The sequence below is a fragment of the Dyella monticola genome (assembly GCF_003363155.1).
Classification (GTDB): domain Bacteria; phylum Pseudomonadota; class Gammaproteobacteria; order Xanthomonadales; family Rhodanobacteraceae; genus Dyella_B; species Dyella_B monticola.
The window spans coordinates 172686-226236 of record NZ_QRBE01000009.1; the positions used below are offsets into that span (position 1 = coordinate 172686).

Consider the following 53551-nt stretch of genomic DNA (forward strand, 5'->3'; position numbering starts at 1 on the left):
CGGGCATCGCGCTGCAACGTCACCTGGAAAGCCATGCGTTTGAACTCGGTGGCGGCACGTACGAAGCACCCGGCCAATTGATCGGCGATTTTCTCGCTGCGCGCGCGTCGACAAGCTTCGGTGAGGTACAACCGTCATACAAGCCCGGTGTGCACCTTACGGATCTATCGAGCGCGTTGCCGGAATATGCGATCACCGCCATCCGCGAAGCGATGCCCGCCTTCGATCGCAAGATAAAAGGTTTCGCACGCCCCGATGCCATCTTTACCGCCGTGGAAACGCGTACATCATCGCCCGTACGTGTACGTCGCGATGAACATGATCTGCAAAGCATCAACACACGCGGATTGTTTCCAGCCGGCGAAGGCGCCGGTTATGCAGGCGGCATTCTTTCGGCGGGTGTCGATGGCATTCGTGTCGCCGAAGCCGTGGCGCTGAGCATCGCGCAGAACACGCATGCTCACTGACGCACTCAAAGACAATATCCGCGACGCGTATGCACGCGTGAAGGATGGCTTGCCGGGCTTTCGCGCACGTCCGGCGCAAACGCGCATGATTGCCGAAGTCGCACGGGCACTTGCGCAAGGCAGCGGCGCGGCAGTGATCGAAGCGCCTACCGGCACCGGTAAATCCATGGCTTATCTGATCGCCGGTGTGGAAGTCGCGCGTGCGCTGAAGAAAAAGTTGCTGATTGCCACCGCCACGGTCGCCTTGCAAGAGCAATTGGTCGAGCGCGACATTCCGCTTTATCTCAAGCTCAATGGCCGCGAGATGAAAGTGGCGCTTGCCAAAGGCCGCGGTCGATATCTGTGTCCACGCAACTTGCGCATGGCGGTGGGCAGCCTGGGCGATGGCGGCCAGATGGGCTTGGGCCTGGATACCGATCTTGCGCTGTGGAACAAGCCGCCAGCCGAACGCGACAAACACGTGTTGCGCAAACTGAGCGAGGCCTTCGACCACAGTCAATGGCATGGCGATATGGATGCCGCACCCGAAACGCCTGGCGACATGTTGCGCGCCATGGTCACCACCAGCGCCGGCGGCTGCACCGGTCGTCGCTGCGGGTACTTCATGGCGTGCCCGTTTTTTGCGGCGCGTCGTGCCGTCGCGGATGCCGACATCGTCGTCGCCAATCAGGACCTGGTGCTTTCCGACCTCACCATGCCTGGCGACGACGACAATTGGGGCGGCGTGATCCTTCCCAAACCGGACGACACGCTCTACGTGTTCGACGAAGCGCACCACATGCCGGGCAAAACTATCGACCGTGGCGCGTCCGACGTGATGCTGGGTACGGCGGCGCGCAACATCGGTCGGCTGGGGCGTCAAGTTCACGCGGCCTATTCGCTCACCGACAAAGAGGTGATCGGCAAGCTCACGCTCGATGGTGGTGATGAAAAGCTGCAGACATTGAGCGATGCGCTCGAGGCGCTGGAGAAGGAAATCCGTCAATCGTGGCTGCCCGACCCGACCCAAACCGAGCCCATGTATCGCGGATCACTCGGGCAATTGCCGGATAACTGGGTATCGCACGCTACGTTCCTTTATACGTTGACCTCCGACGTGCAGCGCTGGCTGACTGCGGTGCGCCGCGCCGTCACCGAGATGAGCGAAGGCGGCCCAACGCAGGAAGCGTTGTCGCGTGAACTTGGCATTGCGCTGGAGCGTATCGATCGTCAGGTGCGCACGTGGCGTGCATGGTCCAGTGACGACCCGGAGCACGCGCCACCCCTGGCACGCTGGGTCACGCTGTCGCACGATCAGCAACTGGTATGTCACGCCTCCGCCGTTTCCGCAGGCGCCTTGCTGCGCAATATTCTTTGGGACAACGCCAGCGCCGCCGTGATGACGTCGGCCACACTGAGTGTGGGCGGCAACTTCCGTGGCTTTGCCGATGCAGTGGGTTTGCCGGATGAGGCCATCACCGTCACGCTGCCCTCGCCGTTCGATCTAGGCGCACAGGCGCGACTGGAAATTCCCGCTTTGTCAGCGCTGCCCGATGCACGCGAACAGCATGCACAGGAAGTCACCGATTGGCTGGCCGACCATCTGGATTGGGATGCCGGAAACCTGGTGTTGTTCACATCGCGCGCGAAGCTTGAACGCGTGCTGCAGCGCCTGCCTATCGACAAGGTGCGCAAAGTGCGCGCGCAAGGTTCATTGGGCAAGACCCAATTGATCGCCGAGCACGTAGCCGCCATCGAAGCTGGCAAGGGCAGCACGCTGTTTGGTCTGGCCTCATTCGGCGAAGGCCTCGATTTGCCGGGCAAACTGTGCGAAACCGTGGTGATCACGCAATTGCCGTTCGCGGTACCCACCGATCCTGTCGGTGCCACCTATGCCGAGTGGCTTGAATCGCGTGGCCGCAATCCATTCATGGAAGTGGCGGTACCTGAAGCGACGCGTTTGCTTATCCAGTATTGCGGCCGCCTGATCCGCAGCGAAACCGATCACGGCCGTATCGTGCTGCTGGATCGACGCGTCATCACACGGCAATATGGCAGCCAGATGCTAAAAGCCCTTCCGCCCTTTCAGCGCGTGATCGAACGATGAGCATCATCCGCCTGCGCGAGTGTCCGGCCGTGCCGTGGAAGAACGGCATGGGCCGTACGCGCGAACTGGCCGTCCATCCTGCGGGCGCAGGCATGGACGATTTCATCTGGCGTGCGAGCGTGGCCGAAGTGGATAGCGCGGCGCCGTTTTCATCCTTTGAAGGTATCGACCGCAGCATTGCGCTGCTGGCCGGCGCAGGCTTCACGATGACGCTGGATGATGGCCGGAGCCATGCTCTCACCGCACCGTTTACGCCGTTTGCATTTGCGGGCGAAGCGAAGGTGACCATCGCCTTGCATGGTGGCGCCACGCATGACTTCAATTTGATGCTGCGGCGATCGAAAGCGCGCGGCGAACTGGTCACCTGGGAAGATGCCGGTCGGCAAGTGGTCGACGATGCCGTGGCGCTGATTTATTGCGCGCGGGGGCATATCGATACATCGGACGGTCGATTGCAGCCTGGCGACGCGTGGCTGCCGACCGCATCGACCGGGCGTGTCACATTGGAATCCGGGGCATTGGCACTTGTGGCGCGGGTCGAGTTGCTGGGAGATTAACGCTCGCGGTCCGTCATGCCGGCGAAGGCTGGAATGACGGCAGGGCACTCGCATTCCATCCTGAGGTGTTCATCATGTCTTTGCTGATCCTCGGTTTGATTGTCTTCCTCGGCTTGCATTCCATCCGTATCGTTGCCGACGACTGGCGCACACGACAGGTCGCCCGTATCGGCGTGAACCGCTGGAAAGCGATCTATTCCATTCTGGCCGTGATTGGCCTGGTGCTGATCATCGTGGGCTTCGTGATGGCGCGGCAGCACCCGGTACCGCTCTATGCACCGCCACCGTGGCTGCGACACCTCAACGCCCTCTTCATGCTGATTGCGTTGATCCTGTTTCCCGCCGCGCGCGTGCCCAACAACGCCATCAAGGCCAAACTGCATCATCCGCAGGTGCTGGCCGTGAAAACCTGGGCGTTCGGTCATCTGCTCGCGACCGGCATGCTGCACGATGTGCTGCTGTTTGGCTCATTTCTGCTGTGGGCGATCGTGCTGTTCGCGGTCTCGCGGCGCCGCGACCGGCGCAACGGCACGGTGTATCCGCCGGGAACGGTGAAGGGCACGGTGATCGTGATCGTCGCAGGCTTCGTGCTGTGGGCCTTGTTTGCGTTCTGGCTGCACTACGCGCTGTTTGGCGTCAATCCGCTGGCGTGAATGCCGCCATAGGTCATATACGCGCGCAGCCCCAGGCTGCGTTACATTGACACCCCTCACTAACCGCAGGAGATGTCCATGGTCGGCTTTCTGCTCTGGTTACTGCTACTCGTGTTCTGCTGGCCGCTCGCTCTGCTGGCGCTGGTGCTTTATCCCATCGCGTGGCTGTTGTTGCTGCCGTTCCGGCTGGTGGGCATTACCGTGGGGGCCGTGTTTGCGTTTCTCCATGCGCTGTTGATGCTTCCGGCGCGCGTACTTCGCGGGCGACCTGCCTAGGGCGTGCACCGGTCGTCCATGGCACGGCGGCCAGTGTTTTGAATGCAGGTAACGCCGCGCTGCCAACAGCCGCATCGCGTTAAGCGGCCGATCCGTTTCACATAACTTTTTTGCACGATGACCTTTGCATTTGCGGGCCATGGGCGCAGGATGGACACGCCTGGTTACGCTGGATCTGCAACGTGCAAGCCGTCGACACGCTTACCCCGTGCCCTTGTGGCAATAAGGCCGGCTACGTCCGCTGTTGCGGACCGCTTCACGAAGGCTCCGCCGCTTACAACGCCGAAGCGCTGATGCGCTCGCGTTACAGCGCCTACGTGCTCAAGCGTGAGGATTATCTGCTCGCGACGTGGCATCCCAGCACGCGTCCGGCCAACCTGAAATTGGCCGCCCAGAACCCCTCACCCACGTGGCTGGGCCTGGATGTGAAACGCCATCACCAGGAGGGCGAGCAGGCCACGGTGGAGTTCATCGCGCGCCTGCGCTACGGCGGCGGAAAAGCGCAGCGCATGCATGAGATCAGCCGCTTCGTGCGCGAGCAGGGCCGCTGGTATTACGTAGACGGTCAGTTTCCCGAAGCCTGAAAAGTCAGCTCGCTTTCGCCTTCGAAACGGCCGGCAGCGCCGAAGCGACGTTCCACGATCAGCCCTCTGCCGTCATAGCCGACCGCCACGATGGTGCTGGCGCGCGTGCCGTAGCGCTCGCCACGGATAAATGCCGACGACAGCCAGCGTTCGCGCTCCAAGCCCACACCAGTATCGGGCAGCGCATCGTCGGGTGCTTGATGTTCGTCCGCCAATGCGCGGAACAAGGGTGCGACATCGACATCGTGGCCGGCATCCATCCACGCCTGCAGACGCTGCATCAATGCGCGCGTCTTGGGCCATGGCGTGTTGAAATCAGCATTGGACAAACCATGCACGCCCGGTTCGATCGGCTGTGCGCGCGCCGACGGTCGATTGCCGATGTAGAAGCCATGCGCGGTATCGAACGTGAGCAAGTTGAATGGGCGATAGCTAGGCGCCGCTGCAAGCAAGCTTTGTGCGTGCGTGGTTGCGTCATCGCTACCGGCCAGATAGTCGGTGGCAAGCAGGCCTCGCGACGTGCCGTGCTGCGGATCGTTGGGATCACGCACATTGGTGACAACACAACAACGTCCCGCCTGCGTAGCACCCAGCCAGGTACCACCGGCTTCCAGATCACGCCCACCGATGATCGGGAGATCATGCCAGCGTGCCAGCGGAGCACTGGGCCGCGCATGAAATTCGTCGCGATTACCGGCGAGCAGTAAACGCCAGCGCGGATGCACTTGCCAGGCGAAAGCGATCAAGCACATGGCGATACCTCATGGGTGTACGCGTTTGCGCACGGCATCGGCCCATCGCGCCGCGACGCGTGGAGAGGTCATGCACACGGTTTCATCGGTGACGGTCGTCACCGCGCGCTCAAGCAATTGAATGTCCGCTTCATGCTGACGTGCGACGTGCGGATCTTCGAAGAAAATCGCGCGCTGGCAACGGCGCTCTAGCACCAGATCGGCAATTTGCGCATCGCCGCCCATCGGTCCGCTTTGATAGCGATCCACCCATGCCTTGTCCTGCGGCCAACCACGACTCCACGCCAGCTCATTCAATTGCTGGCCGGTCGTGCCGGTTGCCACGCGACGCGCGAAACGCGCGAGCACATCGAAGTGATCGGCCGCGTACGCCATCATCTGCGGCTTCATCGCATCGTGCGCGATCATGGCAATGGTTTGGCTTTCCAGCGCGTGCAAATCATCGGCACCCGGATCGGCCGTCAGTCCTGCGTGGATGCGCTCCATCTCGATCCAATCACGCGCTGAAGCGACGGTGGAGATAAAGGGTTTCTGGTGAATCACACATTGGCGCTTCAGCGCCACGGCTTCGGGAAAGGTCGAAGACGGGTCGACCGGATTGATCAAATAAATGGCCCCATCCAGCGTGCGCTGCGGTTCGTGCATGCCCACCACTTCGGCCACCAGCTTCATCAAGCCGCCTTCATGGCCGTACGGATAGCGCAGCAGACCAGGGTATTCCTCAAGATAGCCCACCCGCGCGATGGCCGCATACGTGCGCCCCACCGCGTGCAGGCTCAGATTCAATTGGCGAATGCCGTGCTCGCATGCGCGCAGCCAGCGGAACAGCGCCGCATCATCGTGATCGTGGTGGATCGCGTTGGCGGCAAGACCCATGCGCATCGATATTTCTCCTCTGACTCAACCAAAGAACCAGTAACACACACCAATGGACGCCAGCACGCCGGCCAGGTCCGCCAATAATGCACAACCTACCGTGTGGCGCACGCGACGGATACCCACCGCGCCGAAGTAGACGGCGACCACGTAGAAAGTGGTTTCGGTACTGCCCTGCACTGTCGCTGCCACCAGCGCAGGGAAGCTGTCGACACCGGAATGATGCATGGTCTCAATCAACATGGCGCGCGACGCACTGCCGGAAAAAGGCTTCACCAATGCTGTCGGCAGCGCATCGACGAACCGCGTATCCAGGTGGGCATGCTGCGCCAGCCAGCGTACGCCGTCCAGCGCGAAATCGAGCGCACCTGACGCGCGCAGCGTACCCACCATGCACAGCATGGCCACCAGGTATGGAAGTATGTCCTTGGATACGTCAAACCCCTCCTTCGCACCTTCGATAAAGCTCTCGAACATCGGCACGCGCTTGTACGCACCCACGCACAAAAACACGATGATGATGCCGAACAGAGCCAGATTGCCGAGTAACGAGGACAGCGAAGCGAGCGCCACCGCCGACAGCGACGCAAGGAACGCAAGAAAGCCACCCAGCAAAAGGCCGCCGCCTCCAAACCAGGCAAGCACCACCGGATCCCATAGACGCAAGCGCTGCATGTAAGCCACCGAAAGCAGGCCGACGAGATTGGACGCAAAGTGCGCCAGCAAGATCGGCAGAAACACCAAGGTGGGATCGTGTGCGCCGGCTTGTGCGCGATACATGAACACCGTCACCGGCAACAAGGTCAGCGACGAGGCGTTCAAGACCAGGAACAGGATCTGCGCATTGCTTGCCGTCGTGTCGGACGGGTTGAGCGTCTGCAACGCGTGCATCGCACGCAGGCCGATCGGCGTGGCGGCATTATCCAGCCCCAGTGCGTTGGCGGCGAAATTGAGCGTGATCAATCCAATCGCCGGGTGACCACGCGGCACCTGCGGCATTAGTCGTGCGAAGAGCGGTCCCAGCCAGCGCGCCAATCCATCCACCAGGCCAGCCCGTTCGGCGATGGCCAGAAATCCCAGCCAGAGTGTGAGTGTGCCGAACAGCAGCAGCATCACTTTGACCGACAGGTCGGCCATGTCGAACAGTGCGCCAACGATCGCTGCGAAGACTGTCGCATCCCCACCGACCAGCCAGCGCACCAGCGCCGCAACGGCGGCAGCGATAAAGAAGCCGAACCAGAGGCGGCTCAGCATGCCGGCGGCGGTTGGATGAGAAATGCGGCCATGTCTGCATTGTCGACGACAGCGCATGCGCACGCCAGCGTATCGCGCTTATGCCTGCAAAGAAAAAGGCGCACCGGTTATCCGGCGCGCCTGAAGTGACAGCGTTTTTATCGGATGTCCTTACAGATCGAACTTCACCCCAATGTTCCAGAAGCGGCCGATGATGCCGGCGTAGTCATAGGTGGGATTGTAAAAATTGGCCGCATAATTGAGCGGATCAAGCGGCGGCTTGCGGTCCGTCACGTTGTCCACCGAGGCCGTAAAGGTGATGTGTTTGTTCAACCTATAGCTACCCACCAGATTGCCGTAGGTGAAGGAGGCCATCGTGCAGTTGGGCGCTAGCGGCCCACCGTTGGGACCCAGCGCATCGAAGCACGCCGTGGTACCGGTGACGTCCTCTGCCGATTCGAACTCCTTGCTGGTGAAGTAGATCGTGGCCGTCAGGCTGAGCGGCCCCCATACGATGGTGTTCGCCCAATTGCCACGCGTACGCGGGGTACCCGCACCGGAGGACAGGTTGTATGGACCTTGCGTGCCGACATAGCTTTCGACTTCGCCGGCAACATCCTCCTTCCATTGGAAGATCTGCGTGGCCTGCACTTCGCTGATGTACTGGATGCCATTGCTGAATTGGAAGTGCGCCTGCAAATCCAGGTCCAGGCCGGTCGTCTTCAGCCAGTTGCCGTTGATGTAATCGGCGCCCACGAAGATGGGGCGCAATGGCGCCGTAGGATGCAACGGATCGGGCGTATCGAATCGCATCGTATAGCCCGGCAATACCGTGCCGGTTTGGTAGTAGTTCAACAGCGCGACACCCGGGTCGGCCGGAACGATCACGTTGCTCTTCCTGATGTTGTAGTAGTCCAGCGAGGCGTTCAACCAGCTGAGCGGCTGTACGACTACACCGAAGGTAAAGCTCTGCGATTTCTCCGGCTTCAGATTGGGATTACCCGAGCTTCCTTCTTCCAGTGCATAAGGCACTGTTACGTAGTTTGAGTTCCCATGCGCGTCCAGGAAGGACGCTGGTGCGCCCTGCCCCTCCACCGAACTGCTGACGAAGCCGGCACTAAAGCTGCCGGCGCTTTCGCCGAATTGCGGCGCGCGGAAACCCTTCGAGTAGGTTGCACGCAGTGCCACCCAATCAAGTGGCTTCCACTTCAGGCCCACCTTCGGCGAAAAGTTGTTGCCCACACGTGGGTAGTGGTCGAAACGACCGGAGACGTCGGCTTCGAGGCTTTCCAGCAGCGGCGCGTCGAATTCGGTGTAGACGCCACTCACGTTACGTGAGCCCGTAATGAAGGTATCGCCCAGGCCTTGATAGATACCACCCGGGTTAAGCTCCTCCTGTAACTGCCCTTCATGACGGAACTGCACACCAGCGGCGAAACCCGATGGGCCGCCTGGCAAGTCAAACAGCTGGCGGTTCACAGAGAAGTCAAACACATCCATGTCTGAGTGGTTTTGCGCGATATCGGGTGGCGAAACCGCATTGCGCACGGCCGCACTGTTCAACGATGGATTGGCGAAGTTGTACGTGCCGTTCGCGATGGCATTGAGCAACCCCTGATAGCTGATAAAGCCCAGGTTCTCGTAACCCATCCATATATGGTTGCCCACCATCGACGCTTCATAGTTCCAGTCGCCCCATTCGCCCGTGACGTCCAGTACGGCGCGCAGGTTGTGGGTATCGACGTTTGTTCCACTCGGAATGTCACCGAACAAATAGTTGATGTACGCATACTGGCCCGGGAACGGATTGGAGGGATTTCCCGGCGGCAACTGAATGGTGTCGGTGTTGTTTGGTACGCTGGATTGAATCTGATTTGGCGTACCAAGCTCGTGGACCACGGATTGGTAATAGCTCAACGAGGCATACGCCTTGGTCGTGTCGCTGAACTTATACGTGAAGCGGCCATAGAGGCCATCCTTGTTCGAGTACTGCTGCACATGGCCATATTGATAGGCCGTATCCTGCGCGCAATACGTGCCCGTGTTCGGGCCTGTGCCCGGAACAGTCTCCAACTGAGTACCGGGAGTGCACGGCCCCAGCGGCTGGAACGGTCCCGTCGCCGGAGCGCCTGGGGTAGGTCCCGCAGGCGCCACGGTACCGACTGAGGAACCGTTGGTATTGAGCGGATTGCCAACGCGCAGATCCGGGCCACCGATGGCGGTGAGGTTGGTGCTGTTGAAGGGATAGCTGCGATCCTTCAAGGGAATCGCCTGATCCTGCTCCCATTCCGCACTGAAATAAGCGTTGTAGTGATCCGTGTTCAGATCACCGATACCACCCACCAACGAAGCATGTTTGTGGAAACCGCCGCCATGTTGCGAATTGCCGACTTCGGCAGTGCCTTCCACGCCCTGGAAACTGGGCTTGAGAATGATGTTGACTACGCCGGCGATCGCGTCGGAGCCGTAGATCGACGACGCGCCATCTTTCAGCACTTCGATACGCTCTACAGCAGCCAGCGGAAGCGTGTTGAGGTCGACGAATGAACGAATGCCATCGTCCACCAATGGGTAGCTTGCCGCACGTTTGCCATCGACCAGTACCAAGGTGGAGTTCACGGTCAGGCCGCGTAGCGCCACGCCGGAAGAACCCGTTGCGAAGCCGGCATAGAACGACGGCGGAATGGTACCGCTGTTATCGGCGGAAACCGCACGCACCACATCGGAAACATTGGTGAAACCCGAACGCGCAATGTCCTGCGCGGTGATCACCGTGACCGGCGATGGTGTTTCAGTATCGACACGCGGCAACGCAGAACCGGTGACGGTAATGGTCTGCAATTGCTGGGCGTTGGATGGAGCGGGTGGTTGGTTGGACTGAGCCGGTTGCGTTTGAGCAGTGGATTGCTGAGCTTGTGGGGCCGCACTTTGTGCCAAAACCGCTCCGGGGACGGACGCCAGCAGCACGGCTGCAAGCGAGAGCGCAAGTTTGTTACGTTTCATTTGGAACCCCTCCAATGGTTTTTACCGAAAAGGTGAAACCGCTTGTGAGTTGTCCAATCGTTCCGCTGGATAACAGTTTGTGGGAATCCATCCGGATTCCAAGCGCGGTCTACCACACCGGGGCTGTGTAGACAAGCCATTAACAACGGCAAAAATTTGCGCACGCACGGAGCAATACCACCTGTGCTTGGCAAAAAAAGGCCGCGACAGGACTTCAGCGCGGTTAAACGATTACGAAATTAATAAATCTCGACGCAAGACACTACGAATTCACGTAATTTTGAAGTGGAATATTTTGTTGAAACACCGCACTAACGTTTCGGCTCCATAAACATAACGGCGCGTCGAGGTCGACGCGCCGTTATGTTTGGAAGTCCATTTGAAGTGATGCATGACGCGATTGCCGCGCCATGCATCATCATCGTGACGCTTAGAACTTCACTTTCACGCCGAGGTTGTAGAAGCGACCCACAATGCCCGCGTACGAGTACGTCGGGTTGTAGTTCACCGCGGCATAGTCGGCCGGATCGAACGGCGGCTTGCGGTCCAGCGCGTTCATGATCGAGGCCGTGATGCTGACATGGCTGTTGATCGCGTAGCTGCCCGTCAGGTCCAGATCGGTGAACGAACCGATGTAGCAGCTCGAAGGCAGGAATGCCGTGCCAGCAGCGTTGGTTTCCAAGCAACTGCCCGGACCCACGCCCACGTCTTCGGCCGTTTCCGCGAAGCCGCTGGTGTAGTACAGCGTAGCGGTGACCGATGCCGGACCATACGACACCGTGTTCGACCACGAGCCCTTGGTGCGCGGCGTGCCGGCGCCCGAGGACAAGTTGTACGGACCCTGCGTGCCAACGAACGATTCAACCTGGCCATTCGGCAACACCATGCGCCAGTTGAAGATCTCGGTACCTTGCAGCTCACTCACGTAGTGAATGCTGCCGAAGTCCCAATGGCCCTGCAGATCCAGGTCGATACCGTCGGTCTTGAGCGAGTTGGCGTTGATGTATTCGCCAATGAACTCAGCCGGGCGAATCAGCGCACCCTTCGCCGAGTTATCCGCTGCATCCGGAATCACCGTCACACCCGTGATGCCCGTTTGACCGGTGGCGAAGTAGTTGTTGATCGCGTCGCCGAAGTCCGGACCGGTGATAACGTTGGTCTTCTTGATGTCGTAGTAATCCAACGACGCATTCAACCAGCTCGTCGGCTGCACCACCACACCGAAGGTGAAGTTGGTGGCCTTCTCCGGCTTGATGTTCGGATTGGCGACAGTGTATTCCGCCAGGCTGTACGGGACGGTCGAATACGCGTCGCCACCGTGAGCATTGACAAAATTCGTGTACTGCGCCGGATTGAGGGTAACGAAACCTTCCGCGGAGCTCGAACCGTTTTCAGCAAAGCTCGGCGCGCGGAAACCCTTGGAGAACGTGCCGCGAATCGCAACCCAGTCCAGCGGCTTCCACTTGAAGCCCACCTTGGGCGAGAAGTTGTTGCCGACGTCGCTGTAATGGTCGAAGCGACCGGAAGCATCCACTTCCAGCGAATCGAGCAGCGGCATGTCGAATTCGGCATAAGCGCCGCTGACGTTGCGGTCGCCCTTGGTCTGCGCGATACCCAGACCCTGGTACAGATCATCCGGATTGAGCGCCGGATCGTTCTGCGCTTCGTAACGGAACTGTGCACCCACGGCCAGGCCGGCCGAACCACCGGGCAGATCAAACAGCGAGCGGTTGGCGCTCAGGTCCAACGAATCCAGATCCGAGGTGGACTGCTTGGAAAGATTGGGCGACAGTGCGGCGATTTCCGCGGCGCTGTTGGCCGACGGATTGATGAAGTTGTACGAACCGCTGCTGACCGCATTCAACAACGCCGGATAGCTGATGAAGCCGGACTGCTGCGTGGTGAGCCAGTCGTGGTTGAGGACCAGCGCCGCGTCGTAGTTCCACTCGCCCACTTCGCCGGAGATATCGCCGACGACGCGCGCGTTGTGGTTGTTGTAGGTGTTGTCCTGCGGGATATCGCCGAACGCATAGTTGAGCAGCGCGTACTCGTCCTGCGCCGCGAACGGATCGTTCGGGTTGAGCTGACCCTTGTTCGGACCGGAGGTAAGGATCGGCGGCAGCGCGATGTTGTTGGTGTTGTTCGGCGTGGAGACCTGCACCTGCTGGGGCGTGAACTGCGCCCACATCTTCGACTCCATGTAGCCTACCGACAGGTAGGCCTTGGTGGTGTCGTTGATCTTGAAGGTCACGCGACCGTAAAGGCCGCCCTGCTCGGTCTGCGGCTGCACTTCGCCGTACTGAGCAACCTGGTTCTGCTGGCAGTAGCTGCCTACGCCCGTCGTGGTCGTCAGCTGCGTGCCATTCGTGCACGCACCGAGCGGCTGCCACGGACCGACCTGCGTAGCACCGGTGAGCGTATTGCCGCCTGCAGCCACCGTACCCGGCGCAACCGCGCCAACGGTCGAGCCTGCGAACGTAGCCGGATTACCCCACGCACCGTTCGGGCCGCCAATACCGCTCAGGTCCTTCGTGTTGTACGGATAGTCACGCGTGCGGTTGTAGATGGGGTTATCCATCTCGTACTGCGCGCTGAAGTAGGCGTTGTAGTGATCGGTATCCAGATCGCCGCCACCTGCCAGGAACGTCGCCTTCTTGGTGAAACCGCCACCGTGCTGCGAGTTGCCGATATCGGCGGTGCCTTCCACGCCCTGGTAACCGGGCTTGAGGATGATGTTGACCACGCCGGCGATGGCGTCGGCGCCGTACAGCGAAGAGGCGCCGTCTTTCAGCACTTCGATGCGCTCGACGGCAGCAATCGGAATGGTGTTCAGATCGACGAACGAACGCTCGCCGTCATCGGAAACCGGGTAGCTGGCGGCGCGATGGCCGTCGATCAGCACCAGGGTGGAGTTCACGGTCAGGCCGCGCAGCGCAACGCCCGAAGCGCCTGCTGCAAAGCCGTTGGTGAACGCGTTGGGGATCGAACCGCTGTTGTCGGCGGAGATCGAGCGCACCACATCGGAAATGGTGGTGAAACCGCTACGGGCAATCTGCTGCGCCGTGATCACGGTCACCGGCGAGGGCGTTTCTGTATCGACGCGGGGCAGCGCAGAACCGGTCACGGTGATGGTCTGCAACTGCTTGGTGTTGGCCTGGCTCGGGGCAGCCTGGTTCTGAGATGCGTCTTGCGTAGTGGCAGGCGTGCTCTGGGCAAAAGCAGTCCCGGCGATCGGGGCAAGGAGCAACCCCGCCAACGAAAGCGCAAGCTTATTACGAGTCATTTTTCATACCCTCCAAGGTACAGCTGATTGTGATGCCCAACTCAGGGGTTACTGCGGGAAGGGGAAAGTTGGGCGTGTGGGGACACAGTGCCGAAGTCTTCCATACATAACGGCGATCAGACAAGTCCTTAACATCACATCGCGGTTTCCGACAGACACTTGCAAGGAAAAATCTGATATGGCAATGGCGCGAGCTTTTAGTTTCGCGGAGTTATGTGCAAAAACGTAGTCGAACTTTGACTAGCAAGGTGAATATTTCGTACGAGTTTGCGAGCGATGCAGAAAAGCACCGTTAACGCAAGTCAGATGTTTTTTTTACGCGGCCGACGGGAGAAGGCGGTGAGGATGATGCACATCTGACGCACGTGCAGATGCGGAAAAGCAGCATTCGCACACGCTGATGAGCGCCGCGCTTGGCGTGTTTTCATGCGTCACACACACGCGCAACAAAACCTGCGTTACGCCAGTTGGCGCAACGCAGATTCCTGTTGTGTGAGGATTTTCGGGTGAGAACTTACGCCGTCGCGGCGGCCACTGATGCATCAACCAGCATGCGTGCAATGCTCCGTGCCGCTTCGCGTCCGTCGTACACCGCGCGCACTACCAGGTCTGCGCCGCGCACGTTGTCGCCGCCGGCGAAGATACGCGTGTTGCTGGTCTGATGCGGCAATCTGCCATGCGCACCGGTGACGACCTTGCCGGAAACGGCCAGTTCGACGCCGTGCGCCTTCAGCCAATCTGGCGGACTAGGCAAGAAACCGAACGACTGAATCACCACATCCGCGGCAATCTCTGATTCGGTGCCCGGCACATTCTGCGGCCGCGGACGCCCATCGCCGGTATCGACCAGGCGCGTTTCCACCACGCGCACCCCCCGAACGTGACCGTGTCCGTCATCGAGAATGGCCACGGGCTGGCGATGAAACATGAAGGTGACGCCTTCCTCGCGGCTGTAATTCACCTCGCGCGCGGAGCCGGGCATGCTCGCTTCATCGCGACGATAGACGCATGTCACGGACTTGGCACCGAGGCGAATGGCGGTGCGGTTGCAATCCATGCCGGTGTCGCCACCGCCGAGCACCACTACGTGTTTGCCATTGAAGTCGAAGGTCGACGCCGGCTCGTCCCGCATCAAGCGCTCGGTGTTGGCGATCAGGAACGGCAAGGCATCATGCACGCCCCGCAGCTCGCGTCCTGGCAATTGACCATCCACGAAGGTGTACGCACCGGTGCCGACGAACACGGCATCGTATTGATCGAGCAGTGCTCCGAATTCCACATCGCGCCCCACCTCCTTGCCGAGCAGGAAGCGCACGCCCATGCCTTCGAGCACATCGCGCCGCGCGCGCACCACCGCCTTGTCCAGCTTGAAGGGCGGAATGCCGAACGTCAGCAGGCCGCCGATTTCCTGCTGGCGATCGTAGACGTCGGCGGCGATGCCTTCGCGCCGCAAGCGATCCGCGCACGCCAGTCCCGCGGGGCCCGCACCAATGATCGCGACGCGATGGCCGGTCTCGCGCACGTTGGAAAGGTCCGGCCGCCAGCCTTGCCGCAACGCTTCGTCCGTCACCCAGCGTTCGATGCTGCCGATGGTCACGGCGCCGAAGGCGGTCTGCTCCAGCGTGCACGCACCCTCGCACAGGCGATCCTGCGGACATACGCGTCCGCAGATTTCAGGTAGCGGGTTCGTCTCGTGCATCAGCGTTGCCGCCTCGATGATGCGACCCTGCTGCACCAGCTTCAGCCAGTTGGGAATGTAGTTGTGCACCGGACAGGCGTGCTCGCAATACGGATTGCCGCAATCGATGCAGCGCTCCGCCTGCGTGGCGGCCTGCGGCGACGCGAAGTCGCCGCCGATTTCGCCATAGCCGAGCACGCGCACCGCCACCGGCACGGTGCGCGGCGGTTGCCGAGGCACGTCCAGGAACTGGAATAGCTTTGCGCTCATGCCGCCCTCCGCAGTTCTTCGGCCAGCACGGCGAGGCTCGCGGCCTTGGGTTTCACCAACCAGAATTTGTATTGCAGACCACGGAAATCGCGCAGGATCTGCCGCCCCCATTCGCTGTCGGTCAGTTCGACATGGCGGGTGACCAATTTGCGCAGGTGTTGCATGTAATGTTCCATGCCCTCAGGGGAGATGCGCAGGATGTCCACCAGTTCGTGGTTGTAGCAGTCGACAAAGTTGCGCTCGATGTCCAGCACGTACGCAAAGCCACCGGTCATGCCCGCACCGAAGTTGAGGCCGACCTTGCCGAGCACCGCGACTACGCCACCGGTCATGTATTCGCAGCAGTGATCGCCGGCGCCTTCGACCACGGCAAGTGCGCCGGAATTGCGCACGGCAAAACGCTCGCCCGCGCGGCCTGCCGCATACAGCTCGCCATCGGTGGCGCCATAGAGGCAGGTGTTGCCAATGATGGCGGCATCCTGGCTGGCGTACGGCGCATCCGCTGGCGGACGCACCACGATGCGGCCACCGGCCATGCCTTTGCCGACGCCATCGTTCGCTTCGCCGGTCAAATCGATATGCACGCCACCGGCGTTCCACGCACCCAGGCTTTGCCCGGCCGCACCTTCCAGCTTCAGCTCGATGGGGTCCGCATCCATGCCGTGATCGCCGTGACGGCGCGCGACATCGCCGGACAGGCGCGCGCCGATCGCGCGATCGGTATTGGCAATGCGATAGGCAAAGCTGCCACCGCTCTTGCTCGCAACCGCCTTGGCGGTATCGGCCGCGATGCGCGAGGCAAGCTCGGCATCGTCACGCATGGGATTGCGCGCCAGCGTGCAAGCGAAATCGCTGCGTGCGCTCAGGCCCGTGCCATCGATCAGCGGCGTGAGATCGAGTTTGTGCTGCACGGGCGTGACGCCATCGAGCTGTTCGAGCAGGTCGGTACGTCCGACAATCTCGCCCAGCGAGCGCACGCCAAGCTTTGCCAGATGCGCGCGCACGTCTTCGGCGACGAAGGTGAAGTAGTTCATCGCCATTTCGGGCAAGCCGATGAAGTGGTCCTTGCGCAGCACCGGATGCTGGGTCGCCACGCCGGTGGCGCAGTTGTTGAGATGGCAGATGCGCAGGTACTTGCAGCCCAGCGCTACCATCGGGCCAGTGCCGAAGCCGAAGCTTTCGGCGCCAAGCAACGCCGCCTTTATCACATCCAGGCCGGTTTTCAGGCCGCCATCGGTCTGCAAGCGCACGCGTCCGCGCAGATCATTGCGGCGCAGGGTCTGCTGCGTTTCGGCCAAGCCCAGTTCCCACGGCGTGCCGGCATATTTGATTGACGTAAGCGGGCTCGCACCGGTGCCGCCGTCGTGACCGCTGACGGTGATCAAGTCCGCACCGGCTTTCACCACGCCGGCCGCCACCGTACCGACGCCGGCATGCGAGACGAGTTTCACTGAAATCAGCGCATCGGGATTCACTTCCTTCAGGTCGTGAATCAGCTCGGCCAGATCTTCAATGGAGTAGATGTCGTGATGCGGCGGCGGCGAGATCAGGCCGATGCCTGGTTTGGCATAACGCAGGCGCGCAATCGTGGCGTCCACTTTGTGGCCAGGCAACTGACCGCCCTCGCCCGGCTTGGCGCCTTGCGCGATCTTGATCTGCAAGACCTGGGCATTCACCAGGTAGGCTGGCGTCACGCCAAAGCGGCCGGAGGCCACCTGCTTGATCTTCGACGCGCGCTCCGTGCCGTAGCGTGCGGGGTCTTCGCCACCTTCGCCGGAATTGCTGCGCGCACCCAAGCGGTTCATCGCGATCGCCAACGCTTCGTGCGCTTCGGGCGACAACGCGCCCAGCGACATGCCGGCCGAATCGAAACGCTTGAGGATCGCGTCGACGGACTCCACCTCTTCAAGTGCAATGGGTGTCGCGTCCGGCTTCACGCCGAGCAGATCGCGCAGCGCAGACGGCGGACGATGATCGACGACATCCGCATACGCGCGATAGTCGGCCCGATTGCCGGTGCGCACCGCCTTCTGCAGGGTGGCGATCACATCCGGGTTGTACATGTGGTATTCGCCGCCGTGCACGTATTTGTACAGGCCGCCGGCGCGCAATTGCAGCGCTTCGTTCCACGCCTCGGCCGCGAGCAGGCGCTGTTCGTGTTCCAGCTCGGCGAAACCGGCACCACCGATGCGCGAAGGCGTGCCCGGAAAGCACAGCGCCACCACCTCCGGCGCAAGACCGATGATTTCGAACAACTGCGCACCGCGATAGCCGGCCACGGTGGAGATGCCCATCTTCGAAAGGATCTTCAACAGGCCCTTGCGGATGCCACGCCGATAACTGCGGCCGATTTCCAGGCGATCGCCTTCGATGTGGCCTTCGCGGCCCAGCTCGAACAAACTCTGATACGCCAGCCACGGATAGATCGCCGTGGCGCCATACCCGATCAGGCAGGCGAATTGATGCGGGTCGCGCGGCGTTGCGGTCTCCACCAGGATGTTGCACTGGCAGCGCAAGCCTTCGTCGATGAGATGCGCATGCACCGCGCCTGTTGCCAGCAGGGAATGAATCGGCAGCAGATCGCGTTTTGGATAACGGTCACTCAAAAACACCAGCGCGCATCCATCGCGCACAGCCTGTGCCACCTCACGACACAGGCGATGCAAGGCCGCTTCCAGCCCTTCCTCGGGCGCGTACATCAGATCGAAGCGCGGCGTGCTGACGTACTGTGGCATCGCCAACAGCTGGCGCAGCTTGCGCTGCGAAAGGATCGGCGAATTGATCAGGATCTGCCTGGCGTTCTCGGGCTTGAGCTCGAACACGTTGCCTTCCGGCCCGATCTGCGTCACCAGCGACATCACCAGTTTTTCGCGTAACGGGTCGATGGGCGGATTGGTGACCTGCGCAAACGCCTGGCGGAAGCGGTCATACAGCGGACGCACCTGGCGCGACATCGCGGCGACCGGCGTGTCGTCGCCCATTGAGCCGGTGGCTTCGGCTTCCAGCTCTGCGATCACTTTCAGCACGGTTTCGCGTTCTTCGCGCGACAGGCCGTAGAGCTTTTGATAACAGCGCAGTTCTTCGGTGGAGAGCGGCTCGGCGGCCAGCGACGGATCGATCAGATCCGATTCCAGATAGCTCACGCCACCGCGCAACCAGTCGCGATAAGGCGCGCGCTTGCGATTGATGTCATCGATGTCCGCGTCGCGCAACAAACGATGCGCGTGGAAATCCACCGCAATCATTTCGCCGGGCGCGAGGCGCCCCTTCGCGATCACGTGCGAGCTGGGCACATCCCACAAACCTGCTTCGGAGGCAACGATCAGATGGTTGTCGCGCGACAGCGCCCAGCGCGCGGGACGCAACCCGTTGCGATCGAGCGTGCAGGCCGCATAGCGGCCGTCGCACATCACCAGACCGGCCGGGCCGTCCCACGGTTCGCTGTGCAATGCGTAGTATTCGTAGAACGCAGCGAGATCTTCGTCGATGCCTTCGCGCGCCGCGAATGCCGGCGGCACCAGCACGCGCATCGCGGCGAGCAGATCCAGGCCACCGGCGAGCAAAAGTTCCAGCGCGTTATCGAGGCTTTCCGAATCCGAACCGTTCTGGCGCACGAACGGCCCGATGTCCGACAGATCCACCAGCGGCGAACGCCAGATCTGGGCACGCGTCTGCATCCAGCGGCGATTGGCGCGGATGGTGTTGATTTCACCGTTATGCGCCAGCATGCGGAACGGTTGCGCCAGGCGCCATTGCGGCGTGGTGTTGGTGGAAAAGCGTTGATGGAATACCACCGCATCCGCGCTGAGCGCCGGATGGCGCAAGTCGTCGAATACATCGCGCAGAAGTCCCGGTGCCGCCATCGCCTTGTAACCGATCACTTGCGCCGAGAGCGACACCACATAGAACTGCGGATCGTCACTCAAGGCGAGCTCCGCCCGGCGGCGCGCACGAAACAGCGCGCGCTCGAAGCCGGCATCGTCCATGTCGTCCGCGGCGTTGACGAAAATCTGCCGCACCAGCGGCCTGGCTGCGGCCGACAAGGGGCCGCAGGCGTGCTCGTTCACGGCCACATCGCGCCAGCCTGCGACGCGCAGGCCTTCACCGGCGATGTAGCGTTCCAGCACGTCGGTAGCATCGCGATGGGCCTCATCGAGAAACACCAGGCCTGCCGCAAAGCGCTCGCCCAAGGGGATGCCTGCATGCACCGCCAGCGCACGCAGCCATGAGTGGGGGTGATGGATCAGCACGCCGCAACCGTCGCCGGTGACGCCGTCGGCGTTGACGCCGCCACGATGGGAAAGTTTGGCGAGCGCCGCGAATGCCGTATCGACCACCCATTTGCTGGCACGGCCATCGATCTGCGCCACCAGACCGAAGCCGCAGCTGTCGTGTTCAAAACCGGGGTCGTACAAACGCGGTGCCACGGACATGACCTTTACCTCTGTTTCCAGCTCGTTAGGGCGCAAAAGACCTGCCGCAGAGCGAGCGGCATGGACACACAAAAGAAGACTGGGAGGGTGGCTGCGATCCCGCGCAGACAGCTCCCACGACCCGACTTTAAGCATAACTTGTGCGTCGCGTCAAAGCCGGCTAGACGTCCAAATGAAAAACGGCTGTTAGATGTACCAGTGCGCGCTAACAGACCAGTTGCGCGAAATATCCGCGAACGCGCATAAGGGCGCCGTTTGAGGCGTCTCGCGGGAACAGTCCAGCTCGGACATAATCTCGGCATATGCCCACATACATCCGCGCCTTCCGCCCGCTCATTTTCGTGCTCATCGCCTCGGCGATCGCCCTTTCTATCGGCTTTCCCGCCACCGTCAGCGCCGCCCAAGACAGCAAGACTGCGGCCGAACAGGCCCAGACCAAGCAGCAGCTGGCGGACCTGCGCGCCAAGATGCAGGCGCTGACCAAGCAGGAGGCCGACACCGCCGCCCGCCGCGATAGCGTCAATGCGCAACTGGCCAAGCAATCCGATGCGGTGGCCGCTGCCGCCAAGGCAGTGCGCGACACGGATGCCCAGATCGCCGCCAAGCAGCAGCAGCTCGATCAGTTGCAAACGCAACGAACGGCGCTCGATCAAAGCTTGAGCAACCAACGCGCGGCGATCGCCGATCTGTTGCGCGCCACCTATGCGCTCGGCAAGGGCTCGGACCTGCGCCTGCTGCTGGGTGATGAGGACATCGCGCGCATCTCGCGATCGCTGGCGTATTCGAAATACTTCCAGGACGAACGCCTGGCCAAGGTGCAGCAGCTCATGACCGAGCTGACCAAGCTGCAGGACCTGGAAAACCAGATCACCGCCGAGCAACAAGCCCTGCAAACCAACCGTGCCCAGCGCCAGCAACAGGCCACGACGCTGGAGCAGCAGCGCAAACAACAGCAGCAACTGGCCGGCCAGATCGACGCGCAATACAAGAACCAGGCGCAGAAGCTGGCCAGCATGAAGCAGAACGAAGCCTCGTTGAACGATCTGCTGGCGAAGCTGCAGAAGGCGATCGACGAAGCCGCCCGCGAAGCGGCGCGCAAGGCACGTGCCAATCCCACGGTGCCGGGCGGTCAGCCCGGCAAGGCGCTCGCCAACATTCGCGGCAACCTGCCCTGGCCGGCACCGGGCCCGGTGCACACCTTCGGCAATGGTGTACTGATTGCCGCTCCGCGCGGCGCCGATGTGCGCGCCGTGGCGCGCGGCCGGGTGGTCTATGCACATTTCCTGCGCGGCTACGGACAGCTCATCATCCTCAGCCATGGCGACGGATGGCTGAGCATGTATGGCAACAACGAAACGCTACTGCATGGTGTGGGCGACGATGTCGCCGCGGGCGAGCCGATCGGCACCGCCATGCTCAGCACCAGCGACAGCACCGGGGTGTATTTCGAGCTGCGGCAAAACGGCAAGCCGGTCGATCCGCGCACGTGGTTGAGCCAGAAGCGTTAAAAAGTTTGTCGCAGCCCTCGCAATTTCGTCCGCTTGGCGCAGGCGACGGGCTGGCTTCCGTTCCACCCGGCTTTTGAACACTTCCGTAGCCGAGTTCGGCGTATCCTCTTGCTGTGAATTTCGGCGACCCCAAGCGGTCTCAACGTGGTCGTCACACCATTTCCTGTGGAGTTTGTCCCATGCGTTTTTCCCACCCTTGCCTGCTCGCGCTGTTGCTGGCGGCGCCTTTGCTGCACGCACAGGCGGCACCCGACACGGCGCCGGCCGGAAGCGAGTCTGCCCCGGCGAAAGCAGCGAGCGGTCCGGCACCGGCATCGGCATCGGCCGATCAGGTGGACATGGACGATGTGCGTAACTTCGCCCACGTCTATCAGATCATTCGCCAGGCTTACGTGGAAAAGGTCGACAACAAGACCCTGATGAACGATGCCATCAAAGGCATGCTCGCCGGGCTGGATCCGCACAGCGCTTATCTGGATAAGGAAGGCCTGCAGGAACTCAATGAGGACACCACCGGCCAGTACGGCGGCCTCGGCATCGAGGTGATGGAAGACAACGGTCTGCTCAAGATCGTGTCGCCGATCGACGACACGCCCGCTTCGCGCGCCGGCATCAAACCGGGCGATGTGATCACGTCCATCAACGGCAAAGCGGTCACACCCGACAACATCGACGACATGTTTGACGCGTTGCGGGGCGATCCGGGCAGCAAGATCACCCTGGGAATCCTGCACGAAAAAGCCGACCAGCCGGTCAGCATGTCGCTGACCCGCGAGCGCATCTCCATGACCAGCGTGAAAGTGCGCGAACTCGAACCTGGCTATGCCTACATCCGTATCAGCCAGTTCCAGGACGACACCGCCAGCGATCTGGAAAAGAAACTCGGCGCGCTGCTGCAGAAAGATGGTACGCAGAAGGGCGCGATCCTGGATTTGCGCTCCAATCCCGGCGGTCTGCTGACGGCAGCCGTGTCGGTCAGCGATGACTTCCTCGATTCGGGCATCATCGTCACCACGCGCGGCCGCCTGCCCGACGCCAACCTCACGTTCAGCGCGCACCCCGGCGACTTGCTCAACGGCGCCCCGATGGTGCTGCTCACCGACAACGGCACGGCCTCGGCGGCGGAGATCGTTTCCGGCGCACTCAAGGACAACCATCGCGCGCTGATCGTTGGCCGTCGCACCTTCGGCAAGGGCGTGGTGCAGACCGTGCTGCCGCTCGACAACGATCACGCGGTGAAGCTGACCACCGCGCGTTACTACACGCCCAACGGCACTTCGATCCAGGCCGAAGGCATCAAGCCGGATATCCCGCTGGCCGATTTGACGGTTGCCAAGGTGGATGATTCGCAGAACCCGATCAGCTCCGAAGCCGACCTGCCGCACCATCTGGCGAATGAAAGCGCCGCCGCCGGTGGCGACATCGACAACGACGGCAGCGCGGAAGATGCCAAGCTGGCGACTAACGACTACGCCTTGTCGCAAGCACTGAATATTCTGAAGGGCCTGGCCTTGCGTAAGACGGCCGGGCAGCCGGTCGCACACTGAGATTTGCCGGATCAGCCCCCATCCCTACGCCAGTAGCGGAGGGGTGGGTCGGTCACCCTGGGGTTGAGGTCAAACAGCGCGGCAAGCGCATGCAACCCCATCCCAACCCTCCGTGCAAGCATGGGGAGTTGTAGCTCACCTCAGAAACTGAAAGGCTTTTCCAGCGTCAGAAACAGCCCACGCCGCGGGCCAAACTGCGGTGCGCCCACACCCACGCCGGTACCGCTGCGCAATTCGTACGTACGATCCAGCGCATTGATCAATGCCAGCTGCGTATGCAGCTTGCCGATGCTGGCGAAGTCGAAATCGTGCGACACATTCATGTTGAGCTGGAAGTAATCCGGCAGCGAAAGGCCGTTCGGCGTCAGACCATCCTCACGCAGGCCGCTGCCGAACAAATAATCGGCGCCGACCTTGGTGTTGTCGGTGATCGCGTAAGTGACGCCACCGGATGAGGTCAACTTCTGATCGTGATCGAGGTGAATCCAGTTGTCGGCGATGTACGCCAACTCCTCCGGCGCGAAGTTGTACTGGCTGGTAATCACATCCTTGCCCATCGCACGGCTGTACGCGGCGTTGAAGTACGCCGAGATCGGACCATGGTTGTACGTGAGTGAAAGCTCGGTACCACGCACGCGGCCGTACTTGTAGTTGAAGGTGGAGTAGATCAGCGCGGTGCCGAACTGACCTTCATCCTGCAGGCGGTTGACCTTGCGGTAATACTCGTCCAGCCCGACCGTCCAATCCGAACCGATGCTCTGCTGCGCGCCCAGGTCAAAGTAATTGGAGCGCTCGGTCAGCGGCGTGTTGTTGCCGTAGTTCTTCACCGCATTGGTGGTATTGGCGAAGGCCTCGATGCTTTCGCTGGAGATCAGCTCCGTCTGCGGCGGCGTGAAGTAGCGCGAATAGCCGGCATGCACGGTGGTGCTGTCGGTGGCCTGCCACACCACGCCTACGCGCGGGCTGAGCTGGCTTTCTTCGCGGAAGGCGGTGTAGCGGTCGCCACGCAGGCCGTAGTTGAGCGTCCAGGCGTCGCTGATATCCCATTCGTCCTGGATATAGGCCGCGGCCGTCTTGGCGAGAATCCGATCGCCCGTGTTGATGTTGTACGGCACCGTGCTGGCCTGGCTGCCATCGGGGTTGGCCGGAAACACCAGCGAATTGGTGTTGGTCATGGCGCTGTCGAATTCGTAATACAGACCATAACGCAAGGTGTGCGAGGTGGCCCACGGCCTGGCGAAATCGGCCTGCACCGTGGAGGCGCGGTCGGCCTGGTTGATCTGCGCCGCGACGCCGTTGAACATCAGATCGCCGATGTCATCGGGGTCATACTGCAGACCGCTGTAACGCTGGCCTACCGACACCTGGTAATTCGTGTCGCCGAACTTGCCCTGCAAGGCCAGCATGCCGAAGCGCGTTTGCTCGTCCTGGCGCTCGTTCAAATCGGCGGAATTGAAATGGGTGAGATCCAGATAGCCGAACTGCGGTGTTTGATCGGGGTTGTCCGGAATCTGGAAACGATTATTCGTCACGCCGAAGATGAAGCTAAGACGCGTGTCGTTGTCAATCAGGTAGGAAATGTCGCCGAAGCCCTTCACCTGATTGGTGTGATCGTGGACCGGGTCTTTGCTGGATGTCGGATTCTCGATACCGACATTGTTCTCATCGTAGTTGGCGGTGAAGTAATAACTCCACTTGCCGCTGTTGCCCCAGATCGACGCATAGGGATTGATGGTGCCGTAGGACCCGCCCGTGATGCCGACCACACCGCCGTTGCCAAGATCAGCGCCCGTCTTGGTGGTGATGTTGACCACCGCCGCGGTGCGCTCGCCGTATTGGGCCGGCAGCGCGCCGTCGAGCAATTTCACGTTCTCGATCACCCGCGCATCGATGGTCTGACCGAAGCCGGAGATCGATTCAGGCAGCATGACGCCGTTGATGCGGTATTGCAGGTTGGCGTGATCGCCGCGTACGTGCAGCTGGCCATAGGAATCCTGCACGACGCCCGGCGCCTGCAGCAGCACCTGGTTCAGTGGCGTGGACGCACCCAGCGGCAGCGCCTGGATGTCCTGTGCGCTGATTACGTATTGGCTGCTGCCCGTATCCGGGGAAAGACTGTTGCGCGCCACGTCGAGCGCGGCGGAGACATTCACCGGGCCGAGCTGCTTGGCCTTGGCGGCACGGTTGCGCGACGCCGGGTCGGCACTGTCGTCGCCGTTGCCGTCGCTGGCCGGTTGCGGCGGCGTCGAGGAGGTGGCCGCAGACGTTCCGGAGGTGTTCGAAGGCACGGTTGCAGCGACAACCGAACCCGCGGCGGCATACAGCGCGAGGCTCAGGCCAAGGGCAAGCGGAGAGACTTTCATGCAGGGGAATCCGGGCGGGCAAGAGTGGCAGGGGGATCAATTTTGAAATGTTATAACATTTCCCTTACCGAGGAACGACCCTCCCAGAAGTCATGCCCCTGGCAGCAGTTCATACCCTCCTCATCAGCACTGCACCTGCGCGGACTATGATCACCTGCATCCCCCTGTTCCCATGGAGCGCGGCATGACCGAGCCCAACGAGATCCCATCCCGCACCAACCTGCCCGCGGTGATCACCCACGATGAAGCAAGTAGCCGGGTGACGCGGGCGATCCTGGATTTCATCAGCCAGATTCCCGACAGCAACGTGCACAGCCAACGCGATCCGGAAGTGGAAGCGCGCCGCCTGGCCAACCGCGCCGCGCAGCGCGCCGCGCTTACTGCCGGCACGCTCGCCCTGCCGCCGGGGCCGCTTGGGTGGCTCACCATCCTGCCGGAGCTGGTGTCGATCTGGAAAATTCAGGCGCAACTGGTCAGTGACATTGCCGCGGCCTACGGCAAGCACGCCGAGCTGGGCCGGGAGCAGATGCTGTGGTGCCTGTTCCGCCACACGTCCGCCCAGGCGTTTCGCGATCTGGTCGTGCGGCTGGGCGACCGCCTGATTTTTCGGCGGGTGTCCTACGGCGTGATTGAACGCATCGCCAAGCAGATTGGCGTGAAAGTGACCCAGCGCGCGCTGGGCGAAGGGCTTTCGCGCTGGATGCCGGTGATCGGTGCGATTGGTGTGGGCGGTTACGCTTACTACGACACGCGCCAGGTGGCAGCCACGGCCATTGCGATGCTCAAGAGCGAGATCGGCATGGCGGACGGCGATGAAGCTGCCGAGGCTGTTACGCAGGAAGTGCAGGCCACGCGTTTGCACTAAGCGCTGCGCGGCATGGCGAGGCGGTAAAGTCCTGCCGTGCCCTACCGTCATTCCGGCGAAGGCCGGAATGACGGTGCGGAACGATCAACATCCAGCGCAAGGACATCGCATGGCTTCGCACAACCCACAACGCCCCGTAGCACTGATCACCGGTGGCGCCAAACGCGTCGGCGCGGTGATCGCGCGCGCGCTGCATGCCGCCGGCTACGACCTTGCATTGCACTGCCGCCACTCCACGACCGAAGCGCACGCACTTGCCGATGAGCTTTCCACCCAACGCACTCAAAGCGTCTTCGTTGTGCAAGCCGATCTTGCCGACTTGCAGACGTTACCGAAACTGATCGAGGCCACCGTCTCGCAGTACGGCCGTCTCGATGCGCTGGTCAACAACGCCTCCGCCTTCTATCCCACACCCTTGGAAACGGCCACGTCCGCACAATGGAACGACTTGTTCGCCTCCAATGCACAGGCGCCATTCTTTCTCACACAAGCGGCATGGCCCGCGTTGCGTGCAGCACGCGGTGCCATCGTCAATCTCGTCGATATCTACGCCGAGCGCGCACTCGCGCAGCATCCCATCTACGTGATGGCGAAAGCCGCGTTGATAGCCATGACGCGTTCGCTTGCGCTTGATCTTGGGCCTGATGTGCGCGTCAACGGAGTCGCACCGGGCGCAGTGATGTGGCCAAGCGACGGCAAGCCTTATGCCGAGCAGGACGCCATGCTGGCGCGCACGCCACTCAAGCGCGCCGGCACACCCGACGATGTGGCCAGCGCGGTGTTATGGCTGCTGCGCGATGCGCCATTCGTCACCGGCCAGATCATCCACGTGGATGGCGGCCGCGGCGTGACTGTTTAGGCATTGCCGCCTGCGGGCGGATCTGCGGCTGATATCCATGAAGTCTGTGCTTGCCTTGTCGTCATTCCGGCGAAGGCCCAGATGCTGAGGGATAATGGCAATGAGGGGACGCGAGCAATTAAAGCTCTATCCGCTCCAACGGCTCGCTTAGCACAGGAAACCCCGCCCACAATTCCGCCATCGTGTGTTGGCTGACCGGATGGCGCAGCTCAGGCGCAATATCAGCGACGGGCTTCAGCACGAAAGCGTGCCTGAGCTCCTTGCGCGGAATATCCAGGTGTCCCGGCCCCTGCGTGACCAGATCGTCGTACAACACGATGTCCACATCGAGCGTGCGATCGGCGTAACGCGGCACATCCCGGCGGCGGCCGTGCCGATCTTCCAATGCGTGCAGCCAATCGTTGAGTGCCATAGGCGCAAGATCCGTATCGAGCCCTACGGCTAGATTCACGAAGTCCGCGCCGTCAAAACCCACCGCCGCGCTGCGATACGCCGGCGATATATCGATGCTGCCGAAGCGCGCGCGCAATTCATCCAACGCCGCGCGCAGATAACGATGCGGTTCCTGGTTGGAACCCAGGCTGAGATAGACGCGCGCCATGTCTTAGAGATGCTCCGATCCATTCTCCATAGGAGCATCCCTATGGACGTTTGCCGCGCTCGATGCGCACGCCCACCGCTTTCGCGCCACGCACCGCGCCGGGTTTGGAAAGCTTGAGGCGAACCCACGCCACGCCGAATTCCTCGCGGATGATCCGCGCGCAATGCTCGGCCAGGGTTTCGACGAGGCCGAAATTCGATTCACTCACATACGCGATGAGTCGCTTGGACACATCCTTGTAATTGAGCGTATCGGCGATGTCGTCGCTGGCCGCCGGTTTGGTGTTGTCGAACGCCATTTCGATGTCGAACGACAGGGTTTGGCGCACACGCCGCTCCCAATCGTAAATACCGATGACGGTGTCGATGCGCAGGTCTTCAATGAAAACGATATCCATGCGTGCAAGCGTCGCGGATGAGGGTGCTGCGATCAAGCAGCGGGTGGCAGGGTTTGCAGATCCCAGCGCGGAAACACCTGGACCGACTCGCCCTGATACTGACCGTGAGCAAGGCGGATCGCACCGGCCAACGCGATCATCGCGCCGTTGTCGGTGCAAAACTGCAGGCGCGGGAAGTACGTCTTGAAACCATCCTTGACGCCAGCGGCCGCGAGGTCCTCACGCAGGCGGCGGTTGGCGCCCACGCCACCGGCGATCACCAACCGCTTGGCGCCGGTCTCGGCGAGTGCGCGGCGGCATTTGATCAGCAAGGTTTCGACAATGGCTTCCTCGAAGGCGCGCGCGATATCGGCGCGGGTCTGTTCGCTTTGGTCCGACTGCTGCCAGGCCAGCAGCACCTGCGTTTTCAGGCCGGAGAAACTGAAATCCAGGCCCGGCCGATCGGTCATCGGACGCGAAAAGCGGAACGCGCCTGCCCTGCCCTGGCTGGCCAGGGCCGCCAGCGCCGGACCACCCGGGTACGGCAGCCCCATCAACTTGGCGGTTTTGTCGAAGGCTTCGCCGGCGGCATCGTCCAGCGTATCGCCCAGGATGCGGTAGTGCCCGATGGCCTGTACTTCCACCAGCATCGAATGGCCGCCCGACACCAGCAGGGCGACGAAGGGCGGTTGTGGCGGATCCTCTTCCAGCAAGGGCGCGAGCAGATGACCTTCCATATGATGCACGCCGATCGCCGGCACCCCTAGCGCCCAGGCCATCGCCCGGCCCATCGCGGCGCCAACCAGTAATGCACCGACCAGGCCGGGGCCGGCGGTGTAGGCGACGCCGCCCACGTCGGCAGGGGTGAGCCCTGCTTCCTTCAGCGCTTCGCGCACCAGCGGCAGCAGCTTGCGCACGTGGTCGCGGCTGGCCAGTTCCGGCACCACGCCGCCATAGTCGGCATGCAGCTTCACTTGGGTGTACAGCGCATGCGACAGCAACCCGTGACCGGGCGCCTCGGGCTCCCAGCGCAGCAGAGCAACGCCCGTTTCGTCGCAGGACGTTTCAATGCCCAGCACAGGGCGCAGCGGGGAATGGGGGGCGTCGGCCATCGCCAAATGTGTCAGTCTTATCTGAGTTGGGATCCCATTTTGGCGGATAAACCGCCTCCGGGGACACCTCCGGCCTTCCATGCGCCTGATTTTCCGTGCCCTGGTGCTTTGAATTTTTCACCCCAGTCGGCGTATACTTTGCGGCTCGCCGCATTACTGCGGCCCGTTTACCATCCCGGAGTTTCCATGCCCAGCGTAAAAGTCCGCGAGAACGAACCGTTCGAACTCGCCCTGCGTCGCTTCAAGCGCACCTGCGAGAAGGCCGGCGTCCTTGCCGAGACCCGCAAGCGCGAGTTCTACGAAAAGCCGACCCAGGAACGCAAGCGCAAGCGCGCCGCTGCCGTGAAGCGTCACCTGCGCCGTCTGTCGCGCGACGTTTCGCGCAAGACCCGCCTGTACTGAGCGCTTTTCGCTTCGCGCGGGCATCGAGTCCAGGCGCGCCTCGCGCCGCACTCGACCAAGCGTTCGCAGCCGGCGCGCTCACTCGCAGCCGCTGCCAGCAAGGCATCTGCACTGGCCGACGTTGCCCCGCAACGTCGGCTTTGTGCTTTCCGAAGGAGTCATCCCCATGCCGCTGAAACAGCAAATCACCGAAGACATGAAGGCCGCCATGCGCGGTGGCGACAAGCATCGCTTGGGCGTGATTCGCCTGATCCTGGCTGCGATCAAGCAGCGTGAGGTGGATGAGCGGATCGAACTGGACGACACCCAGATCAACGCCGTGCTCGAGAAAATGCTCAAGCAGCGCAAGGATTCGGTGAGCCAGTACGCCGCCGCCAGCCGCGAGGATCTGGCCGATGTCGAGCGCGCCGAAATGGTCGTCATCGAGGCATACCTGCCCGCCAAGCTGAGCGATGCCGAGATCGACGCCATGATCGAGGCCGCCATCGCCGAAACCGGTGCGACGAGTGCACGCGACATGGGCAAGGTGGTGGCCATGGTCAAGGCCAAGGCGGCCGGTCGTGCCGATATGGCCCAGGCTTCTGCGCGCATCAAGGCGCGTTTGAGCTGATCCTCGCTTCCAATCGGCGTTGAGCTTCAGCGATAACACGCGTCGCCCCCGGCGAAAGCCGGGGCTCAGTGTCTTTAAGCACAGGTAAGCCGCTAGGCCCCGGCTTTCGCCGGGGCGACGGTTCCACAGCACATCACGGTGCCACCACTAGTGTTGCTACACAGCAGCACCCATGGCGCTCCCTTCACGCCCGCCGCGTTTAGATCAGTTACCTGATAGTGTCGAGTCAGAAGCTCGCCGCAATCGGCTCCCTCCTCTGCGTGTAGTAGGGGAGGGTTAGGGTGGGGCGAAGCAAGCTTGCGGTGAAATCAAATCGTGCCGCAAGCTCGCGCAACCCCACCCCGGCCCTCCCCTGCATGCAGGGGAGGGAGCAAGCACTCGCTCTACTTGATACTGATCAGAACGCGCCATCGGGAGAAGCCGCATGCTCAAATGGGCCATCATCTTCGCGATCATTTCGCTGGTTGCCGGTTGGTTGGGTTTCGGCACGCTGTCCGGTGTCGCGGCCGGCATCGCCAAGGTGCTATTCGCCATTTTCGTAATCATCTTCCTGATCGCCCTGCTCGCCGTCATCGGCGTGATTCACATGCTTTAGCCGCACCGCTTGGGTCCGGCTAGACTAGCCGGACTATGCGCGGCCGCATCCCCGACAGCTTCATCGATGAACTGCTTACCCGCGTCGACATCGTCGACGTGATCGAGCGGCGCGTGCCGTTGAAAAAAGCCGGGCGCGAATGGACCGCCTGCTGTCCTTTCCACAATGAGCGCACACCGTCGTTTTACGTCAGCCCCGCCAAGCAATTCTTCCACTGCTTTGGCTGCGGCGCGCATGGCAGCGCGATCAAGTTTCTGATGGATTACGAGCGGCTGGAATTTCCGGACGCCGTGGAAGAACTGGCGCAGTCGGTCGGGCTCAAAGTGCCTTACGAAGGTGCGCGCGACAACGCACCGCGCGAAGACAAGACCGATCTCTACGCCGTGCTCGACGCCGCCGCGCGCTGGTACGAAGGCGAACTCAAGCAAAGCGATGACGCCAAGGCGTATTGCCAGCGGCGCTGCCTGGATGCCGATACCGTCGCGCGTTTTCGCATCGGCTGGGCACCGGCAGGTTTCGATGGTGTGATCCGCAGCCTCGGCACCAGCGAACGGCGCATGCAGTTGCTGACCGAAGCGGGCATGGTGGCCAGCAGCGAACGCGGCAGCAAGTACGATCGCTTCCGCGAGCGCCTGATGTTTCCGATCCTCGATCGCCGCGGCCGCGTGATCGCCTTCGGCGGTCGCGTATTGAAATCCGAGCAGGGTCCGAAATACCTCAACTCGCCGGAAACGCCGCTGTTCCACAAAGGCCGCGAACTGTTCGCCTTGTGGCAGGTGAAGCAAGCCAACCCCAGCCTCGCGCGCATCGTGGTGGTGGAAGGTTACATGGACGTGATCGCGCTGCATCAGGCCGGCCTGCCGATTGCGGTGGCGACCCTGGGCACAGCAACCACCCCCGAACATACCGAAGTGCTATTCCGCGCTGCGCCCGACGTGGTGTTCTGCTTCGACGGCGACCGCGCCGGCCGCGCCGCCGCGTGGAAAGCGCTGGAATCGGCGCTTCCGCGTTTGCGCGACGGTCGCCAGGCGTATTTCCTCTTTCTGCCCGACGGCGAAGATCCCGATACGCTGGTGCGCAAGGAAGGCAAGGACGGTTTCGAGAAACGTCTGCGCGAAGCCACGCCACTATCGGAATATTTCTTCAGCGAACTCTCGCACGACGTGGACGTGGGCAGCCTCGACGGGCGCGCACGCCTAGCCGAGCGCGCGCGTCCATTGATAGCACGCTTGCCGGATGGTGCTTTCCGCGACTTGATGGCGCAGGAACTGGAAAAACGGACCGGTGCGCGTGCGGTGCTGGAAGCCGATCCCATCGCACGGCGTTCCGTGCAACGACCGGTGGCCGTGCAGCGCTCGCTGGTGCGCAGTGCCATCGCGCTGTTGCTTGCACAACCAAGCATGGCCGATGAGGTGGAGAAACCGTACACCTTTCTGCGCCTGGATAAACCCGGCATCGATCTGCTCGCCGAACTCATCGACACCGCACGCACCCGGCCTGGCATCAATGCCGCGATGCTGGTGGAACATTTCACCGGACGTGCCGAGCATGGCGCCCTGCAGAAGCTGGTAGCCGCCACGGTCGTCGGCGAACCGGAAATCCAGCGCGTGGAATTTTTCGACGCGCTGGCACGCATGGAAAAGCAGGCGGTCGATCAGCGTCGCGATGCGCTGGTTGCGAAAAATCGCGAAGGAACGCTGACCAGCGCGGAAAAAGCCGAGCTTCGCGAACTGCTCGCCGCGCGCGCGCCGACGCCCACTGCTGCGTCATGACCGGCCGGTCGATAACAAGGAACGTGCATGGACCTGCTTGAACGCCTGATTACCTTCTTCGCCGAACACGGCTATACCGCCGTTTTCATGGCATTGCTGTTGTGCGGCGCCGGCGTGCCGTTGCCGGAAGACATCACTCTGGTCGCCGGCGGCGTGATCGCAGGCCTCGGCTACGCCAACGTGCACGTGATGGCGGCCATTACGATGGTTGGCGTGCTGGCGGGTGATGCAGGCATGTTCCTGCTGGGGCATCACTTCGGTGTGCACATGCTGCAATGGCGCCCGATTGCCTTGCTGATGCCGCCGCGCCGCTACGCGAAGATGCAGGAGAAGTTCACGCGCTACGGTAACCGGCTGATGTTCTTCGCGCGATTCCTGCCCGGCATGCGCACTGCGGTTTACATCACCGCTGGCGCCACGCATCGCGTGAATTTCTGGCGCTTTCTGCTGCTGGATGGCGCCGCTGCGCTGATCAGCGTGCCGTTCTGGGTTTACCTGGGTTATTTCGGCGCGAACCGGCGCGAGTGGCTCGGCATGTGGATACGGCGCGGACAGAACAGCCTCTGGCTGCTCGGTGGTGTCGCCATAGTGGTGTTGCTGACGCTGTGGTTGTGGCGGCGGCGGCGGCGGCGCAATGCTGCAACGTGATCGATAAGCCTGTCCTGGCATCAATGCTCGTCGCCCCGGCGAAAGCCGGGACCTGGCGTCTTCAGGCATGCAACGCAAAGTCACCGTGCCTCGGCTTTCGCCGGGGCGACGGTAGTGAATGACGACGCGTTGACTGTTGTGCAACGACGTTCGCGCCCTCCTCGCTCCAGAAGGGCACTTACATCTTAGAGCCGCTTTGGTGGCTCAGCACCACATCATGTCTGTTCCACCAGCCGCCACCCAGCGCCTGGAACAAAGCCACCGTATCGGCATAGCGCGCCGCACGTGCCTGAATCAGGGTGAGCTCCGCCTGCCGGTAGGTGATCTGTGCATTGAGCAGCGCAACCATGCTGATATCGCCCAGCGCGTACTGATGCTGTGCAATGGTGTAGCTGTGCTCGGCAGCCTCCTCGCCATGCACGGCAATCGCCACGGCATCGGCATCGATCTCAAGGGCGTGCAGCGTGTCGGCCACGTTTTGCAAGGCGGACAACACCGTGCTGCGATACTGCTCGGCGGCTTGCCTATAGGCCGCCTCCGCCGCGCGTTGTTTGTGCTTCAACGTGCCACCGTCGAAGATGGGCGCAGCAATCGCCGCGCCGATGTTCCAGAAGCCGGTGCCGGCGCCGAACAGCGTATGCATTTGATCCGTAGCACTGCCCCACGCGGCGGTGATGTCGATGTTCGGCAAGCGCGCCGCGAATGCCACGCCCACCTGTGCGCACGCGGCATGCAGTTGTGAGTCGGCCATACGTACGTCCGGACGTTGCTCGACCAGACGCGCGGGCACGCTCAAGGGAAGCTGCTGGGGCAGCTGCAAACTGTCCATGCTGAAGTTTGCTTGCACACGCTGGTCCGGCGTACGCCCGGTAAGCATCGCAAGCAGATCACGCTGTTGCGCCCATTGCTTTTGCAACGGCGGCAGCGTGGCGCGTGTCTGCTCGAGCGCTGCTTCCTGCGTGGCGACGTCGCTTTCCGACGCATCGCCCAGCGCTCGTTGCTTGCGCGTCGTACCCAGAATCGTCGTCTGGCTGTGGATCATGTCCTGGGTGGAAGCGATCTGCGCGCGCAACGACGCTTCCTGCACGGCTGCATTGACCAGGTTGGAGGTCAAGGTGAGGTACGTCGCTTCCACCTGGAAGCGTTGCTGATCCGCTTGCGCCACCAGCGATTCGACCTGGCGACGATTCTCGCCCCACACGTCCGGCACGTAGGAAATGCTGAGCTGCGCGGTGGTGAGGTTGTACAGCGTATCGTTGGAAGCGATACCGCTGGACAATACCTGCCCGGTTTTTTGCCGGGTTGCGTTGATGCCGGCACTCACCTGCGGGTCGTACTGGCCACGCTGCGCGCGCACATTTTCAATCGCCTGACGCAACGCCTGCTGCGCCGCGGCCAAGTCCGGATTGTTCTTGATTGCATCATCGATCAATCCGTTCAAGGACAGCGATTGAAATAACGTCCACCACTGACCCGGAATATCCATGCCGGCGATAAATTGTTGCGCCTGCCCATCCTTGCCTGGCGCCGCTGCCGTGGCTGAAAGCGGACCTTCCGGCGTATACATGCGCGTTAAAGGCGGTGCGGGGCGCTGGTAATCGGGCCCGACCGCGCACCCGGCAAGCATCAGGCTCATGCCCATGGCAAGCGCAGCGTTGCGCCACGTCAAAACAACATGTCGTTTGGTCATGATCAAAGCTCCACCTCACCCGGTGCGTGGCCCCAGCGCTTGTGGATGAAGTTTTCCAGCGCGAAATAAAGGGCTGGCAAGATGTACAACGTCAGCAGCGTGGCAATCGGCAAGCCACCCACCACGACCGTGGCCAAGCCACGCTGTACGTCGGTGCCGATACCGGTCGCCAGTGCCGCCGGCAGCATGCCAATGCTGGCTACCGTGGCGGTCATCAACACCGGGCGAAAGCGTTCGGTCGCGCCGACCACCACGCCTTCGAACAGTGACAGCCCTTCCCTGCGCACGCGGTTGATATTGGCGACCATGATGATGCCGTTCTGCACCGCCACGCCGAACAATGCAATAAATCCGACCGCGGTGGCGATGTTCAGCGTTTCGTTGCGCAGATGCAAAGCGATCAAGCCGCCCACGGTTGCTAAAGGCACCACGCCAAGCACCAGCACCGCCTGATGGAATTTACCGAACTCCGCGAACAGCAGGACGGCCATGATGGCGAGCACCATGCCCATCACCACAATCAGGCGTGCCTGCGCGCGCTGTTCGTTCTGGAAATTGCCCGCCCATTCAAGCTGGTATTTCTGCTCGTCAAAATGAACCTTCGCCTTGATCTGCGCTTGTGCGTCGGCAAGGTATTCGGAGAGGGCACGATCGCGGTTGTCGATACGGATGGTCAATTCGCGTTGACCGTGTTCGTGGGAGATGGTGCTTTCGCCCATCGTCAAGCTGATATCCGCCACCTGCTTGAGCGGCACTTGTGCACCGCTGGCGGACGTCAACGGCAACTCGCCCACTGCCTGCAAACTGTTGGCCACGTCGTTGGAGACGCGCGCGGTGACGTTGTAGACGCGATCGCCCACATACACCTGCGTTATGGGCGCGCCGCCGATGGCCGTTTGAATCAGGTTGGTAATGTCGCTGACATTGATGCCATAACGCGCCGCCGCATCGCGATTGGCCTTGATTTCCAGCTGGGGAATCGGTGGCTCCTGGAAGATCGACGCATCGGCCGTGCCGCGCACCCCGCGTAGCACATCCACAATCTGATTGCCGATCTGGCGCATCGCATGGAGATCATCGCCGTAAATGCGCAGCACCAGCGGACTGTGCGCACCGCCGATCATGTCGTTTTCGCCATCGATGATGGGCTGACTGATGCCGACGGTCATGCCCGGCAGCTGCTGCATGCGCGCGTTGAACTTGCGCAAGAATTGCGCCTTGGTTTCGCCATGCCAAGTGCTGTACGGCGTCAAACCTACCGCCGCCTCCACGTGTGACGGTGTCCAGGGATCGGTGCCGGTATCGTTGCGACCTAATTGCGTCACGATGTACGACACTTCAGGGAATTCACGCACGACTTTGCGCAGTTCACCCGTCATCTGGCTGGCCTTGTCCAGTGACAGGCCGGTGGGCAACTGCACTTGCAGCCACAACGAACCTTCATCGAGGTCAGGCAGGAATTCGCGGCCGATCGTCGCGCCGAGAATCAGTACACCGCAAAACGCAATGCCTGCAATCGAGTAGGCGATGGGCAGTCTGTGCAGCAAACGACCGAGGCTGTGCGTAAAACCATTCTGCAGGCGTTCCAGCGGTTTGTTGTGGAACAATTTGCGCGGCTTGCGCAGGCCAAGGTAGGCCAGCGCAGGCGTGAGGGTCACCGTGCAAAGCAACGCAGCCAACAGCGCATAGCCGACGGTGAAAGCCATCGGGCGAAACAGCTTGCCTTCCGCATGCTCGAAAGCGAACAGCGGCAGGTAAGCCGTGATGATGATCAACGTGGCAAAGAAGATGGACCGACCTACGTGACCGGTCACTTCCATTACATCGTCTTCGGTCAGCACTTCGTCGGGCTTGTGTTCGCGCTTGCGCAGGATCGCTTCGGTCACCACGATCGCGCCGTCCACGATCACGCCGAAGTCGATCGCACCGAGCGAGAACAGATTCGCCGACATGTGCGTAAACTGCATCAGGATGAACACTGTCACCAGCGACATCGGAATCGCCACCGCGGCGACGAGCGCTGAACGCGGACTTCCCAGGAACAGAATCAGCACAATGCACACCAGGCCAATACCTTCCATCACGGTGTGGAAGACTTTCTCCTTGGTGGCGTTCACCAGATCGTCGCGATCGATGTACGGCACGATTTTCACATCTTGCGCGGCGAGCTGCTTATTGAGCTCGGCGACCTTGGCGTGAATCCCGTCGAGCACGCGCGAAGGGTTCTCATACTTGAGCAGGTCGACGATGCCTTCGATGGTGTCGGGATTGTTGTCCTTGCCCAGAATGCCCTCGCGCACCTGATGCCCGTAGCGAAGCGTGCCGAGGTCGCGCACTAATACCGGCACGCCGTTGTTCTGCGTGACCACAATGTCGCCCAGATCCTTCAGCGAGTGCACCATGCCAACGCCGCGCACGATGTAGGACTGCTCGCCACGCGTAATACGCCCGCCACCGGCATTGGAGGTGTTATTGGAAATCGCCGTCGTGACCTGATTGACGCTGATGCCGTAGTGCAGCAGTTGCGCGGGATCGAGCTCGAGCTGAAATTCCTTGGTGAAGCCGCCGAAGTTATCGACGTTGATCACGCCGGGCACCTGCTGCAACGCCGGTATCACGGTCCAGCGCTGGATCTCCGACAGCTGCATCAGGTTCTTGCTGTTGGATTGAAGCGTGTAGCGATAGATCTCACCGGCAGGGCCGGATACCGGATCGAGGCTGGGCGTGACGCCCGGCGGCAAGGTGACCTGGCCCAGCGCATTTTGCACGCGCTGGCGTACCCAGTAATCGTCCGCGCCGTCCTTGAACACCATGGTGATCAGCGACAGACCGAAGGTGCTGCTGGAGCGCATGCTCACCAGTTCTTGCGTGGTCGCGAGCTGGCGCTCCAGCGGAATAGTGATCTGCTGTTCGATTTCCTCCGCAGCAAGGCCTGGCACCTGGGTGGTGACTTGTGCGGTGACGTCGCTCAATTCCGGATACGCCTCGATGGACAATTGTGTCCACGAGTAATACCCAAAGATGACGACGAGTATCGTCACCACAATGAATAACATGCGCTTCTCAAAGCAGAAGCGGAAGATCCTGTTAATCATTGAGCAGCACTCCGCCCCTCACGATCACGCGATCCCCTGCTTTCAAACCCTTGAGCACCCGTGTATCGCCGCTTTCGTCATAGCTCAGATCCACCGTGCGGCGCTGAAACGTCCAAGGCGATACTTCGACGAACACGCTGGTGTTGTCGTTATTCATCAGCAGCGCCGACTCCGGCACAAACACCTGCGCCGGCTGTGGCACATCGATGCTGACGTTGGCGTACATATTGGGCATCAGCTTGCCGTCCGTATTGACGAACAGCGCGCGCACCAGATCGCGACGCGTGTCCGGCTGCAGCACGGGATTGACGAAACTCACCACACCATGAAACACCTGACCCGGGTAGGCAGAAAGCTCGGCGTCGACATGCTCTCCCTTGGCGATGTGGCCCACGTCGCTTTCCGGTACGTTGGCCGTGATCCATACCGATTGCAGGTTGGAGATGGTCATCATCGCCGCGGTGGCATCGTTGACATAGGTACCTGGCGATACCGAGAGCGCAGTGACGTAACCACTGGTGGGCGCGGTGATTTGCATCGGGCGCTGCGCGCCGGAGCCTTGCCCGCCACCCACGGCAGTGAGGCGCATCTGCGCTCGGTTGAATTCCGCCACCGCCTGGTTGTAGCCGCTTTGCGCCGCTTCCAGATCCTTGGCGGCATTGCCGCCCGCGGCCTTGACCGCGCGCGCGCGATCGAGCGTTTTCTTGGCCAGATCCATGGCATCGCGTGCCTTCTCGACATCGGCATAGGCCTGCGCGAGATCGCCCGAATCGATGACCGCGAGCAATTGCCCTTTGCTGACGTGATCGCCCAGGCCGACCTTCAGTTCCGTCACCTTGCCGGTGAGTGGCGGCAACACGTTGGCAGTGTGGGTGGGGTCCGCTTCCACATTCGCCGGGAAAACCAGCGCGTGCGGTAGCTGGTGCGATTGAACCGGCTGCACCACCAACTCGTTGCGCAGCGGGGAGCCCTGCGGCACCTTGATCAGGCCATTTTCGACGGTAAAAGCGGGGGGCTGATCGGCCGCTTCGTTGCCGGCGTGTGAACAGGCGGCAAGGCTCAGCGCGAGCACGATGGCGATCTCAAGTCGCCATCCATGTGTTTTCACGAGGTGCAGCATGGTTTGTTTCCCGTCCATTCAACGCGATTACGCTCACCATGACCACGAGGCCACAGCGCTGTTTCAATACGGTGAACGGGGCAAGGCAAAAGCGCCTTGTCAGGTCCCGGACCGCGGTTTGGCCACTCAAGCCGTCCGCCTCCGGGATGCGAAGGCGGCAGTCAGCGAAGCGGGCTAATAGTCGGAGATTCGGCTTGCGTATGACTGTCCAAGGCTCAGACTTTTCCTTCCGCAACGGTGATGGGATGGCTCACGGATTGAACCAGCCTGCCTTGTAGCAGGCCGGCGCGCTCCAGTGGCAGATAGGCGATGGCTGCCAGATGCGAGTGAATGCGGCGCAAATCGCGCAGAATGCGCAGGTATACGTCGCCACCGCCGCCGTCGCGCTGCTGACGCAAATCGCGAATATGCCGGTCGGAGGCATCGTTCTCCAGGCGCCATAGCAATTCCTTGCGCTCCATCAGATGCTGCGCCGCGCGCAGGTCGCTGCGCATGAAGACGGCGATGGCCAGACGCAGGCTCTCCATTACCTGCGCGTGCATGGCGGCGATGTCCTGAATGTCGTCGGCCGAAAAATCTTGCCCTCGCTGGGCCTTTTTCGCGGCAAATTCGACCAGGTTGTTGGCGGTGATGTCGCCGATGTGTTCGATGTTGATCACGAAGGCGTGGATTTCCTGGCTGCGTTCCCCGTCCTCTTCGTTCAACGCCTCGCTGCCCAGGTCGGTCAGGTATTGGCGGATGGCAACGCCCAGACGATCCAGATACGGATCCATCTTGCTGATGGCGGCAGCGCGTGTGCTGTCTTCCTTGCCGAAGATTTCGACCAGGCCTTTCAACATGTCTTCGACCATATCGGCCATGCGCATGGATTCGCGCTGGGCATTTACCAAGGCCACGCCGGCGCTCTCCAGCGCCGCTCCTTCCAGATACAGCGGCACGCCCGGATCGGCCGGCTGCGGCGGCTCCGGCAACAGCCGCACGAGCAGCTTTGCGAGCTTGTTGACCGGCAGCAGAAAAATCAGCGCCAGCGCAAGATTGAAGCCCGTATGGAAATTCACTGCGATGCGCGCGGGCGTATCGCCCAGCGGAGCGAGCCAGTGTGCCAGCGGATGCAACAGCGGCAGACAGATGACGCAACCGAACGCACGCACCAGCAGGTTGCCCAGCGGCAAACGACGCGCGACTGGCGTATGCGCTTCGAGCAAGGCCGGCAGCGTGCTGCCGAGGTTGGCGCCCAGCACCAGCGCGAGCGCACCCGGCCCATCGACCACGCCGCCAGCCGCCAGCGAAACGATCAACAGCACCACCGCCACACTGGAATGACACATCCAGGTGAGTAACGCAGCAAGCAGCAAGGCAAACAGGGGTTCACCGGCCAGCGCACGCATGCCCACCTTGAGCAGTTGTGCGTTTTCCATCGGCGCCATGGTGATCACCAGCAGATGCAGGGCCAGCAGCATCAAGCCCAGACCGATGCTCACACGGCCGATGTTTTGATAACGCGCATCTTCGCTGCGGCGATGCAGGGCCGTGCCGAACAGGATCAGCACTGGTGCGATCAAGGCGATGTTGAACGACATCACCTGCACGATCAGCGTCGTGCCCACGTTTGCGCCGAGCATGACCGCGAGTCCGGGGGCAAGCCCCAGCATGCCGCTGGCCGCGAACGAGGTGGCCATCATGCCGGTGGCGGTACTGCTTTGCAGGAGCGCTGTGATGCAAAAGCCGAACGCAAATGCACTCGGCCGGGTGCCGAGAAAACGGCCCAGCGAACGGCGCAGCGCGCTGCCGTAACCGCGCAGCACGCCACTGGTGACCATGTGCGTGCCCCACAACAGCAGGGCGACATAACCGGCGATGTCGAAGAGTGCGAAGGTGCCTTTCATGGCCGGCCTCCTATTGATACTTACAGCCGTTTGTAGATGGGGTGGCGTAAACCAAACCCGATTCGAAGAGAAGCTTCCTCCCACGCTTGCAAGGGAGGGTTGGGAATGGATCAGACGCGTGCCATAGAAATGTCTGGCGTGTGTCCAGCCTCTCCCCACCTTCCTGCAAGCAGGGAGAGCGCCCTATTCAACACATGTGACGAAAGAGCCTTACAACCAGCCGCGGTAGTGGCGCATGTAAGCCACCTTTACGACCTGCGTCAGCGCGCAATACGCCACTACCGTGACAGCCAGCCAACCGTAGTAACTGCTGGGCAGTTCCAGCATCCCCAGCTTCAGGCCGATCCCGGTATAGGGAATCACCATGCCGATCACGATGATCGCCGTGGTCAGCGCCAGCACTGGCGCCGCCGCGATGCTTTGCAGGAACGGAATCCTGCGCGTGCGGATCATATGCACCACCAGCGTCTGCGTAAGCAGGCTCTCGATAAACCAGCCGGACTGGAACAGCGACTGGTGCGCTTCGCTGTTGGCGCCGAACACGAACCACAACAAGGCAAACGTGGTGATGTCGAAGATCGAGCTGGTCGGGCCGATCCAGGTCATGAAGCGGCCGATGTCGCTGGCATCCCACTTGCGCGGCTTGCGCAGGTACTCCTCGTCCATGCGGTCAAACGGGATCGACAGCTGCGAGATGTCGTACAGCAGGTTCAACACCAGCACCTGCAGCGGCAGCATCGGCAGGAACGGCAGGAAGAAGCTCGCCACCACCATGCTCAGCACATTGCCGAAGTTGGAACTGGCGGTCATCTTGATGTACTTGATGATGTTGCCGAAGGTAATGCGCCCTTCGAGCACACCTTCTTCCAGCACCATCAGGTTCTTTTCCAGCAAGATGATGTCGGCCGATTCCTTGGCGATATCGGTGGCGGTATCCACCGAAATACCGACGTCCGCTTCGCGCAATGCCGGCGCATCGTTGATGCCGTCGCCAAGGAAGCCCACCGTGTGGCCCTGGCGTCGCAGCGACGTCACCACGCGTGCCTTTTGCAGCGGCGACATCTTGGCGAACACCGTCGTACGCCTTACCAACTCATCGAGCGCGTCATCATCCAGCGGCTCGATATCGCGGCCCTGCGCGGAATGTTCCACATTCAGCCCGACTTCGCGGCAGATTTTGCGCGTTACCGCTTCGTTGTCGCCGGTGATCACCTTCACTTCCACACCGTGGTGATGAAGCGCGGCAATCGCGGTCGCGGCGGTATCCTTCGGCGGATCGAGGAAGGCCAGGCAACCGATCGCGGTCAGTGCGGCCTCATCGGCCACGCCATAGGCACGGTTGCTCGGCGCCTGCTGCTTGATCGCCACCACCAGCACGCGCAGGCCATCCTCGTTGAGATCGCGCGTCATGGCTTTGATCTCGCGGCGACGTTCGTCCGTCATCGGCACGATGTCCTCGCCACGGCGCTCGGTCGAACAGATGGACAGCATTTCTTCCACCGCGCCCTTGCACACCAGCAGGTGATGCCCGTCGCCGTTGGCGAGCACCACCGACATGCGGCGACGCTGGAAGTCGAACGGGATTTCATCCACCACGCGATAGCGCGCCACGATCGGTTCTAGATCGCGATGCGCCAGCACGGCCTTGTCCATCAGGTTTTTCAGACCGGTCTGGAAGTGGCTGTTGAGATAACCGTATTCCAGCGCGTCATCCGAATCCTCGCCGTCCAGGTCGAGGTGGCGTTCCAGCACGATCTTGTCCAGCGTCAGCGTGCCGGTCTTGTCGGTGCACAGCACGTCCATGGCGCCGAAGTTCTGGATCGCATTCAGGCGCTTGACCACCACTTTGCGGCGGGACATCGCCATCGCGCCTTTGGCGAGGTTGGCGGTCACGATCAGCGGCAACATTTCCGGTGTGAGGCCCACGGCCACGGACAGCGCAAACATCAGCGCATCCAGGAAGCCGTGCTTGTACCACTGGATGCCGAGCACCACCGGCACCATCACCAGCATGAAGCGGATCAACAGCCAGCTCACGCTGCGCACGCCGCGATCGAAGCTGGTCTGCACGCGTTCGCCGACGATGCTGCTGGCCAGCGAGCCCAGATACGTGCGCGGCCCCGTCGCTACGGCCACCGCCGTCGCCGTGCCGCTGACCACGTTGGTGCCCATATAGCAGACCGTGGGCAGATCCAGCGGATTGCCCTTCTGCACACCGTGCTCGCCACCTTCCACCACATGCGCCTGGGCGGGACCGGCCTTTTCCACCGGCAGCGATTCGCCGGTGAGGATGGCCTGGCTGATGAACAGGTCCTTGGCAGTGAGCAGGCGCAGGTCCGCGGGCACCATGTCGCCCGCCGCCAGATGCACGATATCGCCTACCACCAGCTCGTTCACCGGCACTTCGATGCGTTCACTGTGACCGTCGGAGGCGCGGCGCGTCACCGTGGCGGTGTTGCGCACCATCGCCTTGAGCTTTTCCGCCGCGCGCGAGGAGCGGTATTCCTGGCTGAAGCTCAGCAACACGCTGATGCCCACCATCACGGCGATGATGATCGGGCCGGACAGATCGTCCGGCGTCACGAACACCTGGACCACCGCCAAGATCACCAGCACCACGATGAAAGGATTGTTGAAGGCTCGCAGGAGCTGGAGCGTCCAGTGCGGCGGCTTCTCGTGGGCAGCCTCATTCACGCCGTCGCGTTCGAGGCGTTCGGTGATCTGTTCTTCATCTAGACCAGCCGTGCTGGTGTCCAGGCTGCTCAGCAGGGCGTCGTTCTCGCGGAACGCATCCTGCGCAGCTGCCACGTGCTGGGGTGCCGCCGTCTTGGCCTTGGCCGCCTGGGTGACTCGGTTCATCATCTCGCGCTTCCGTGGAATCAAGGTGTTGCGTGGCCGGAAGCGAGCTTTTTGGGAAGCGTCGTCTCCGCTACGGCAATCCGCGGCCAGGGACATGCCCCGCGGATCGGCATGCCGACCCTGGCGGAGGCCACCCCTTGTGCAACCGAGGATGGTGCGTCGAATGACGCATTAGTGACTTGATACCAGCTGAAGATGACGGGACGTACGCGACGCGTCGGCGCCACGCTCGGCCGGCTGCCGCGGGGAGAGCGGCTGCGGCACGGTAACGGTAAAACGGGGGCGCACGGCCTGACGGCGGCCGGCCAAGGACAACCGGCCCGCGGTGCGAACACGGAAGAAATCGCGAAGGAGCTTCATTGGCCCATCTCCTCTATATACGGTGCTCGCGGCACCGTTAGGAGCGGGCCGGACTTCCCTAGTCGAGGAAAGCGCCGGCCAACCGCTGGCGGTTGCCGCAAACGATCAGCTTGTTATGCAATGCCGGCACCCGATGCTCGCGGATGTCGACGTTGCGACTAGGGTAAACGTCCATATGCCTTGGTTAGTTCGGACAGAGGCCCGGCCGGTCAAACTGCGCCGGTGGGCGCGGGAATTGTCATGCTGCGGTGCAAGGATGTCAACCCTTTGCAATGCATTTATTCATGCTGGATGCGAGCGCGTGAACCGGATGGGAAACCCCTTCAGTGGTGCCACACCACATCCCCGTCGACGGCATAGAGGTGGCAGTTCTGATGCTTCGCACTGCAGTCGGCCATCGCGGCCGCAACGGGATCCAGGCCTCGCGCTGAGGCAGCCCAGCCACCATCCGGTGCAATCGCAAACGCGCGCGGCCTGACCATCGCGAGAAATTTTTCGTAGCCCAGTCGCCCTGAAGGCGTCAAATAAGGCACGGCATTTTCATCGCTCAGATTCGCAAAATGGGTCGGCGCCGGCGTGGGTGTCGGCCGCGTCCACACCACTTCGTTGTCCACTGCGTAAAGGCGGCAACCCAATGTGATCCGCTGGCAGCGTCGCATCGCCAACAGTATCGGATCGAATCCTCCCGATGCTTCCCCTGCCCCGTGCACGCCGATGGCCAGCGCGCGCGGCAAGGGTTGGCTCAGAAAGTGCTGGTAATAGGCCATGCCTTTGCCGTTGGGGACGGCATTGAGATAAGGCAGCGCCTGAAGATCATTCAAGTCCGCGTAATGACTCGGCGGGGGCGAAGGCTGAGGCAAGTACTCGGGATAGAGAAACTTGTTCGGCAATCCGTGGCGCCCGAGAAAAGCGTCGAGCTTTGGCGTCCATATCGGCAACCCTTCTGCCGAACCCAGCAAATTGTGGGAATTGATGCCGAATCTTCCGTATGCCACCAGTTCGGCCGGAGCACCTGCGGCGACATAGCGATCGTACATAGCGTGCCAGACAGGCGTTGCGAACACTTCATCGTTATCGCCGAAAAACCAGATCGACGGCGTGGTGACTTCATCACCCAGCAAACCCGCGGCCTCAATCAACGCTTTATCGTTGTCGCGGCAACTCGACGCCTTCATTCCTCCGGCAAAACTCACCAGCGCCTTGACACCGGGAATTTTCAACGCACCCACTGCAAGGGTGTTCCAACCGCCAAAGCTTTGCCCCGCCACCAGGATGCGCGAACCATCGATATACGGCTGTTGCTTCATGTAATCGATCGCGGCGCGGATATCCTTGGCGTTATCAATACCCGTCGCCAGGTGATCGCAGCCATGCGATGTGAGATGGCCTTCCGATCCCGCGTAACCGCGCATCATCGGCAGCGCTACGGCGTAACCGCGTGACAGAAAGTAGTAGCTGGAAAAGGAAAGGCGATACCTGGGCTGCTGCGCCGGCGGAACATCACCACTGGAACCATGATTCATGATCGCCAGCGGAAACGGCCCGAAACCCTCCGGCGTGAAAATCGTCATGACCAGCGTCACGGGATGATCGGGATCACCAGGTATCCGCACGACCTGCTCGTGCAATAGTACAGCGTCGGGTGCTTTGTCTGCGTCGGGCGAATCTTGTGCGCGGATGTTATTGGCGATTGCAAGAAGCACCAAGCAAGCAGCTATCAAAACAGCTGTGACGCGCATACGAAACACCTTCCCCTGCAATAAACATTGAAGCAAACCATCGATTTAAAGGTTACAAAACGAATACCTTTTTGGTATTCAGTTTATCGTTGTCCCAGAAGTTCATATCCGCATATTTCATAAAAATGTCTGGCGGCAAAATGGTCGATCGCTTCTCGAGCTCGACCTTTCGCCTCACTGTATGAAGATTGGGCATGCCAAGCCTCTGATCGAACTGCTCCTCCTGATATTCAACGTTTTTGAAATCATGCATGAACGGTTCAAGACCAAGTTGCTCGTAAATGCCACCGATGGTTGTCGCAGGCTCGGTAACCAGTGACTCATAACGGACGACAATGAGTTTAACGGCATGCTCGCCAAACCAAGCCTCACGCAGCGAGCCCCATGGCAGTCCGATCAAACCGCGTTCGGAGTCCATAACATCCTTGATCCGCCCATAGACATTGCGAGTGTCCTTGCCGTGAAAAATTCCCGAAACGTGGGTTGGATTGCGACGAATCATCTTTTCGACGCTGTCGATCACCCACGGTACATCGCGAACACAACAAATTATCTTTGCGCTGGGAAACAGTGCATCCAATAATGAAAGCTTAGCCGTCCAGGTGCGATTCGTATCGAAAATGACCTTGCCGCCTACAAGGTCATCGTGATGATAAGCCTCGAACAGACTTCTCAATACATGATGTCGACGCTCATCGGTAAAGAAGGGAGCGTATTCACTCGCGCCGCTCATTTTCGGCAGCACCGCTCCTAAAAGCGTAGCCGCTGGTCCACTCATGCCTGCGCTGAAACGCGGATTTTGACGAAGAATGGCTGAAAGCAACGTTGATCCGGATCGAGGAAGACCTGATATGAAATGAATGGAAGAACCCTTGTTCACCACAACTTTCCCCATCAATTGGATAAGCGTGCCCGCATGGCTTTCGGCATGCGGGCACGCTGGACTTATTTATGCTCCGTGCAAGACAGCATGAGCAGCTGCTTGCAGATGCGCCTGATACAGATACGCATCATTGAACGTCGGCGTGTACTCACTTACCGCAACCCCTTCCACATCAAACCCACTCATCGCCTGCACCAGCTGATGGGTCTGTGCCACTGTGGGATGGGCCTCAGATGACATTTGACCATACAAGCTCTGGATGTCCGCCGTGTCAGTCCCGCTCAAGGTTTGATTGCCGGTACCCAGCACTGCATTCATGATCGACTCGGCGATGTCGTTATCTGCCAGACCCAACGCGTGGCCAATCTCATGCAGAACGACCTGCTCAAACGTGGCATCGGTATTAGCGTATGCCAATTGGCCGCCCGCATTGGTCGTTAGGGCCGCTTGGCTGGGATCTTCAAGCTCGACTTGAGCCCCGGTGAGTTGACCGTTATTGCTGTTGTACTTGGTCAGTCCAATCTCGTTCGTGCTCGACGGATTCAGATCGCTGAAGCCTACTTCGATATCCGCTTTGCCACCGGGCGCCACTTCATCGAAGTTCAAGCCCGAAGCCTTGGCCCAGGCCTGGAATGCTTGCTCGACCGCCGCCTGTTCTGCCGCATTGGTGATCCCGCTGCTGATGCCATTCCCAGCGCCGGCAAAGCTCCATGTGATGGTCTTGTCGGTCCACTTGGCACCTTCGTATACGCTGTCTGAGTGCTCCGCACGCGCAATTTCTGCAGCGCTCGGGCTTTTGTTCTTCCATTTCGTCAAGCCATAGCCGTAATAGCCCGCGCCAGGATCGCTGTAACCGCCGCTGCCACTGGGATCGTCCCAGTTGGAGCCCGAATCGCCCGATCCGCTGACGTTGTCCCCGCTGTTGGAGCCGTCGAACGTGATGTCACTGTCGGAAGCATCCACGGTGTCATCGGTACCCGTGAGGGTGAAGTCATCGCCATCCGAACCGATGACCTTGTCGTCCGATCCATCGATGATGACGTTATCGTCGCCTGATACATCGATGGTCGCGTGACTGATATCCAGCGTATCACCGTCTCCGCTCAGCGACACATCGTCATCCGTGCCCGAAAGCAGGTCATTGTTGCCATCAAGGGTAATGGCACCCTGGGTTCCCATGTCTACATCGTCGCCACTGCCATTGATGCTGAACTTGTCATCGGCTTCGCCATAGATCGTGCTTGACGACACGTCAAACACATCACCCGTGTCGTTGGCAGCGGTGCTTATCGTGCTGCCCGCCCCAGCAAAGGACATCGTGTCGTTGTCGCCATTGACGACGGTGGTACTGTCTTGCCCATTGGTGAAAACGTCACCCGATCCGTTGACACTGAATTGGTCATCGGCTTGGCCATGGATTGTGCTCGATGACACGTCAAACACGTCGCCTGTGTCGTTGGCGGCCGCGCTTATCGTGCTGCCCGCCCCCACATAAGACATCGTGTCATTGTCGCCATTGACGACAGTGGTGCTGTCCTGCCCATTGGTGAAGACGTCACCCGTTCCGTTAATACTGAACTGATCGTCGGCTTCGCCGTAGATCGTACTCGACGATACGTCAAACACGTCCCCCGTGTCGTTGGCAGCGGTGCTTATCGTACTATCCGCACCCACATACGACATCGTGTCGTTGTCGCCGTTGACGACGGTGGTGCTGCCCTGCCCATTAGTGAAAACGTCGCCCGTTCCGTTGATGCTGAACTGATCGTCGGCTTCGCCGTAGATCGTGCTCGACGATACGTCAAACACGTCCCCCGTGTCGTTGGCAGCGGTGCTTATCGTACTATCCGCACCCACATACGACATCGTGTCATTGTCGCCATTGACGACGGTGGTGCTGCCCTGCCCATTGGTGAACACGTCGCCCGTTCCGTTGATGCTGAACTGATCGTCGGCTTCGCCGTAGATCGTGCTCGACGACACGTCAAACACGTCCCCCGTGTCATTGGCAGCGGCGCTTATCGTGCTGCCCGCCCCCACATAGGACATCGTGTCGTTGTCGCCATTGACGACGGTGGTGCTGTCCTGCCCATTGGTGAAGACGTCGCCCGTTCCGTTGATGCTGAACTGATCGTCGGCTTCGCCGTAGATCGTGCTCGACGACACGTCAAACACGTCCCCCGTGTCGTTGACGGCAGTGCTTATCGTGCTGCCTGCAGCATCGACCGAGTCATTGTCGCCATGAAGGCTGACTGTGACGCCTGCATTGCACGTCAATGAATTGTTATTGCCCGTTATGCTGGCACTACTGTCCGTGCCATCCAGGCTCATGCTATTACTAGTCGAAGTAATGCTTTCATTCTCTCCCGTCACCGTCAGCGACGAGTTGCTGCTGGTATCAAGATCAAAGATGTCATTGGAGCCAGTGATCGCGCCGGTGAATTGACCGGCTGCGCCATCGAGCGTGAAGCCCGAACCACTGAGCGTTTCGCTCGTATCACCCGCACTGGTGTCTACCGTGTCGCCGTTCGTGGCCAAGGTCAGCGATTGATCCGTGCCACCGAGACTAATTGTGTCGACACCAGTCACCGTAGCTTGGGTACCCGAGCCTACTAGATCAACCAGGTTGCCAGTCGACGATACCGATTCATCTGTGCCGCTGAGGGTCAGGCTGGAACTACTATTCGAGGTCAGGTTGACCGTATTGCCCGTGCCTTCGACAGTACCGGCGAAATCGCCTCCAGCGTTAATCAGCGTTTGCTCGCCATCAAAAACATTTTCGGTGTCATTGGCTGAATCATTGATCGTTCCACTTGTCGAATCGATCAGATTATTATTTCCCAATAGTGTTGCGGTCGCGCCCGAATCGCTTGTCAGCGTGTCACCGCTACCCACCAAGTCGGCGGTGGAACCTGCTTCGAGGGTGATTTCTGTGTCGTCAGTCGCATTGATCGTGTCGCTGCCACTGCTATTGGTGATCTGAATTGTATCGCCCGCGCCACCGTTGATCGTGTTTCCACCGTCATTTGACGTATCGATCAGAGTTGAACCGCCATCCATATTGACGGTGTTGTCGCTCCCTTGAATCGTCGCCGTCGATCCGCTCCCGGGTGTGACAGTGTTGTTTGATCCGGCGATTGTCATTACTGTGCCTGCAGCACCAACGATTGTGGCCGAAGACAGATCAACTATTGCCCCCGTACCACTGATCAATGCACTAACCGCACCGGAGGCTGCCGTCGTCACCGCATCCGAGTAGATGGTGTCGCCATCCTGATCGACGTCGCTTTGCGTATCCACCGATGCCCGACCCGGCTGAGGCGCTGGCTGATTGTCTTGAATCATGATGGATGGATTCGAGCCGTCGGCATTTCCCAATTGGCCCGGCTGTAACAGGCTAAACGTGGAAGACTGGCCGCTACCCGTGTCATTAATGACCAGCGGCGAAGACAGATTCAAACTGGTCTGCCCAGTTTGGGTATTGAAATTGTTCTGGATCAGGACGTCGTCCGCTTGCGGGACCGTAAGTGGCGCCGATGGATTGCTGGTGTTATAGAGCAACCCGTCACTGGCATAGTTAAGATTAAGGGGTTGCCCATTGGACTGGGACGCCATATAGGCAACGAGACCTGGGCTGTAATATTCGTTGTAGTCGTTTTGGGGAAGTCCCGTATCGCCGCCCGTGTTTCCTCCCGACGAGGGCATCAGGCCGACCAACTGATTAGCCGTCGAATCGATGGACGTCTGGCTTGTATCAACCAACCCGGTGAAGGGATCCAACACCACACCATTTCTCGGGTTGCCACTCGTATCGAACAAAAGCGTCGTGTAAGGATCCACTTGTTCGTATTGCTGGATCACATCCGGTGTTAAGCTCGTTATGGGTGGATTTTGATTAGCCATCCATGCCGAGATATTGGTGTTAAACCCCGTAATGATCGCCCCTGCTTCGTTTTCGTTATTAATCAACTGCCCACTCTGAAGAAGACTGTCTTCAGTTGTTGACGTTGAGGAGGAGCCAGAAAAGAAGCTTTGGACCGACGACTTCCAATTCGCGAGATTACTGCTCAAGGTTGACGCATAATCTACGTGATAATCTTCGTGCGAGATGAGATCTCCTATCTCGTAGGGATTCGTGACCGCGTTGGCACCATTGGTGGGGTAAATATAGTTGGCACCTATCTCGATGTTGGACTGCAATACCTGGTTACCGTTAACGGCCGCCGTGCCTACCTGCGTCGCATCGCTTGCCGAACTATTTGGCATCCAATCGAATCCATTTAGGGTGCCATTGGCCGCACTGTTATTCAGCTGATTGACTAGCCCAGGATTCTGATTCAACGCGGTTACAAGATTCATATAGAAGGTCGAACCCTGCGGATCATTTGCGACACTTTCCTGGAAGTTGCTCAAAATAGTGTTCAATTGATCATTCGCGCCCAAAACAAGCGTTGTGCCGGCCATATACACTCCAAGTTGTAATAAAATGAAATCTTAAGGCTCTCTCGGAATAGAGAGACCTACCGCCAGAAATGTTGCTTTCCTACCAGCACGCTATAGATGCAATCCCGACTGTAATGCACGATGGCTTGATATGATCCATTTGGACTAGCCATCTTTACCATCGTCATATTTTCGTCGTACCCGCCGGACCAGCCCTTTTTTCTCAGATCGTCAAATACCTTTTTCGTTGCCAAACAGGGGTTTTTACCGGACTGGTCGCCACCCATACCCTTAAAATCAATCCCTAATGAAGATGACGACTCATTTCCATCCGTCTCGCTCGTCAAGTCAGCGGTGAGCAACCAATCTTTCCCCTGATGTGTTCTATAAGACATTCCGTTGTTGCGCGTTGGATTGCCACCCTTGAATTTCATGTGGAAAGCGTTCTCGAAATCGCCCTGAGTCACGTAACCGCCTTTGCGCGATATCAAAACAACGAACTTGCTCCAAACATCGTTTATCTGCGTCTGTCTTGGTATCACAGGCCACTTGATTTGCTCACTATCCTGACAAAAGCCAGCCAGGAAGTAACTACACGAAGTAGCCACTATCATTGCCATACACCAATGCTTTAAAAAGCTGGTTTTCATTTTATTTCCAGCGAGCTAATACTCAGATCGATCGGAAGTGTGTTTTGGGCACATCGCTCTCACTATGCAGGCACGTCGGAGTTTTCACGCTCCATGCAAGACAGCATGAGTACCGGCTTGCAGATGTGCCTGATACAGATACGCATCATTGGACGTCGGCGTGTACTCACTTACCGCCACCCCTTCCACATCAAACGCACTCATCGCCTGCACCAGCTGATGGGTCTGTGCCACCGTGGGATGGGCGTCAGATGACATTTGGCCATACAGGCTCTGGATATCCGCCGTGTCAGTCCCGCTCAAGGTTTGATTGCCGGTACCCAGCACTGCGTTCATGATCGACCCGGCGATGTCGTTGTCCGCCAGGCCCAGCGCGTGGCCAATCTCATGCAATGCCACCTGCTCAAACGTGGCGTTGGTATTGGCATACGCCAGCTGACCGCTCGCATTGGTCGTTAGCGATGCCTGATTCGGGTCTTCCAACTCAACCTTCGCACTCGTTAACGTGCCGCCTTGATTGCTATAGGTCGTCAGGCCGATTTGGTTGGTGCTTGCGGTGTCGAGGTCATTGAAGCCTACCTCGATGTTTGCTTTCGCGCCGGGCGCCAACTCCACGAAGTTCAAGCCGGAGGCTTTTGCCCAGGCTTGGAAGGCTTGCTCAACCGCCTGCTGCTCGGCCGTACCGGTAATCGCATCGCTGAAACCACCCGAAGCGCTTCCAAAGCTCCACGTGACTGTCTTATCGGCCCACTTGGCGCCTTCGTACACGCTATCGGAGTGGTCGGCTTTGGCGACTTCCGCTGCGGAGGGGTTCTTTTTCTTCCACTTCGTCAAACCATAGCCGTAACCGCCACCGTAACCGCCCCCGCCGCTATAGCCGCCATAACCACCCTCGTCATCGATGTCGTCAGGGTCCGGTGCTGCCCATCCCGCGCCGGTGTCGTCAGTGCCGGTAACATCATCACCCGTGTTGGTTCCGCTGAAGCTGACGGCGCTATAGGTTGCCGAAACGTCGTCGTCGGTGCCCGTCACGGTGAACGTGTCATCCGAACCGCCATAAATCTTGTCATTCGAGCCGTTAATCGTTACGTCGTCGCCACTGGTTAAGTCAATCGTGGCGTTGCTGATGTCGATGACGTTGCCTTGCCCATCCACCGACACCGTACCGGTTGTTGTCGCGCTGACCGCGTCATCGCTACCTACCAGATTGATGGACGCACCTTGATCAAGTGTAATGGCCTGGTCATTCGACGCATTTACCGTATCGGAGTAGCCATTGTTGTTACCGATCTCCAGCGTCGTCCCTGTGCCGAGGTCGATCGTATTGTCGCCCGAGGTACCATCGCTGATCAGACTGGCTCCCGCATCGACATCGATCGTGCTGTAATCGTTGGACAGCGTGGCGCTGTCGCCACCA

General features: G+C 60.6%; 37 protein-coding genes (1 of these 37 running past the window's edge). 15 read left to right on the plus strand and 22 right to left on the minus strand.

All coding sequences use genetic code 11. The features are described from left to right. The 6 genes from DWU98_RS15130 to DWU98_RS15155 form a co-directional block, all read left to right on the plus strand. A protein-coding gene (locus DWU98_RS15130) for an NAD(P)/FAD-dependent oxidoreductase (protein WP_115496395.1) crosses the window boundary here: on the plus strand, window positions 1–467 show its final stretch. It extends 1180 nt beyond the left edge of the window; only the last 467 of its 1647 coding nucleotides appear in the window; its start codon lies beyond the left edge, outside the window; it ends in the stop codon at window positions 465–467. After that, a complete protein-coding gene (gene dinG, locus DWU98_RS15135; RefSeq protein ID WP_115496396.1) occupies window positions 457–2553 on the plus strand; it encodes an ATP-dependent DNA helicase DinG in 2097 nt (698 codons plus the stop codon). The genes DWU98_RS15130 and dinG overlap by 11 nt, the downstream gene beginning before the upstream one ends. Continuing rightward, the gene (locus DWU98_RS15140) at window positions 2550–3110 is read left to right on the plus strand and encodes a HutD/Ves family protein (RefSeq protein ID WP_115496397.1); all 561 of its coding nucleotides are present in this window, start codon (window positions 2550–2552) and stop codon (window positions 3108–3110) included. The genes dinG and DWU98_RS15140 overlap by 4 nt, the downstream gene beginning before the upstream one ends. 74 nt (window positions 3111–3184) lie before the next feature. Continuing rightward, window positions 3185–3763: an NnrU family protein gene (locus DWU98_RS15145; protein ID WP_115496434.1), complete on the plus strand. Its 579-nt coding sequence runs from the start codon at window positions 3185–3187 to the stop codon at window positions 3761–3763. Window positions 3764–3841: 78 nt separating this feature from the next. After that, entirely contained in the window at window positions 3842–4039 is a 198-nt protein-coding gene (locus tag DWU98_RS15150; protein WP_115496435.1) for a hypothetical protein, read from the plus strand. A gap of 182 nt (window positions 4040–4221) precedes the next feature. After that, entirely contained in the window at window positions 4222–4623 is a 402-nt protein-coding gene (locus DWU98_RS15155) for a YchJ family protein (RefSeq protein ID WP_115496436.1), read from the plus strand. Here the strand turns inward: DWU98_RS15155 and DWU98_RS15160 are convergent. From DWU98_RS15160 to gltB, 7 genes are all read right to left on the minus strand, one after another. Then, window positions 4605–5375, minus strand: coding sequence for an NRDE family protein (locus tag DWU98_RS15160; protein ID WP_115496398.1), 771 nt, complete (start codon window positions 5373–5375; stop codon window positions 4605–4607). The genes DWU98_RS15155 and DWU98_RS15160 overlap by 19 nt on opposite strands. A gap of 9 nt (window positions 5376–5384) precedes the next feature. Further along, entirely contained in the window at window positions 5385–6257 is an 873-nt protein-coding gene (locus tag DWU98_RS15165) for a methylglyoxal synthase (protein WP_115496399.1), read from the minus strand. Window positions 6258–6275: 18 nt separating this feature from the next. Continuing rightward, entirely contained in the window at window positions 6276–7505 is a 1230-nt protein-coding gene (locus DWU98_RS15170; protein WP_115496400.1) for a nucleoside recognition domain-containing protein, read from the minus strand. Window positions 7506–7655: 150 nt separating this feature from the next. Then, complete coding sequence (locus DWU98_RS15175; protein ID WP_115496401.1) at window positions 7656–10487, minus strand: TonB-dependent receptor; 2832 nt, start codon at window positions 10485–10487, stop codon at window positions 7656–7658. Between the two features lie 430 nt (window positions 10488–10917). Continuing rightward, entirely contained in the window at window positions 10918–13770 is a 2853-nt protein-coding gene (locus DWU98_RS15180; RefSeq protein WP_115496402.1) for a TonB-dependent receptor, read from the minus strand. Between the two features lie 514 nt (window positions 13771–14284). Further along, on the minus strand, window positions 14285–15718 hold the full coding sequence (locus DWU98_RS15185) for an FAD-dependent oxidoreductase (protein ID WP_115496403.1): 1434 nt from the start codon (window positions 15716–15718) through the stop codon (window positions 14285–14287). After that, complete coding sequence (gene gltB / locus DWU98_RS15190; RefSeq protein ID WP_115496404.1) at window positions 15715–20151, minus strand: glutamate synthase large subunit; 4437 nt, start codon at window positions 20149–20151, stop codon at window positions 15715–15717. Before gltB ends, DWU98_RS15185 begins: the two co-directional genes overlap by 4 nt. A gap of 302 nt (window positions 20152–20453) precedes the next feature. Here gltB and DWU98_RS15195 point away from each other — a divergent pair, with 302 nt between their 5' ends. Next, window positions 20454–21659, plus strand: a complete 1206-nt coding sequence (locus DWU98_RS15195; RefSeq protein WP_115496405.1) for a murein hydrolase activator EnvC family protein — start codon at window positions 20454–20456, stop codon at window positions 21657–21659. A 179-nt stretch (window positions 21660–21838) separates the two neighbouring features. Further along, the gene (locus tag DWU98_RS15200; RefSeq protein ID WP_115496406.1) at window positions 21839–23206 is read left to right on the plus strand and encodes a S41 family peptidase; all 1368 of its coding nucleotides are present in this window, start codon (window positions 21839–21841) and stop codon (window positions 23204–23206) included. 140 nt (window positions 23207–23346) lie between these two features. Here the strand turns inward: DWU98_RS15200 and DWU98_RS15205 are convergent, their stop codons facing one another. Next, a complete protein-coding gene (locus tag DWU98_RS15205) occupies window positions 23347–25569 on the minus strand; it encodes a TonB-dependent receptor (RefSeq protein WP_115496407.1) in 2223 nt (740 codons plus the stop codon). A gap of 184 nt (window positions 25570–25753) precedes the next feature. Here DWU98_RS15205 and DWU98_RS15210 point away from each other — a divergent pair, with 184 nt between their 5' ends. Together DWU98_RS15210 and DWU98_RS15215 are read left to right on the plus strand one after the other, a co-directional pair. Then, window positions 25754–26434: a hypothetical protein gene (locus DWU98_RS15210; RefSeq protein WP_230474865.1), complete on the plus strand. Its 681-nt coding sequence runs from the start codon at window positions 25754–25756 to the stop codon at window positions 26432–26434. A 109-nt stretch (window positions 26435–26543) separates the two neighbouring features. Further along, a complete protein-coding gene (locus DWU98_RS15215; protein ID WP_115496437.1) occupies window positions 26544–27293 on the plus strand; it encodes a pteridine reductase in 750 nt (249 codons plus the stop codon). Window positions 27294–27411: 118 nt separating this feature from the next. Here DWU98_RS15215 and folK read toward each other — a convergent pair whose 3' ends face one another. From folK to tsaD, 3 genes are read right to left on the minus strand one after another with little or no spacing between them, the layout of a single operon-like run. After that, window positions 27412–27894 (minus strand): 2-amino-4-hydroxy-6-hydroxymethyldihydropteridine diphosphokinase, encoded by a 483-nt coding sequence (folK, locus tag DWU98_RS15220; protein ID WP_115496408.1) that lies wholly within the window; start codon window positions 27892–27894, stop codon window positions 27412–27414. Between the two features lie 40 nt (window positions 27895–27934). Then, window positions 27935–28291, minus strand: coding sequence for a dihydroneopterin aldolase (gene folB, locus DWU98_RS15225; protein WP_115496409.1), 357 nt, complete (start codon window positions 28289–28291; stop codon window positions 27935–27937). Window positions 28292–28323: 32 nt separating this feature from the next. Beyond that, window positions 28324–29382, minus strand: a complete 1059-nt coding sequence (tsaD, locus tag DWU98_RS15230; RefSeq protein ID WP_115496410.1) for a tRNA (adenosine(37)-N6)-threonylcarbamoyltransferase complex transferase subunit TsaD — start codon at window positions 29380–29382, stop codon at window positions 28324–28326. A gap of 186 nt (window positions 29383–29568) precedes the next feature. On the opposite strand from tsaD, the gene rpsU reads away from it, so the two are divergent. The 5 genes from rpsU to DWU98_RS15255 all read left to right on the plus strand — a co-directional run bounded on the left by rpsU (window position 29569) and on the right by DWU98_RS15255 (window position 33409). After that, on the plus strand, window positions 29569–29784 hold the full coding sequence (gene rpsU, locus DWU98_RS15235; RefSeq protein ID WP_115477777.1) for a 30S ribosomal protein S21: 216 nt from the start codon (window positions 29569–29571) through the stop codon (window positions 29782–29784). Window positions 29785–29950: 166 nt separating this feature from the next. Further along, on the plus strand, window positions 29951–30394 hold the full coding sequence (locus DWU98_RS15240; RefSeq protein WP_115496411.1) for a GatB/YqeY domain-containing protein: 444 nt from the start codon (window positions 29951–29953) through the stop codon (window positions 30392–30394). Window positions 30395–30818: 424 nt separating this feature from the next. After that, the gene (locus DWU98_RS15245; RefSeq protein WP_115496412.1) at window positions 30819–30989 is read left to right on the plus strand and encodes a DUF1328 domain-containing protein; all 171 of its coding nucleotides are present in this window, start codon (window positions 30819–30821) and stop codon (window positions 30987–30989) included. A gap of 35 nt (window positions 30990–31024) precedes the next feature. Next, entirely contained in the window at window positions 31025–32761 is a 1737-nt protein-coding gene (gene dnaG / locus DWU98_RS15250) for a DNA primase (protein WP_115496413.1), read from the plus strand. 27 nt (window positions 32762–32788) lie between these two features. Then, complete coding sequence (locus DWU98_RS15255; protein WP_115496414.1) at window positions 32789–33409, plus strand: DedA family protein; 621 nt, start codon at window positions 32789–32791, stop codon at window positions 33407–33409. Window positions 33410–33587: 178 nt separating this feature from the next. Here DWU98_RS15255 and DWU98_RS15260 read toward each other — a convergent pair whose 3' ends face one another. The 11 genes from DWU98_RS15260 to DWU98_RS15310 all read right to left on the minus strand — a co-directional run. Further along, a complete protein-coding gene (locus DWU98_RS15260) occupies window positions 33588–35099 on the minus strand; it encodes an efflux transporter outer membrane subunit (RefSeq protein ID WP_147293335.1) in 1512 nt (503 codons plus the stop codon). Window positions 35100–35101: 2 nt separating this feature from the next. Next, complete coding sequence (locus tag DWU98_RS15265) at window positions 35102–38194, minus strand: efflux RND transporter permease subunit (RefSeq protein WP_115496415.1); 3093 nt, start codon at window positions 38192–38194, stop codon at window positions 35102–35104. Beyond that, the gene (locus tag DWU98_RS15270) at window positions 38187–39314 is read right to left on the minus strand and encodes an efflux RND transporter periplasmic adaptor subunit (RefSeq protein ID WP_115496439.1); all 1128 of its coding nucleotides are present in this window, start codon (window positions 39312–39314) and stop codon (window positions 38187–38189) included. The genes DWU98_RS15265 and DWU98_RS15270 overlap by 8 nt, the downstream gene beginning before the upstream one ends. Before the next feature lie 215 nt (window positions 39315–39529). Further along, window positions 39530–41200, minus strand: coding sequence for a Na/Pi cotransporter family protein (locus DWU98_RS15275; RefSeq protein WP_115496416.1), 1671 nt, complete (start codon window positions 41198–41200; stop codon window positions 39530–39532). Between the two features lie 210 nt (window positions 41201–41410). Next, complete coding sequence (gene mgtA, locus DWU98_RS15280) at window positions 41411–44059, minus strand: magnesium-translocating P-type ATPase (protein ID WP_425480233.1); 2649 nt, start codon at window positions 44057–44059, stop codon at window positions 41411–41413. Window positions 44060–44230: 171 nt separating this feature from the next. Further along, window positions 44231–44419 carry a hypothetical protein gene (locus DWU98_RS15285; protein ID WP_115496418.1) on the minus strand — a complete coding sequence of 63 codons (189 nt, stop codon included), beginning with the start codon at window positions 44417–44419 and terminating at the stop codon, window positions 44231–44233. A 323-nt stretch (window positions 44420–44742) separates the two neighbouring features. Beyond that, complete coding sequence (locus DWU98_RS15290) at window positions 44743–46032, minus strand: alpha/beta hydrolase family protein (protein ID WP_158545070.1); 1290 nt, start codon at window positions 46030–46032, stop codon at window positions 44743–44745. Window positions 46033–46210: 178 nt separating this feature from the next. Continuing rightward, window positions 46211–47038, minus strand: coding sequence for a sulfotransferase family protein (locus DWU98_RS15295; protein WP_158545071.1), 828 nt, complete (start codon window positions 47036–47038; stop codon window positions 46211–46213). A 69-nt stretch (window positions 47039–47107) separates the two neighbouring features. After that, window positions 47108–51505, minus strand: coding sequence for a beta strand repeat-containing protein (locus tag DWU98_RS15300; protein ID WP_115496421.1), 4398 nt, complete (start codon window positions 51503–51505; stop codon window positions 47108–47110). Between the two features lie 56 nt (window positions 51506–51561). Then, window positions 51562–52134, minus strand: coding sequence for a hypothetical protein (locus DWU98_RS15305; RefSeq protein WP_147293336.1), 573 nt, complete (start codon window positions 52132–52134; stop codon window positions 51562–51564). 84 nt (window positions 52135–52218) lie between these two features. Further along, window positions 52219–53551: matrixin family metalloprotease (locus DWU98_RS15310; protein WP_147293337.1), on the minus strand; the 1333-nt coding region annotated here is incomplete at its 5' end.

Coding starts and splice junctions, on each gene's coding strand:
- dinG (WP_115496396.1), top strand. CDS start 457: ATGCTCACTGACGCACTCAAAGACAATATCCGCGACGCGTATGCACGC.
- DWU98_RS15140 (WP_115496397.1), top strand. CDS start 2,550: ATGAGCATCATCCGCCTGCGCGAGTGTCCGGCCGTGCCGTGGAAGAAC.
- DWU98_RS15145 (WP_115496434.1), top strand. CDS start 3,185: ATGTCTTTGCTGATCCTCGGTTTGATTGTCTTCCTCGGCTTGCATTCC.
- DWU98_RS15150 (WP_115496435.1), top strand. CDS start 3,842: ATGGTCGGCTTTCTGCTCTGGTTACTGCTACTCGTGTTCTGCTGGCCG.
- DWU98_RS15160 (WP_115496398.1), bottom strand. CDS start 5,375: ATGTGCTTGATCGCTTTCGCCTGGCAAGTGCATCCGCGCTGGCGTTTA.
- DWU98_RS15165 (WP_115496399.1), bottom strand. CDS start 6,257: ATGCGCATGGGTCTTGCCGCCAACGCGATCCACCACGATCACGATGAT.
- DWU98_RS15170 (WP_115496400.1), bottom strand. CDS start 7,505: ATGCTGAGCCGCCTCTGGTTCGGCTTCTTTATCGCTGCCGCCGTTGCG.
- DWU98_RS15175 (WP_115496401.1), bottom strand. CDS start 10,487: ATGAAACGTAACAAACTTGCGCTCTCGCTTGCAGCCGTGCTGCTGGCG.
- DWU98_RS15180 (WP_115496402.1), bottom strand. CDS start 13,770: ATGACTCGTAATAAGCTTGCGCTTTCGTTGGCGGGGTTGCTCCTTGCC.
- DWU98_RS15185 (WP_115496403.1), bottom strand. CDS start 15,718: ATGAGCGCAAAGCTATTCCAGTTCCTGGACGTGCCTCGGCAACCGCCG.
- gltB (WP_115496404.1), bottom strand. CDS start 20,151: ATGTCCGTGGCACCGCGTTTGTACGACCCCGGTTTTGAACACGACAGC.
- DWU98_RS15195 (WP_115496405.1), top strand. CDS start 20,454: ATGCCCACATACATCCGCGCCTTCCGCCCGCTCATTTTCGTGCTCATC.
- DWU98_RS15200 (WP_115496406.1), top strand. CDS start 21,839: ATGCGTTTTTCCCACCCTTGCCTGCTCGCGCTGTTGCTGGCGGCGCCT.
- DWU98_RS15205 (WP_115496407.1), bottom strand. CDS start 25,569: ATGAAAGTCTCTCCGCTTGCCCTTGGCCTGAGCCTCGCGCTGTATGCC.
- DWU98_RS15210 (WP_230474865.1), top strand. CDS start 25,754: ATGACCGAGCCCAACGAGATCCCATCCCGCACCAACCTGCCCGCGGTG.
- DWU98_RS15215 (WP_115496437.1), top strand. CDS start 26,544: ATGGCTTCGCACAACCCACAACGCCCCGTAGCACTGATCACCGGTGGC.
- folK (WP_115496408.1), bottom strand. CDS start 27,894: ATGGCGCGCGTCTATCTCAGCCTGGGTTCCAACCAGGAACCGCATCGT.
- folB (WP_115496409.1), bottom strand. CDS start 28,291: ATGGATATCGTTTTCATTGAAGACCTGCGCATCGACACCGTCATCGGT.
- tsaD (WP_115496410.1), bottom strand. CDS start 29,382: ATGGCCGACGCCCCCCATTCCCCGCTGCGCCCTGTGCTGGGCATTGAA.
- rpsU (WP_115477777.1), top strand. CDS start 29,569: ATGCCCAGCGTAAAAGTCCGCGAGAACGAACCGTTCGAACTCGCCCTG.
- DWU98_RS15240 (WP_115496411.1), top strand. CDS start 29,951: ATGCCGCTGAAACAGCAAATCACCGAAGACATGAAGGCCGCCATGCGC.
- DWU98_RS15245 (WP_115496412.1), top strand. CDS start 30,819: ATGCTCAAATGGGCCATCATCTTCGCGATCATTTCGCTGGTTGCCGGT.
- dnaG (WP_115496413.1), top strand. CDS start 31,025: ATGCGCGGCCGCATCCCCGACAGCTTCATCGATGAACTGCTTACCCGC.
- DWU98_RS15255 (WP_115496414.1), top strand. CDS start 32,789: ATGGACCTGCTTGAACGCCTGATTACCTTCTTCGCCGAACACGGCTAT.
- DWU98_RS15260 (WP_147293335.1), bottom strand. CDS start 35,099: ATGACCAAACGACATGTTGTTTTGACGTGGCGCAACGCTGCGCTTGCC.
- DWU98_RS15265 (WP_115496415.1), bottom strand. CDS start 38,194: ATGATTAACAGGATCTTCCGCTTCTGCTTTGAGAAGCGCATGTTATTC.
- DWU98_RS15270 (WP_115496439.1), bottom strand. CDS start 39,314: ATGCTGCACCTCGTGAAAACACATGGATGGCGACTTGAGATCGCCATC.
- DWU98_RS15275 (WP_115496416.1), bottom strand. CDS start 41,200: ATGAAAGGCACCTTCGCACTCTTCGACATCGCCGGTTATGTCGCCCTG.
- mgtA (WP_425480233.1), bottom strand. CDS start 44,059: ATGAACCGAGTCACCCAGGCGGCCAAGGCCAAGACGGCGGCACCCCAG.
- DWU98_RS15285 (WP_115496418.1), bottom strand. CDS start 44,419: ATGAAGCTCCTTCGCGATTTCTTCCGTGTTCGCACCGCGGGCCGGTTG.
- DWU98_RS15300 (WP_115496421.1), bottom strand. CDS start 51,505: ATGGCCGGCACAACGCTTGTTTTGGGCGCGAATGATCAATTGAACACT.
- DWU98_RS15305 (WP_147293336.1), bottom strand. CDS start 52,134: ATGAAAACCAGCTTTTTAAAGCATTGGTGTATGGCAATGATAGTGGCT.